We start from the raw sequence: 55,304 nt of genomic DNA, 5'->3' as shown, positions 1-55,304 counted from the left end.
ATGCTGCAAAAGGCCGGGATTCGTGCGCCGATTCACACCTACCCGTTGCAGGCCATGGTCACCCAGCCGTTCAAGCCGTTCCTCGACCCGCTGGTGAGTTCGTCCGCCCTGCACTGCTACGTGCAACAGACCAGCCGTGGCGAAATCGTCTTCGGCGGCGGCTCCGATCCGTACCCGCTGTACAACACCCGCTCGACCCTGGACCTCAAGGAAAGCCTGCTGGCCCACGCCATCGAGATGTTCCCGTTCATGGCCAACGCCAAGCTGATGCGCCAGTGGGCCGGGATCACCGACATGACCCCGGACTACAGCCCGATCATGGGCCTGTCGCCGGTGCAGAACTATTACCTCGATGCCGGCTGGGGCACCTGGGGCTTCAAGTCGACGCCGATCTGCGGCAAGACCATGGCCGAGCTGGTGGCCAGCGGCGGCCGCGTGCCGGAGCTGATCAAGCCGTTCGCCCTGGAGCGCTTCAGCACCTTCCAGCAGGTCAACGAAATGGGCGCCACCGCGGCCAGCCACTAAAGGGGAACGTCATGAAAATCATGCACTGCCCGCTCAACGGGCCGAGAAACATCAGCGAGTTCACCTACGGTGGCGAGTTCAAGGCGATGCCCGACCCGGCCACCTGCAGCGACGCCGAATGGGCCGACTACGTGTTCAACAGCGACAACCTCGCCGGCGTCGTCCGCGAGTGGTGGCTGCACAACGCCTCCAGCTACTGGTTCCTCGCCGAGCGCCACACCGTCACCGACCAGATCATTCGCACCTTCGACGCGAAGGAAATCTTCACCCAGCGGGTCGAGTTCGCCCCGCGCACCGAGGAGATCGCCGGATGAACCGCCTCCCCGCTCCGATGGGCCTGCTGATCGACCGCGAGCAGCCCCTGCGCTTCAGTTTCGACGGCACCGACTACCAGGGCTTCGCCGGCGACAGCATCGCCAGCGCCCTGCTCGCCAACGGCCGCTGGCTGCTCTCGCGCTCGTTCAAATACCACCGCCCGCGCGGCCCGCTGACCATGGCCGGGCAAGACGCCAACACCCTGGTGCAACTGCCGGACGAACCCAACGTGCTGGCTGATGCGCACGCCATCGACGCTGGCATGACCGTCACCGGACAAAACTTCAACGGCTCGCTGGACAACGACAAGGACGCGTACCTGGGCAAGTTCTCGCGCTTCATGCCGGTGGGTTTCTACTACCGCTCGTTCTACAAGCCCAAGGGCATGTGGAAAGTCTGGGAACCGCTGATCCGCAAGAAAGCCGGCCTCGGCGTGCTCGACCTCAACTTCAAGCCGCAGTACTACGACAAGGCGTACCTGTTTGTTGATGTGGCGATCATCGGCGCCGGCCCCGCCGGACTCAGCGCCGCCCTCACCGCCGCCAATGCCGGGGCGCGGGTGCTGCTGGTGGAACAGCAGGCGCTGCTCGGCGGCGCGCTGACCTACGCCCGCTTCGACGCCGACGGCCAGCGCGCGCAAACCCTGCGCCGCGAGCTGGTGGACGCGGTGCAAGGCCACGCCAATATTCAGGTGCTGACCCAGGCCACCTGCAACGCCTGGTTTACCGACAACTACCTGCCGGTGATCCAGGGCCGGCGCATGTACAAGGTGCGGGCGAAGCAGTGCATCGTCGCCGCCGGGTCCTTCGACCAGCCGGTGGTGTTCCGCAACAACGACCTGCCGGGCGTGATGCTCGCCAGCGCCGCGCAACGGCTGATGAAGCTGTACGCGGTCAAGCCGGGCAACTGCGCGGTGGTGTTGAGCGGCAACGACGACGGCTACCTCGCCGCCCTCGACCTCGCCGAACAGGGCGTGAAGGTCGCGGCGCTGGTGGACATGCGCCAGCAACCCGCCGACATGGCACTGAAAGTCGCGCTGGAGAAACAGGGCATCCCCGTGCATGTCGGCAGCACCGTCTATGAAGCGCTGCACGACAAAGGCATGCGCCACGTCAGCGGCGTGGACATCCGTCGCATCACCGCCCAGGGCCAGGTCGCCGAACACGGCCTGACGCTGGACTGCGACCTGCTGTGCATGTCCGCCGGCTACATGCCGGTCTACCAGTTGCTGTGCCAGGCGGGCGGCAAGCTGGCCTACGACGAACAGCGCGCCGAGTTCGCCATCAGCGGGCTGCCCGACGGCCTGACCGTCGCCGGTTCGGTGAATGGCCGCCATCAACTGGACAATGTGCTGCTCGACGGCAGCCGGGTTGCCGCCGCCGCCGTGCAGGCGCTGGGACTGGCGCCGGGCATCGGCGACGTCACCTTCGCCGGCGAGGCCCGGGTCAATTTCGACTGGCCGATCTTCGCCCACCCCAAGGGCAAGGATTTCGTCGACTTCGACGAAGACCTGCAAGTGCGCGATATCGTCAACGCCACCCGCAGCGGCTACCGCGACGTGCAACTGGTCAAGCGCTTCTCCACGGTCGGCATGGGCCCGTCCCAGGGCCGCCACTCGGCGCTGCCGACCGCGCGACTGGTCGCCCAGGCGACCCAGCGCAGCATCAGCGAAACCGGGGTGACCACCGCCCGGCCGCCGTTCGAAGCGGAAAAACTCGCCCACGTCGCCGGCCGCGCCTTCGACCCGTATCGCCAAACCGCCATGCACAGCCGTCATGTCGCCGCCGGCGCCAAGCTGATGCCCGCCGGCATCTGGCAGCGCCCGGCCTTTTACGGCCAGCCCGGCGAGCGCGAGCGCTGCATGCAGGACGAGGTTCGCCAGGTGCGCGAGAAGGTCGGCCTGATCGACGTCTCGACCCTCGGCGGCCTCGACGTGCGCGGCGCGGATGCCGCCGAGTTGCTGGAGCGCATGTACACCATGCCGTTCAAAAAACAGCCAGTCGGCCGCACCCGCTATGGCCTGATGACCAACGAGCATGGCGTGGTGATCGACGACGGCGTCATCGCCCGCATGGCCGAACACCACTTCTACGTCACCGCCACCACCAGCGGCGTCGATCGCATCTACCAGCAGATGCTCAAGTGGAATGCACAATGGCGCCTGGACGTCGACATCACCAACGTCACCGCCGCCCTGGCCGCGGTGAACGTGGCGGGGCCGCTGTCGCGCAAGGTGCTGGAGAAGCTCTGCGCGGACGTCGATCTGTCCGCCGAGGGCTTTCCTTATCTGGCGGTGCGCACTGGCAGCGTGGCGGGAATTCCAGCGCGGCTGATGCGGGTCGGTTTCGTCGGTGAGTTGGGCTACGAGATCCATGTGCCGGCGCGCCATGGCGGCAAACTCTGGGACGTGCTGATGGAAGCCGGCGCCGCGTTCGGTATTCGTCCGTTCGGCGTGGAAAGCCAGCGCCTGCTGCGCCTGGAAAAAGGCCACGTAATCATCAGCCAGGACACCGACGGCATGACCCACCCCGGCGAGATCGACATGCAGTGGGCGATCGGTCGCAAGAAGCCGTTCTTCGTCGGCAAGCGCTCGATCGAGATCCTCGAACGCCAGCCGCTCAAGCGCAAACTGGTGGGCTTCAGCCTGCCCAAGGGCAGCAGCCAGCCGCTGGAAGGTCACCTGGTGCTCAGCGGTGCGGACATCAGCGGCAACGTCACCTCCTGCGAGTACTCCGCGACACTGGGCCAGATCATTGGCCTGGCCTACGCCGGCGCCGACCAGGCCGAGCCGGGCATGCGCATCCCGATCCGTGTCGAAGGCGGCGAAGTGGTTCAGGCCACCGTGGTGAAACTGCCGTTCTACGACCCCGACAACCAGCGCCAGGAGCTCTGAGCCATGACCAGCCTCAACCCTATCGAGCGCTGCGCGCTCATCGACCTGACCGACCTGCCGCGAGTGGGCTTTCGCGGCGCCGACACCGCCGCCTGGCTGCAACAGCGTGGCTACGAACTGCCGCCGGCACCCAACCAGGCCGTGTTTCTCGCCGACGGCACACTGGTGGCGCGGCTGTCGCAGACCGAGTATCTGCTGCTGGGCAGCCTGGTGGATCGCGGCGAGCGCATTGCCACCGAAGAAGCTGGCTGGCAGTTCAGCGAGCAGCGCAATTATCTGCTGCCGCGCCAGGACAGCCATGCCTGGGTGCAGCTTTCGGGGCGGCATATCGCCGAGGTGATGGCCAAGCTGTGCGGCGTCGACCTGCGCAGCGAAGCCTTCCCTGTGGGGAGCGTGGCGCAGACCTCGGTGGCGCGGCTCAATGCGATTGTGATCAATGCCGGGAACGCGGAGTTGGCGCGGTTCCACATTCTTTTTGATCGGGCTTCGTTGGCGTATTTCCAGGACGCGCTGCTGGATGCGATGGGGGAGTTTGGGGGGTTGCCGGTGAGCCTTGAGAGTTTGCTTGGCTGATCTATTTTGGGGCCGCTCTGCGGCCCTCTCAGGAGACCCCAATGACCGCCATCGAACCCACCGACTACCACGTCCCCGCGCTGCAACGCGGCCTCGCCATCCTCGGCATGTTCAACGCTCGCCAGCGCACCCTGAGCATGCAGGACATGGCCGAGCGCCTGGCGGTCAGCGCCTCCGCCGTCTACCGCATCGTGCAAACGCTGGTGGACATGGGCTACCTGCGCAAGGTCGGGCGCAGCGACTTCGAGCTGGGCAGCCGGGTCATTTCCGACGGCTTCGCCTACCTCGCCAGCCGCGACATCGTCGAAGTTGCCATGCCCCACCTCAACGACCTGCGTGACCGCACCTCGCTGTCCTGTCACCTGAGCATTCGCGAACAAACCGACAGCCTCTACATCTACCGCGCCTTCGCCCCGCAGCGCCTGACGGTGAACATCCCCATCGGCACCCGCCTGCCCTGTCACGGCACAGCCCTGGGCCGGGTACTGCTGACGGCCTTGAACGACAACGAACTGAGCCAGCTTTACCAGCACGTGCGCCTCGATGACTATCCGCCGCCCGCGCCGCGCACCCTGCCGGAACTGCGCCGGTTGATCTCCGAAGACCGTGAACGCGGCTGGGTACTGCACCGCTCGGATTACTCCACCGCCATCGCCACCGGAATCCGCGATCACAGCGGCGCCATCACCGCCGCGATCAACCTGTCCGGTCCTGACGCGGTAATGAACACGCCCGCAGCGCAGGAGGCGTTTCTCGATGCCCTGCTGGCGGCGAGCGGGGAGATTTCGGCGGCACTGGGGTTCAACGCCTGAAGGCGCTAGCGCTCTAGACCGGGCATCTCGGCAATCACACCTTGCGCGCATGCACTATCAATTCGCTTACGGTGCTTTGTCCCCGGCTGCTAGCCTAGCCCGCACACAGGACAGCATCGGCAGGTATCGCCACCGCATGGTTCATGCGTGCAACCGTATAAAAAAAATAACGGGATTCCAGATGACCACTAGCAATCACACCCTCACAGAGAAGGGTGACGAACAACTTCGTCGCGTGCTGGGGCTGCCCGCCCTGGTCTTTTTCGGGCTGGTGTACATGGTGCCGCTCACCATCTTCACCACCTACGGCATCGTGACCGAAACCACCGGTGGCAGAACCGCAGGCGCCTACCTGGTGACCCTCGCCGCCATGCTCTTCACCGCCGCGTCCTACGGCATCATGGTTCGCCGCTTTCCGGTAGCGGGTTCGGCTTACTCCTACACCAATATCGCCTTCGGCTCGAATGTCGGCTTCCTCGCCGGCTGGTCGCTGCTGCTCGATTACCTGTTCATCCCGATGATCAACTACCTGTTGATCGGGCTGTTCCTGAACATCGCCTTCCCCGCCATTCCGGCCTGGGTTTTCGTCCTGGTGTCGATCGCCCTGGTGACCGTGCTCAACGTCCTCGGGATCCGCTCGGTCGCCAAGGCGAGCAACCTGATCGTCGGCGCGCAGGTGATTTTCATCGTGGTTTTCGTGGCCCTGTCCTGTCACTCGCTGGGCAATGGCGGGCCGGTCGACTACCTCTCGCCGCTGCTGGGCGACGGCAGCAAGCCTGGCTTCAACCCGCTGATGGCTGGCGCCGCGATCCTGTGCCTGTCGTTCCTGGGCTTCGACGCCGTATCGACCCTCGCCGAGGAAACCCGTGACGCCCGCCGCACCGTGCCGCGCGCGATCATGCTGACCACCCTGGCGGCGGGCGTGCTGTTCACCGTGCTGGCCTACCTCAGTCAGTTGGCGATCCCGGGCAGCCACTTCGAAAACGCCGACACTGCCGCCAATGAAGTGATGTTCACGGTCGGCGGCCAATTCCTCGCCAACTTCTTCACTGCGGCCTTCGTGGCCGGCAGCCTGGGCTCGGCACTGGCTTCGCAAGCGGCCGTCTCGCGGATCATCTACAGCATGGGCCGCGACAAGCTGCTGTCCGAGCGCTGCTTCGGCACCCTGTCGGCGCGCTTCGGCACCCCGGTCAACGCGACCCTGCTGGTGTCGCTGATTTCGCTGGTGGCGCTGGTCATCGACCTGGGAACGCTGGCATCGCTGATCAGCTTCGGCGCACTGGTGGCCTTCTCGGCGGTGAACATGGCCGTGCTGCGCACCCACCTGTTCGCCAAAGGCCAGCCGAAAAACCTGCTGCTGCACGGCGTGGTGCCGCTGGTCGGCCTGGCCCTGACGCTGTGGCTGTGGACCAGCCTGTCCGCCCTGACCCTGAGCATCGGCCTGGCCTGGTTCGGCGTCGGCGTGGTCTACCTGCTGGTGCTGACCAGCGGCTTCCGGCGGAATGTGCAGGTTGCTGACTTTTCGGAAGCTGGCTGAGAGTCACCTGAAACCTGAGTGCGCTTTACGGCGCACTCAGGTCCCCCGCGGCTTGGCCCGCGCCGTCGCTTCCGCCACCAGCGGGTCATCCGGCCAATAGTGCTTCGGATAGCGCCCCTTCAAATCCTTCTTCACTTCGGCGTAGGTACTGCGCCAGAAGTTCGCCAGGTCCTGGGTCACCTGCACCGGCCGCCGCGCCGGCGACAGCAGGTGCAACAACACCGTCTGCCGGCCTTGGGCGATGCGCGGCGTGTCGGCCAGGCCGAACAGTTCCTGCATGCGGACCGCCAGCACCGGCGGGTGCTCGCTGTAATCGACGCGGATGTTCGAACCCGAGGGCACGCTGATATGCACCGGCGCCCATTCGTCCAGGCGCTGCGGTAGCGGCCACGGCAGCAAATTGCGCAGGATCGAGGAGAGGTCGAGCTGGGCGAAGTGGCTCAGGCGGGTGACCTTGCCCAGGTACGGCTGCAGCCAGTCCGGCAGGGTCGCCAGCAAGGCGTCGTCGCTCAGGTCCGGCCATTCGCTCTCAGCGCCCGCGGCGAGATCGAGTTGGCGCAGCAGCGCCACCCGCGCCTGCCACTGGCGCAGTTCCGGGGTCCATGACAGCAGCGCCAAGCCCTTGCGCCGCACCAGGTCGAGCAAGGCGCGGGCACGGGCGTCGTCGTCGAGACCGGTCAGCGGTTCGCGGCTGAGCACCAGTTCGCCAAGCTTGCGCTGGCGCTCGGCGCGCAGGACGTTTTCCTTTTCATCCCACTCCAGTTGCTCGACCACGCTGACCTGCTCGGCGAGCACGTCATCGAACAGCGCCGGATCAAGCTCGGCAGCCAGATAGATGCGCTCTTCGCGCTGGCCCTGGCGACTGCCGAGGTCGGCGACCACCAACCAGGGCTCTTTCATCAACGCATCGGCCTCGCCGAACTGCGCGGCGCGACCATTGGCCAACCGGTACTCGGCGCCCCCGGCGCGGCGCTGCTGGGCCACCCGGTCCGGGTAGGCCAGCGCCAGCAGCGCGCCGAGCCAGCGCGGGTGATCCGGGTCGGCGACGGCGGCGCCGGGTTTGCCCCGCAGATAGCCACGGTACTGGCGCGACAACTGCCGCGCCCGCTGCACGCCACCTTGGCCGCCACGGTTGGCGCGGGTCTCACCGCTGAGCAGGCTCAAGCGGCTGTGCAGGTCGGCGCCCGCACCGCGAAGAATGTCGCGCTCGCCGAGCAAGGCGGCGACATCACAGGCCATCGCGGTCAGGCCGAGGTCCTGGCCGCGCAGCAGTAAGTGGGCAATACGCGGATGCGCCGGCAGCTCGGCCATCGACTGGCCGTGCGCGGTGAGGCCGAGGCGTTGCGCCGTCAGCGCGCCGAGGCGTAGAAGCAGGTCCTGGGCCTGGGCGTACGCGGCGGCGGGCGGCACATCGAGCCAGCGCAATTGCGCCGGGGTCACGCCCCAGCGACTGAGTTGCAGGGCCAGCCCGGAGAGGTCGGCCTGGATGATTTCCGCGGTGCCATAGGCGGCCAGTTGTTCGTGCTGGGCCTCGGACCACAGCCGGTAACACACGCCCGGCTCCAGACGCCCGGCGCGACCCGCACGCTGGGTCGCGCCGGCGCGGGAAATACGCTGGGTATCGAGGCGGGTCATGCCGCTGCCGGGGTCGAAACGCGGCACCCGCGCCAAGCCGGCATCCACCACCACCCGCACGCCATCGATGGTCAGGCTGGTCTCGGCGATGTTGGTCGCCAGCACCACCTTGCGCATGCCTGCCGGAGCTGGCTCGATGGCGGCGCGCTGGGCAGACAGGTCGAGTTCGCCATGCAGCGGGCACAGCAGAATGCCGGCGCGGCCCGCCAGCGCTTCCTGCAACGACTGGTGCACGCGGCGAATCTCGGCCTGACCCGGCAGGAACACCAGCAGGCTGCCGCTTTCGTCGTCCAGCGCCTGCAGCACCGTGTCCACAACCCGTGGCTCGATGTACTCGCCTGGCTGGAACGGGCGGCTCCAGCGCATCTGCACCGGGAACATGCGGCCCTCGCTGCTGATCACCGGGGCATCGTCCAGCAGCGCCGATAGGCGTTCACCTTCGAGGGTGGCGGACATCAGCAGGATTTTCAGCGGCGAATCATCGCGCAGCAGTTCGCGACCATTGAGGCTCAAGGCCAGGGCGAGGTCGGCATCAAGGCTGCGTTCGTGGTACTCGTCGAAGATCAGCAGGCCGACGCCCTCCAGCGCCGGATCGTCCTGCAGACGGCGGGTGAGGATACCTTCGGTGACCACTTCGATGCGCGTGCGCGGGCCGACCTTGCTGTCCAGGCGGATGCGATAACCCACCGTCTCGCCAACCTTTTCGCCCAGTTCGCTGGCCAGTCGTTCGGCGGCGGCGCGGGCGGCCAGGCGCCGTGGTTCGAGCATCAGGATGGTCTGCCCGGCTAGCCACGGCTCGTTCAGCAGCGCCTGCGGTACGCGGGTGGTCTTGCCGGCGCCAGGCGGTGCTTCGAGCACGGCTTCGTGGCGTTGCGCCAAGGCTTCGCGCAGCGCTGGCAGAACGGCATCAATCGGTAAGGAAATCATGGTAGCCCTCAAACAATGGGGCGAGTATAACGGCGAACCCACCCTGCCCTATCATGGTCTTATCCCCTGAAGCCGGCCTTTTGCCGGTATCGTTGCGGCTTTCATTGCGGAGACTCTCAATGCGTATTTCTTCCCGTGTCACTGGCGGCGCCCTGATCGCGGCCCTGCTGACCCAGCTCACGGCCTGCGGCACCCTGTTCTACCCCGACCGCCGCGGCCAGATCGAAGGCAAGATCGACCCGGTGATCGTCGCCCTCGACGCGGTCGGCATCCTCTTCTATGTGATCCCCGGCCTGATCGCCTTCGGCATCGACTTCGCCAGCGGCGCGATCTACCTGCCGGGCGGCAGCACCGCGCAGGTCTCGCCAGAGAAGCTCAACGAAGCCATCGGCGCTGACGGCAAAGTGGACAACACCCGCCTGCAAGCCATTATCGAAAGCGAACTGGGCCAGCGTCTGCCGCTGAACGACCCACGCCTGATCCAGCACAAAGGCAGCACCGAACAACTGGCGATGTACGGCCTGGTTCCTGCCGCCTGACATGACCACCACCTCCGCCGAGCACGCTCGCCTGCTGCGCCTCGCCACCCGCGCTTCGCTGGCGGTGGCGTGCATCCTGATCGTCAGCAAGGCGATCGCCTGGTGGCTCAGCGGCTCGGTCAGCCTGCTGGCCGGCCTGACCGATTCGCTGCTCGACGGCGCCGCGTCCTTTCTCAACCTGATCGCGGTGCATTACGCGCTGCGCCCCGCCGATGAAGATCACCGTTACGGGCACGGCAAGGCCGAAGCGCTGGCGGGCATGGCGCAGGCGCTGTTTATCAGTGTCAGTGCGGTGCTGATCGCGTTTCAGGCCGTGGAGCGGCTGCAGAACCCTCAGCCGCTGGGCAATGCCGGGCTGGGCGTGGCGGTGATGGTGTTGTCGCTGGTGCTCACCGTGGCGCTGCTGATGGTGCAAGCGCGGGTGATCCGCATCACCGGCTCCACGGCGGTGCGGGCTGATTCGCTGCATTACCGTTCCGACCTGCTGCTCAACGGCAGCATCCTCGTCGCCCTGTTGCTGGCAGCGTTTGGCTGGCCGCAACTGGATGCGTTTTTCGGCTTGGGGATTGCGGTCTACATCCTCTGGAGCGCGCTGACCATCGCTCGCGAGAGCTTTGCCACGCTGATGGACGAGGAATTGCCGGCGGATGTCAGCGAGCGGATGCTCGGTCTGGTGTGTGCGGTGCCGGGCGTGGTCGGGGCGCATGACCTGCGCACGCGGGTTTCGGGAAATCGCTGGTTCGTGCAGGTGCATCTGGAATTGCCGGGGGCGTTGCCGCTGACCCAGGCGCACGGGTTGTGCGAGGACGCGGCAGCGGCGATCACACGGGAGTATCCGCGGGCCGAGGTGCTGGTACATGCGGATCCGGTTTAGGGGTGATCTCCAGGGCCTCAATCGCGGCGGTTCGGCACCCCGACACGCCAGCGATTGAGCCCCAAGATCAGTTGACGCTATACCCCCGCCCCGCCATGCAAGCGCCCATCGCCCGCCGATAGGTATCCGCCACCTGCACCGGTGGCGTCTGGGTGGCATAGGCCGGGTCGAAACCACTCTGCTCCACCGCCCAGCGATGGCATTGGTAGCGGTCCTGCTCGACCTGCTGCGGCGGCTGGCCCTGCATCGGGTAGGCGATCACGTCATAGCCGCTGCCCTGCACCGGCACGGGCTGCTGGACCTGCGGCGGATTGACCACCACGTAGTCGCGGCTGTCATTCAGGTACTGGTAATAGGTGTCCGCCACCAGGAAGAACAACGCCCCGCCGATCCACATCTCGCGGGCGTAATCCGGCAGGTAGCTCACCCGCACGCCGTAAGGCGGGGTCACCACGACGTAGCCGCCGCCATGCGGGCGATACCAGTAGCCGCCAGAGAAAAAGTAGTCCTGGCCGCGATACGGCACCCGCGAAAAACGATCAGGGAAACGGTCGATGGTGTGCCCCGGCCGATACTGCGGCCCCGGGCCCCAGCCATTGCCATGCCCGCTGGGGCGGCCGTTCCAGTTCGGCTGCTGCGGTCGTTGACCGCCCTGGTTGCCCTGCCAGTTCGGATTGCCATCGTTGCGCCGGGGGATGTCCTGGTAATGGCCCTGGCGCGGCTGCTGGGTCTGTCGCACTTCGTCCGGCCGCTGGCCCAGCGGCGATCCCTGCTGGTGCTGCTCGCCACCTCGGGACTCCGAAGGCCCGCGGTGATCCCGCTCGTCATCGGCATAGACGCCCAGGCTCAGGCAGAGCACGCCGACACCCACCAACGGCCAGATACGCAAGGTCATGCTGTTCCTCTTTCATCGTAGGAAATGATCACAGCGCCACTCTAGCAGGCGCAGTTCCGGTCGCCAGATGAAATCTCGGACATTAAAAAAGGGCGACCATTGGGTCGCCCTTTGAGAATTTTGTCCTGGCTCGGCGCTTGTGACGCCGGCTCACCTCACACCTGTCTTGTGGACCGTGTGTAGCCCGGGGGCCAAGCACAACCCTGTGGGATTGCTGGCCGCGACTGTCCTGATTGAGTCAGTCGCCGTGGACGTGTGTCCGGGCAGTGATTCTGGAAACAATCATAGGAAAATAGAGGTGATAGAGGATTGCGAAGATTGCGAAAAAAAACACCACTTGCGCAATTTTTTACTAAATATTAATAATTGTCAGCAATTCAAACAGAAAAGGCCTGATCGATGAGCAAGCTGGACCGCTATGACCTGAGCATTCTCGCCGAATTGCAGCGCGACGCACGCATCTCCAACCAGGAACTGGCCGAGCGCATCGGGCTGTCGCCCTCGCCCTGCTCGCGCCGGGTCAAGCAACTGGAAGACGACGGCTTCATCTCCCGCCAGGTCGCGCTGCTGGACCGCAAGAAGCTCGGCCTTAGCCTGACTGCCTACGTGCTGATCGGCATGGACCGACACACCCCCGAGCGCTTCGAAACCTTCGAAGCGGCGATCCGCAACCTGCCGCAGGTGCTGGAATGCAGCCTGGTCACCGGGATGGACGCCGACTACCAGCTCAAAGTGGTGGTGCCGGACATGGATCATTACCAGAAACTGCTGCTCGGTCACCTGACCCGTATCGAGGGCGTGACCAGCGTTCGCTCAAGCTTTGTCCTGAATCAAGTGTTGGCCAGTACGGAGCTGCCGCTGACGCACCTGCGTTAGTCAGCCCTGAGGGTGAGGCGTATACTTGCGCGCCTCACGCCGCCGGAGAAAATCGATGGATCCTGTGTTGTTCGAAGAGTGGATGATGACCATCCTCGTCACCATCCTGATTGGTTTCATGGGCTTCATCGTCTGGGACCTGGCAAAGAAGTCCAAGGCCGGCAAACTCGGCACGTTCATCCTGTTTTTCGCGCTCGGCCTGGGTGTCCTCGCCTTCGTCATCAAGAGCGTGGTGATCACCTGGATCGAGCTTCATCAGTAAGCCTCAGCGCTTCGCAGGCACTTCCTTCCACTGGCCTGGCTCAAGCCCGTCCACAGTCCAGTCGCCGATCCTGACCCGCACCAGACGCAGGGTCGGCAGCCCCACCGCTGCGGTCATTCGTCGCACCTGGCGGTTACGCCCTTCCTTGATGATCAACTCCAGCCAAGAGGTCGGCACGCTCTTGCGAAACCGCACCGGCGGATTGCGTGGCCAGAGTTCCGGCTCTTGCAGTTGCCGGGCCTGGGCCGGCAGGGTCATGCCGTCATTCAGTTCGACGCCGTCGCGCAGGCGCTGGATCTGCTCTTCGTTCGGCTCGCCTTCCACCTGCACCCAATACGTTTTCGGCAGCTTGTGCTTCGGGTCGGCGATGCGCGCCTGCAACTGGCCGTCGTTGGTCAGCAGCAGCAGGCCTTCGCTGTCGCGGTCGAGGCGACCGGCGGGATAGACGCCGGGCACCGCGATGAAATCCTTGAGGGTCGCCCGCCCCTCGCCGTCGCTGAATTGGGTCAGCACGTCGAAGGGCTTGTTGAACAGGATCAACCGCGACTCGGCCGGCGGCGCCTTGGGCGGGCGTCGCGGACCGGCGGGTTTTGCCGCGGGGCGGCGCGGCGTGGAGCGTGGGGGTAACGGCATGGGGCCTCAGCGGAACGGCGGCTCGTCAAAACTGCGCAGTTTACGCGAGTGCAGCGAGTTCAGTTCGGTGCGCAGCAGATCGAGGGCGGCGATGCCGATCTTCAAGTGCTGGCTGACGGCGCGGTTGTAGAAGGCGTTGGCCGCGCCCGGCAACTTGATCTCGCTGTGCAGCGGCTTGTCGGAGACGCACAGCAACGTGCCGTAAGGCACCCGCAGGCGATAACCCTGAGCGGCGATAGTGCCGCTTTCCATGTCCACCGCCACGGCGCGCGACAGGTTGATCAACGGTCGTTCCTGCGCCCAGCGCAGTTCCCAGTTGCGGTCGTCGTAGGTCAGCACGGTGCCGGTGCGCAGGCGTTTCTTCAGTTCGTCGCCACGTTCGCCGGTGACCTGCGCCGCCGCTTCCTGCAAGGCCATCTGCACTTCGGCCAAGGCCGGGATCGGAATGTTCGGCGGCACCACGCGGTCGAGAATGCCGTCGCGCCGCATGTAGGCGTGGGCCAGCACGTAGTCACCGATGGTCTGCGACTGCCGCAGGCCGCCGCAGTGGCCGATCATCAGCCAGCAATGCGGACGCAGCACCGCCAAGTGGTCGGTGATGTTCTTGGCGTTGGACGGGCCGACGCCGATGTTGACCAGGGTGACACCGTCGCCATCGGCGGCGATCAGGTGATAGGCCGGCATCTGGTAGCGGTGCCAGACCACCCCGGCCACCAGCGCCTGGGCCTCGCCGTTGTCCATGGCCTTTTCGATGATGACGTTGCCCGGCAGGACCATGCGCACGAAGCGCGGGTCGTCGCGCAATTGCTCAAGGCCATGGCTGATGAACTGGTCGACGTAACGGTGGTAGTTGGTCAGCAGGATCCACGGCTGCACATGGCGCCAGTCGCTGCCGGTGTAATGCACCAGGCGGCGCAGCGAGAAGTCCACCCGCGCGGCGTCGAACAGCGCCAGCGGCAGGGTCTCGGCGCTGCCCCAGTCGTACAGGCCGTCGGCGATACCATCGGTGGCGGCGGACAGGTCGGTGCTCGGAAACACCCGCGCCAGCGCGGCGGCGGTGATGCCGGTGCCGGCCAGTTCATCGCCCTGCTCGACCACGTAGGGGTAAGGAATGTTCTGTTCGCTGACGCCCACTTCGACGGTGACGGTGAAGTCCTGCATCAACGGGCGCAGTTGTTCCAGCAGGTAGCCGCGGAATGCCGCCGGATGGGTGACGGTGACGCTATAGGTGCCCGGCAACTGGACCTTGGCGTAGGCGCGGGTGGTGGCGGCGACCTCACCGTTGTAGTGATAGGTCAGGCGCAGTTCGGGATAACGGAACTGCGCACGCTCGTCCGCATCCGGCTCGGTACGGTCCTTCAGGTAGCGCTTGAGCGCCTGGCTCAAGGCGGTAGTCGCGTTTTCGTGCAGGGCCGCGAGGCGATCGACAGCTTGCTCGGCGGTTTCTACGACAACGAAGGCTTCATCAAAACGGCTCACTGGTTACTTCCTGTCTGACATGCAGGTTTCCATCTTGCCTACATCCGCGGCCAAAGGCACGCCCGTTCAGAGCGGCCAGGCCGGCGTGGCCCGTTGCACCAGCGCGGCGACGTCCACGCCTCGCGGCAAGGTGCCATAGACCCGCCCGCCGCCACTGAGCCGGCTGGCGATAAAGGCGTCGCTCACCGTGGCGTTGCCCGCCTCCAGCAGCAGCTTGGCCTGCAGACCGACGGCGATTTCTTCGACCAGTTGCCGGGCGCGGTACTGGATATCGCCGGTGTCGGCGAACGCCGCCTTGAGGTTGCCGATATGCGCGGCCAGACGCGGGTCGCCGTGGCCGTCGCCGAGTTCGGCGAACAGGCTGTCGAGAACACCCGGCTCTTTGGACAACGCCCGCAGCACGTCCAGGCACTGGACGTTGCCCGAGCCTTCCCAGGTCGAGTTCACCGGCGCCTCGCGGTACAGCCGCGGGAGAATGCTGTCTTCGACATAACCGGCACCGCCCATGCACTCGGCGGCCTCGTTGATCATGGCCGGGGCGCGTTTGCAGATCCAATACTTGCCCACCGCCGTCACCAGCCGGGCGAAGCGGGCCTGGTGCGGGTCGTCGAGATGGTCCAGGGCATGGCCCATGCGCAGGCTCAGGGCCAGCGCCGCTTCGCTTTCCAGCGCGAGGTCCGCCAGCACGTTCTGCATCAGCGGCTGTTCCGCCAACAGGCGGCCGCTGACCTGACGGTGCGCGCAGTGATGGGCCGCCTGGGTCAGGGCCTGGCGCATCAACGCGCTGGAACCGACCATGCAGTCGAAGCGGGTCATCGCAACCATCTCGATGATGGTCGGCACGCCGCGGCCTTCCTCGCCGATCATCCAGGCCAGGGCGCCGCGGAACTCCACTTCGCTGGACGCGTTGGACCAGTTGCCGAGCTTGTTCTTCAGGCGTTGCACGTAGAACTCGTTGCGCTGGTCGTCCGGCCGATGGCGCGGCAGCAGGAAGCAGCTCAGGCCCTTTTCGGTCTGCGCCAGGGTCAGGAAGGCGTCGCACATCGGTGCCGAACAGAACCATTTGTGACCGACCAATTCATACGCCTGGCCCGGCCCCGGCGAACCCACCGGGTAGGCCCGGGTGGTGTTGGCCCGCACGTCGGTGCCGCCCTGTTTCTCGGTCATCGCCATGCCAATGGTGACCCCGGCCTTGTGCCGGTCGCCGACATTGCGTGGGTCGTACTCGGTGGCCAGCACCTTGGGCAACCAGTAGTGCGCCAGTTCCGGCTGCAACTTCAGCGCCGGCACCGCGGCGAAAGTCATGGTCAGCGGGCAGCCACTGCCGGCTTCGGCCTGGCTGTGCAGGTAGGTCATAGAGGCGCGGGCGACATGCGCGCCTTCCCGCGGGTCGGTCCAGGGCAGTGACGGCAGGCCGTGTTCAACGGCCGTGCGCATCAGCTCGTGATAGGCCGGATGAAACTCCACCAGATCGATCCGGTGGCCGTAGCGGTCGTGGCTGACGAATTGCGGTTTGTTCTGGTTGGCGAGAAAGCCCGCTGCCATCAGCGGCCCGCCGGCGAGGGCACCGTAGGCATCGATCCGCGACTCGGCCCAACCGGCCCCGAACCTGCGACTCCACTCCTGCAACGGCAGGTCGAGGCGGTAGAGGTTGGCGCCATCGAGGGACGGCGGCTGGTTGGTGACTTCGTGGGTTTCAGCGTACTGATGCAGGTTCATGCGGGCTCCTGATCGTATGGGACGTGTCTGAAAAACCCAGTGAATCACGCCCCGCCGTCCGGTCAAAGTGACATAAACGCCACACTAGCCGCGATATGACACCTGCCCCTGGGCATCGCCCTGCGGCGCTGCCAGGGTCACCGCTACCCCGAGCTCGAAGCGGCTGCCCTCGCCCGGCACCGAGCTGTGCTGCAATCGGGCATCGATCAGCCCGGCCAGCTTCCGGCAGATCGCCAGGCCAATGCCGAGCCCGCCGTATTCGCGGCTCATCGAGCCATCGACCTGGAAGAAACGCTGGTACAGCAGGGTCTCGTCCAGCGCGGCGAAGCCGATGCCGCTGTCGCGCACGACGAAACTCAAGTGCAGCGACTGCCCCTGCGCCCTGACACCTCGCACCTGCAGGCTGACGCCGCCGCGGTGGGTGAACTTGAGGGCGTTGTCGAGCAGGTGGCCAAGGCACAGGGCCAGCTTGTGCCGGTCGCCGACGATCCGGTCCGGCAGTTCTTCCGCCGCGTCCAGGTTCAGCAGCAGGCCCTTGTCCAGGGCTGTCGGGTGGAACCGCCCGCGCAATTCGTGCAGCAGGCCACGCAGGCTGAACGGCTCGTTGCGCGCGGCCAGCCGGCCGGCCTGCAGTTCAGTGAGGACGAGGATGTCATCGACCATGCGCATCATGTTCTGCGCGGCAACGCTGGCGGTGTGCTGGTAGTGGCCCAACTCGGCTTCCAGCGTCAGCGTCTGCATCAGTTCCAGCGAGCCGATCACGCCGTTCATCGGGGTGCGCAGTTCGTGGGTCACGGTGGCGAGGAATTGATCCTTGAGGCGGTTGCTGTGGGCCAGTTGCTGGTTCATTTGCTCCAGCGCATGACCGGCTTCGCGCAGGGTTCGTGCCTGTTCATCGCGCATGCCGTTGATCCGGTCGGCCAGGGCCAGCGACAGCAGGCCAACCTCCAGCGCCGCGCCGATCTGGCTGGCGTACATGGTGAGGAAGACGTTGGGCAGGTAGCCGAGCACCATCAGCGTGTTGACCAGGCCACCGAGCAGAAACGCCGACCAGGCGATGATGAAGTAGCGCGCTACCCGCATGCCTCGCAGCCAGGCGAACACGCCGGCGGCAAAGATGCACAGGGTGAAGGCCAGCGCCAGCGCGGTGGCCAGGCGCAAAGCGAGGCCGTAGCTGGACGCCAGCGACATCAACATCACCAGCGCCGAGCAGGCCACCAGCACTTGCAACAGGCGGTCGAAGGCCCGGCTGTGGCGGGAAATCTGCAGGAAACTGCGGGCGAACTGGCAACCGAACAGGCCGGCAGCGCCGATGAACAGCGGCGTCGCGGCATTCGCCCACCACGGGCTGTCCGGCCAGAAATAGGCCACCGCCGCACCGTTGACGGACAACTGATAGAGACCGAACGAGGCGATATAAAGGATGTACCAGAGGTAACTGGTGTCGCGCACGCTGACATAGATGAACAGGTTGTAGACCAGCATCCCCAGCAGCACGCCGTAGATCAGCCCGAGCACATAGATCTTCGCCGGCAGGGCTTCCAGATAGGCCTGGCCAGACCACAGCGTCAGCGGCGCCTGCACCGAGCCTTCGCTTTGCAGGCGCAGATAAACGGTCAGCGACTGGTCCGGCTGCAAGGGCAGTTCAAACAGGTAGTTGTTCTGGGCGATCTGTCGGCTGGCATACGGCAGCGCATCGCCGGTGCGCTGGACCAGGCGGTAACTGCCGCCTGCGTCCGGCAGATACAGCTCAAGGTGATCCAGCGGCGGGTAGGCGAGCTCGAGCAGCCAGGTGCGCGGCGCGGCCTGGGGCATGGCGTTGTAGTGGAGGTCGATTTTCAGCCAGAACGCGGACTTGGAATAACCGGCGTTGAGCACATCAGCCTGGTGCGGCTGGAAGTGGGTGGCAAAGGATGGCGCACTGACCTGGGCGATGGAGGCACTCCCGTCGTGGTCTTCGAACACCTGCATGACGCGGCCCAGGGGCAGGTTTCGGGTCGAGTCGTCGAACTCCACCGCATCGGCCAGCAACGGAAGCCAGCCCAACAGAACGATCAGCAAATAGCGCATACAGCCCCAGCGTGGCCTGCACGGTCGCGTCGCGATGCCTCCTGTCCGTTTGAGACGACGAAATCCGGCAGTGCCTGATGTCAATTTCGAAGCGCGCAAGTATAGCCGCTCGGCGCTGCCATCGACCACGTAGAATTTCAAGGCGGCCGCTCTATCCCGGCCTATACAGCCATAAAACAAAATATTTCTGACCGGTCGATCAAAAAACTCGCGCGCGGCGGCAAACCCGCTAAAAGAGTTTGGTGGTAAGCTCGCGCACCATGAATATCTACAGCTCCCGCCCCGTTGTCCTCTGTCTCTCCGGCCACGACCCCAGTGGCGGCGCCGGCTTGCAGGCAGATATCGAAGCCCTGATCGCGCAAGGCTGTCACGCCGCTCCGGCCGTGACCGCACTGACCGTGCAGGATACCGTCAATGTCCAGGACTTCCGCGTGCTCGACCGCGAGTGGGTACTGGCCCAGGCCAACATCGTCCTGGCTGATTCCGAGGTCGCCGCGGTCAAGCTCGGCATGCTCGGGTCGCTGGAGATGGTCGAAACCGTGGTCGGACTGCTCAGCGCGCATCCGCACCTGCCGGTGGTCTGCGACCCGGTGCTGCGCGCCGGTGGCGGCGGTCGGCTGGGCAAGGACGAAGTTGGCTACGCGATCCGCGAACGCCTGCTGCCGCTGGCAACCATCGCCACGCCGAACCTGCCCGAAGCACGCATCCTCGCCGAACTGCCCGAGGGCACGGCCGACGAATGCGCGGAAAAACTCCTGCCGTTCGTCAAGCACCTGCTGATCACCGGCGGCCACGGCGAAGAAACCGAAATCCACAACCGTCTTTACAGCCGCGGCGGCGAGCAATCCACCTGGACCTGCCAGCGCCTGCCCGGCAGCTACCACGGTTCCGGCTGCACACTGGCCAGCGCCCTCGCCGGCCGTCTGGCCCTTGGCGAGCAACTGCCGAGCGCGGTGCGCTCGGCGCTGGATTACACCTGGCGGACCCTGCGCGACGCCGAACAACTGGGCAAGGGCCAGTTCGTGCCCCGCCGCCTGCCCCTGGATTTCTGCTCCTGAAACACTGATTGCTGTGAGGCGCCTGTAATGAAGCTACGCGGTTTGTATGCCATCACCGACAGCCAGTTGCTGGCCGGCCGGTTTCTGCCTTATGTCGAGGCCGCGCTGGAAGGCGGGGTGACCCTGCTGCAATACCGCGACAAGAGCGACAACCAGGCGCAACGGTTGCGCGATGCCGAAGCGCTGCGCGACCTCTGCGAGCGCTACAAGACCCACCTGATCATCAACGACGACGCTGAACTGGCCGCGCGCCTGGGCGTCGGCGTGCACCTGGGGCAGACCGACGGCCCGCTGACCCCGGCGCGGACCCTGCTCGGGCGCCAGGCAATCATCGGTTCCACTTGCCATGCCCAGCTTGATCTGGCCGAACAGGCCGCCCGCGAAGGCGCCAGCTATGTCGCCTTCGGCCGCTTCTTCAACTCGGTGACCAAGCCCGGCGCACCGGCGGCCAACGTCGAATTGCTGGAGCAGGCCCGCACGCGGATCAAACTGCCGATAGCGGTCATCGGCGGCATTACCCTGGACAACGCCGCGCCGCTGGTCGAGCACGGTGCCGACCTGCTGGCGGTGATCCACGGTCTGTTCGGTGCCGACAGCACGCAGGAAGTCACCCGCCGCGCCCGTGCCTTCAACGCCCTCTTTACCCGTATCTGATTTGCGAGAGACCACCATGTCCCGTTCCGAAATCCTGTTCGCCAACGCCCAGAAACACATCCCCGGCGGCGTCAACTCGCCGGTCCGTGCCTTCCGCAGCGTCGGCGGCACCCCGCTGTTCTTCAAACACGCCGAAGGCGCCTACGTCACTGACGAAGACGACAAGCGTTATGTCGATTACGTCGGCTCGTGGGGCCCGATGATCCTCGGCCACAGCCACCCGGACGTGCTGGCGTCGGTGCGCAAGCAACTGGAGCACGGCCTGTCCTACGGCGCCCCGACCGCGATGGAAACCGAGATGGCCGATCTGGTCTGCTCGCTGGTGCCATCGATGGAAATGGTGCGCATGGTCAGCTCCGGCACCGAGGCGACCATGAGCGCCATCCGCCTGGCCCGTGGCTTCACCGGTCGCGACAGCATCATCAAGTTCGAAGGCTGCTACCACGGTCACTCCGACAGCCTGCTGGTGAAAGCCGGCTCCGGCCTGCTGACCCAGGGCGTACCAAGCTCGGCCGGTGTGCCGGCGGACTTCGCCAAACACACCTTGACCCTGCCGTTCAACGACATCGACGCGGTCGCGAAAATGCTGGCCGAAGTGGGCCAGGACGTGGCCTGCATCATCGTCGAGCCGGTGGCCGGCAACATGAACTGCGTGCCGCCGGCGCCGGGTTTCCTCGAAGGCCTGCGCAGCCTGTGCGACCAGCACGGCGTGGTGCTGATCTTCGACGAAGTGATGACCGGTTTCCGTGTCGCCCTCGGCGGCGCCCAGGCGCACTACGGCGTGACTCCGGACCTGTCGACCTTCGGCAAAATCGTCGGCGGCGGCATGCCGGTCGGCTGCTTCGGTGGCAAGCGCCACATCATGGAACAGATCGCCCCGCTGGGCCCGGTCTACCAGGCCGGCACCCTGTCGGGTAACCCGCTGGCCATGGCCGCCGGTCTGACCACCCTGAAGCTGATCAGCCGTCCGGGCTTCCACGACGAACTGAGCGCCTTCACCAGCCGCCTGCTGGACGGCCTGCAACAGCGCGCCGACGCGGCGGGCGTACCGTTCGTCACCACCCAGGCGGGCGGCATGTTCGGCCTGTACTTCACCGGGGCCGACGATATCGTCACCTTCGAAGACGTGATGGGCAGCGACACCGACCGCTTCAAGCGCTTCTTCCACCTGATGCTGGAAGGCGGCGTGTACCTGGCGCCAAGTGCGTTCGAAGCGGGCTTCACCTCGATCGCCCACGGCGAAACCGAACTGAAGATCACCCTCGATGCCGCCGAGCGGGCCTTCGCCAGCCTGAAGTAAGCAGCGGGTAAACATAACGGCGGCGAAAGTCTTGAAGCCAATGGCTTGTAAGACTTTCGCCCCTGTTTATTAAGAATTAACCAAAGGCGTGGCAGTTAATTCCGTCTCATTAACAGAAATTCTGGTAAAGACTTTGTAAGGTTGGCGCTGCTTATCCCATAATGTGCCACCAGACACACTTTGGCCGCAGCTTTGCAGAGGTAAGTCGATCACCATGAACCGCGCCGGCCGCGCCCTCGTCCTGGGCTGCCTGTTGCTACTTCAGCCCCTGCTGGCCATGGCAGGCGGTAACTCGTTGCTGATCCCCACCACGGGCCGCTGCACCCTCAACACGTCCCCAGAAGAACTCGCCGACGCCGTGACTCGCTGCAAGCAGTCCGCGCAATCCGGCGATGCCCAGGCGCAATACGAACTGGGTGAGTTCTATCACGATGGCAAGAACACTCCGCGCGACCTCAATCAGGCCCTGAATTATTTCGAGCAGGCTTCGCTGCAAGGCCACGCCGACGCGCAACTGCAACTGGGCACGATGTTCTTCCGCGGCGAAGGCGTCCCCGCCAACAACGTCCAGGCGTATATCGTGCTGAAGATGGCGGCGGTCAACGGCGCCGAGGATGCGCTGGACCTGGCCGACCAGGTGTCGGCGCAGATGCAGCGTGATGAACTGGAAGTCGCTACCCAGGTGCTCGGGCAGATTTTCCGCAAGTATTTGCTGGAGCTGCAGACCGTCGACGGTCGCACCCCCTTCTCGCCACTGCCCTGATCCGGGCTTATTTCTCCGGCTTACTTATCCGAGATAGGCATCGGGAACGGCATCACATTGCTGACGCCCTTGGCCTCACTGATCTTCGGCGTACCCAGGCGCTCGACTTCATCGATTCGCACGATCGAATGCATCGGCACAAAGCTGCGGGTGACACCTTCGAACTGCGCCTTGAGCTTCTCTTCGCTGGGATCGACCACCACCTGGGTGCGCTCGCCGAACACGAATTCCTCTATTTCGAGAAAGCCCCACAGATCACTCTGGTAGATCTGCTTGGCATACATCTCGAATACCTGACCCTGATTGAGAAAGATCACTTTGTAGATGGGGGCTTCACGCTTGGTCATTTTCGGCAGGCAAGATCGGAATCAAAGAGGGCGCGAACTATAGCACAGGCCCTTGGGACCACTGGCGTGGGAACAGTCCGCCACCGGTCCTGCACTGTGCACCCGTTGGGTCACCCGATGATCGCGCACGGTGGCGGGGCCGGACAAACCCGCCACCCATTGATCGTTTCAGCGCTTTCGCAGGCACGCGGCTGGGGTTATCCTTCACCACATATTTCTTGCCCAAGGGCGGCTTAAAACAACCTTGAACGCACCCATCGAACCCCATCGTTTCATCCTCGAGCCCTTCGAAGCTCACCGTTTCGCCAACCTGTGCGGCCAGTTCGACGAGCACCTGCGCCTGATCGAACAACGCCTGGCCATCGAAATCCGCAATCGCGGCAACCAGTTCGAATTGATTGGCGAGCCCAAGGTCACCTCCTCCGCCGAGCAACTGCTGCGCCGTCTCTATCGCGAGACCAAGGCCACTGAACTGTCGCCGGAAATGGTCCATCTGTACCTCCAGGAATCCACGGTTGAAGCGCTGGAAAACCCGGCCATCAACGAAGTCAGCGTCTCGCTGCGCACGCGCAAGGGCACCATCCGTCCGCGCGGGCTGAACCAGCAACGCTACGTCAAGGAAATCCTCGGCAACGACATCAACTTCGGCATCGGCCCGGCCGGTACCGGCAAGACCTACCTCGCGGTAGCCTGCGCCGTGGACGCGCTCGAGCGCGAACAGGTGCGACGCATCCTGCTGGTGCGCCCGGCGGTAGAGGCGGGTGAAAAACTCGGCTTCCTGCCCGGCGACCTGGCCCAGAAGATCGACCCGTACCTGCGCCCGCTGTACGACGCCCTGTATGAAATGTTCGGCTTCGAGCACGTGACCAAGCTCATCGAGCGCCAGGTCATCGAAATCGCCCCGCTGGCCTACATGCGCGGCCGCACGCTGAACAACAGCTTCATCATTCTCGACGAGAGCCAGAACACCACCGTCGAGCAGATGAAGATGTTCCTGACCCGCATCGGCTTCGGCTCCACCGCCGTGATCACCGGTGACATCACCCAGGTCGACCTGCCGCGTGGCACCAAGTCGGGTCTGGCCCATGTCATCGAGGTGCTCAAAGGCGTGCCGGGCATCACCTTCACCCATTTCCAGCCCAAGGACGTGGTGCGCCATCCACTGGTGCAACGCATCGTCGAAGCCTACGAGCGCTTCGAAGACCAGCAGGCCAAGGCTGAAGGCAAACCGCGCAATGCTTGAACTGGACCTGCAACGGGCGACCGAAGCGGCCGCCCCCGATGACGCCCTGTTCCGCCGCTGGTGCGAACTGGCCCTGCGCCAGCGCACTGCCGACTCGGAAATGACCATCCGTCTGGTGGACGAAGCTGAAGCCCGCGAACTGAATCACACGTACAGGCACAAGGACTACGCCACCAACGTACTGTCCTTCCCCGCCGACGTCCCCGACGACATGCTCGATATTCCGCTGCTGGGCGATCTGGTGATCTGCGTGGCAGTGGTCGAGCGTGAAGCCGCCGAGCAAGGAAAGTCCCTTGAAGCCCACTGGGCGCACCTGGTCATCCATGGTTGCCTGCACCTGTTGGGCTACGACCACATCGATGACGATGAGGCCGAGGAAATGGAAGCACTGGAACGAACGTTGCTAGCAGAACTGGGTCATCCGGACCCTTATGCCGACGACGAAGACGACACACCTCACACTGATATCTGCAAGGATCACGAGTAACCGCCATGAGCGAAGATCGATCGAGCAACGGGCAAAAGTCCTGGCTGGGCAAACTGACCCAGGCTTTTGCCCATGAGCCGAAAAACCGCCAGGAGCTCCTTGAGCTGCTGCGCGAAGCCCACCAGAACAAGCTGCTCGACAGCGAAGCGCTGACCATCGTCGAAGGCGCCATCCAGGTCGCCGACCTGCAGGTGCGCGACATCATGGTGCCGCGCTCGCAGATGATCAGCATCAAGTCGTCGCAGTCGCCCCGCGAGTTCCTCCCGGCGATCATCGACGCCGCGCACTCGCGCTATCCGGTGGTTGGCGAAAGCCACGACGATGTCCTCGGCGTCCTGCTCGCCAAGGACCTGTTGCCGCTGATCCTCAAGGAAAACGGCGACAGCTTCAACATCAAGGACCTGCTGCGCCCGGCCACTTTCGTGCCCGAGTCCAAGCGCCTGAACGTCCTGCTGCGCGAGTTCCGCGCCAACCATAACCACATGGCCATCGTCATCGACGAATACGGCGGCGTGGCAGGTCTGGTGACCATCGAGGACGTGCTGGAGCAGATCGTCGGCGATATCGAGGACGAGCACGATGTCGAGGAAGACAGCTACATCAAACCGCTGCCCAGCGGTGATTTCCTGATCAAGGCGCTGACCCCGATCGAGAACTTCAACGAGTTCTTCGACAGCGAGTTCTCCGACGACGAGTTCGACACCGTTGGCGGCCTGGTCATGAGCGCGTTCGGGCACCTGCCCAAGCGCAACGAAACCACTGAAATCGGGCCGTATCGCTTCCGTATCCTCAACGCTGACAGCCGCCGGATACACCTGCTGCGCCTGACCCCCGTCACCCGCTAAGGACCACCATGCGTTGGATCACCCGCCCCGGCTGGCCCGGTAACCTGCTGGCCGTGGCGGCCGGCGCCCTGACTCCGCTGGCGCTCGCGCCGTTCGATATCTGGCCGCTGGCCTTGCTGTCGCTGGGTCTGTTCTACCTCGGCCTGCGCGAGCTGAGCCCGCGCCAGGCGCTGGGTCGCGGCTGGTGCTACGGCTTCGGCCTGTTCGCCGCCGGCACCTGGTGGATCTACGTCAGTATCCACACCTACGGCGGTGCCTCGGCGCTGCTGGCCGGCGGGCTGATGCTCGCGTTCTTCGCCTCCATCGCCTGGTTCTTTGCCCTGCCCGCCTGGCTCTGGGCGCGCTGGCTGCGGCGCAACGAAGCGCCACTGGCCGACGCCTTGGGCTTCGCCGCCCTGTGGCTGGGCCAGGAAGCCTTCCGCGGCTGGTTCCTGACCGGTTTCCCCTGGCTCTACGCCGGTTACAGCCAGCTTGACGGCCCACTCGCCGGACTCGCGCCGGTGGGCGGCATGTGGCTGGTGTCCTTCACGCTGGCGTTGACCGCCGCGCTGCTGTGCAACCTGCGTCTTCTGCGCCAGCGCAAAGCCTTCCTCGCGGCCGGCATCGCCTTGCTGGTCGGCCCGTGGGCCATCGGCCTGGGGCTCAAGGGGCATGCCTGGACCGTGCCGTCCGGCGATCCCCTGAAGGTCGCGGCCATCCAGGGCAACATCGAACAAAGCCTGAAATGGGAACCCAATCAGTTGCGCAGTCAACTGGAGCTGTACCGCGACATGAGCTTCACCAGCAAGCCGGTTGACCTGATCGTCTGGCCGGAAACCGCGGTGCCGGTGTTCAAGGATTCGGTGCAAGGCTATCTGGACATGATGAGCGGCTTCGCCGGAGATCGGCATTCCGCGCTGATCACCGGGGTTCCGGTGCGGCAGATCGAACACGAGCAGCGGCGCTACTACAACGGCATCACCGCGATCGGCGAAGGCGACGGCACCTACCTGAAACAGAAGCTGGTGCCCTTCGGCGAATATGTTCCGCTGCAAGACCTGCTGCGCGGCGTGATCCAGTTCTTCGACCTGCCCATGTCCGACTTCGCCCGCGGCCCGGCCGACCAGCCACTGCTGCAGGCCAAGGGCTACCAGCTTGCGCCGTTCATCTGCTACGAAGTGGTCTACCCGGAACTGGCCGCGAGCCTGGCGGCACGCAGCGACATCCTCCTGACCATCAGCAATGACACCTGGTTCGGCAAGTCCATCGGCCCGCTGCAGCACCTGCAAATGGCGCAGATGCGCGCCCTTGAAGCCGGACGCTGGATGATCCGTTCGACCAACAACGGCGTTACCGGCCTGATCGACCCGTTCGGTCGCATCACCGCGCAGATTCCGCAGTTCGAACGCGCCATCCTCTACGGCGAAGTGGTGCCGATGCAGCAACTGACGCCTTACCTGCGCTGGCGTTCGTGGCCGCTGGTGATCCTCTGCACGCTGTTGCTGGGCTGGGCATTGCTGACCAGCCGGATCGCCAAGACGGTCTGAGCCTCAGTAGAAAAGTCGGTAACCGACAAGGCCAACTGCTTCGTTGAACAGTTGGCCGCTTTGCCACATCACCTTGCTGTGCGGCAGCCAACCGCCGAACGGGTAGCCGTGGTCGATGCCCATGAAGCCCACCGGCGCTGGCACCACGTCAAAACCAGCCTGCTGGAAACTCCAGACCGAGCGCTGCATGTGCCAGGCCTGGGTCACCACGACAACCCGCTTGACCCCTTGTGGCAGCAGCATCGCGGCGCTCAGCTCGGCATTCTCCCAGGTGGTGCGGCTCTCTTCCTCCAGCCAGCGCACCGGCACACCGAAATCCCGCTGCATCGAATCGGCCATCAGCCGTGCTTCGCTGGGCGGCGAGCCGTAATGCAGACCGCCCGTGGTCAGTACTGGCAGCCCGGACGCCTTGGCCAGTTGCGCGGCATAGCGCATGCGTTCGAGGGCCACCCCGGTTGGCTGGTCTTGCGAGCCCCAGGCCGGGTCGCCGCGCTCGCGCCCTGCACCGAGGACGACGATGGCATCAGCGCGCTCGGCCAACGTTGCCCACTGGTCCACGCTCAACGCCGGCTCGGTCTCGAGCTGACTGGCCATTTGCTGCATCACCACCGGCAGGCTCATCGCCAACAGGCCGCCGAATCCCGCGACGAAGCACAAACGGGCCGTACGCGGCCACGATTTGCGCAGCCACCAGCCGACAATCAGCAGCACGAAGAAAATGCCTGGCGGCATCAACCATTGTTTGACGAAGAAACGAAACGGCATCGGGCATCTCCCTGAAATGCGCGAAGCCTAAGAGAAATCGGCGCCTGGAAACAGTAACCAGGCGCCGTATCGGAGAAAAGAATGCTGCGGTGGCGCACTCCAGACTGCGCCGTGATAGGCCTAACGCTATTTGCGTTGCAGCGCTCGGGTTTTGAGCGCTGCGGTAGAACGTGCCTTGTCCTTGAGCCAGATGACCCGACCCGAAGGGGGCGCTTCCATTGAGGGTGCAACGCCGGAAACTTTTTGCCCGCGTGCCGGCGCGGACTCGAGATAGGCTTTGATAACGTCGAACTCGGCGCTGCTCAAACCACGCAGTTCCAGTTCGTCGGGCATTTCATCGCGTAATCGAACCGAGGTCCGGGCCACATCCAGGGCCAGTCCCAGACGGTCGATCAGTCGTTCGTAAAGCTCCGGTTTCAATGCTTGTAGCTGCGAATCTCCCATCCGTTCACCTCATCGAAGATAAAATTCATCTCCCCCAGACATGAGCTTAGCGTCACCGGCAAAAGCGGCTGGACGCCGCGACCAACGGCCCTGGCGCCGGCCCGCGATGCAATCAGGGTTTCCCACGACCGTTGGGGGTCATGTATGCTACGGCGTTCACTCTTGACACCGGATTACCGGGCACAAACGGTTTTCAACCGGCCTGGATAAGGTCTCCCATTTCTCAGCGCAAAGTAGCCATGCACGAACACTATCAGCCCCGCGAAATCGAAGCCGCCGCCCAGTCCTACTGGGACGAGCACAAGTCTTTTGAAGTCAGTGAACAGCCAGGCAAGGACACTTACTACTGCCTGTCGATGTTCCCGTACCCGAGCGGCAAGCTACACATGGGGCACGTGCGCAACTACACCATCGGCGACGTGATCGCGCGCTACCAGCGCATGCTCGGCAAGAACGTCCTGCAGCCGATGGGCTGGGATGCCTTCGGCATGCCGGCAGAAAACGCCGCGATGAAAAACAACGTCGCGCCGGCGAAGTGGACCTACGAAAACATCGACTACATGAAGACCCAGCTCAAGAGCCTGGGCCTGGCCATCGACTGGTCGCGTGAAGTCACCACCTGCAAGCCGGACTACTACCGCTGGGAACAGTGGCTGTTCACCCGCCTGTTCGAAAAAGGCGTGATCTACCGCAAGAACGGTACCGTGAACTGGGACCCGGCCGATCAGACCGTACTGGCCAACGAGCAGGTCATCGACGGCCGTGGCTGGCGTTCGGGCGCGCTGATCGAGAAGCGCGAAATCCCGATGTACTACTTCAAGATCACCGACTACGCCGACGAACTGCTGGAAAGCCTCGACGATCTGCCGGGCTGGCCCGAGCAGGTCAAGACCATGCAGCGCAACTGGATCGGCAAGTCCCGCGGCATGGAAGTGCAGTTCCCCTATGACGAGGCGAGCATCGGCGAAGCCGGCGCGCTGAAAGTCTTCACCACCCGTCCCGACACCCTGATGGGCGCGACCTACGTCGCCGTCGCCGCGGAGCACCCGCTGGCCACCCTCGCGGCCCAGGGCAACCCGGAACTGCAAGCGTTCATCGACGAATGCAAGAGCGGTAGCGTTGCCGAAGCCGACATCGCCACCCAGGAAAAGAAAGGCGTGGCCACCTCGTTGCTGGTCCGCCATCCACTGACCGGCGAGAAGCTGCCGGTGTGGGTCGCCAACTACGTGCTGATGCACTACGGCGACGGCGCAGTCATGGCCGTACCGGCCCACGACGAACGCGACTTCGAATTCGCCACCAAGTACCAACTGCCGATCAAGGCTGTGGTCCGCACCAGCGCCGGTGATGAAGTCGGTAGCGAATGGCAGGCCGCCTACGGCGAGCATGGCCAACTGATCAACTCCGGCGAGTTCGACGGTCTGGACTTCGCCGGCGCTTTCGACGCCATCGAAGCCGCGCTGATCCGCAAGGAGTCGGGCAAGTCTCGCACCCAGTTCCGCCTGCGCGACTGGGGTATCAGCCGCCAGCGCTACTGGGGCTGCCCGATCCCGATCATCCATTGCCCGTCCTGCGGCGACGTACCGGTGCCGGAAGACCAGTTGCCGGTCACCCTGCCGGAGAACGTGGTGCCGGATGGCGCTGGCTCGCCACTGGCGCGCATGCCCGAGTTCTACGAGTGCACCTGCCCGAAATGCGGCACTGCGGCCAAGCGTGAAACCGACACCATGGACACCTTCGTCGAGTCGTCCTGGTACTTCGCCCGTTACGCGTCGCCGAACTACGAAGGTGGCCTGGTCGATCCGAAAGCGGCCAACCACTGGTTGCCGGTCGACCAGTACATCGGCGGCATCGAACACGCCATCCTGCACCTGCTCTACGCGCGTTTCTTCCACAAGCTGATGCGTGACGAAGGCCTGGTCAGTTCCAGCGAGCCGTTCAAGAACCTGCTGACCCAGGGCATGGTGGTCGCCGAGACCTACTACCGCGTTGCCAGCAATGGCGGCAAGGACTGGTTCAACCCGGCCGACGTCGAGCTCGAGCGCGATGCCAAAGCCAAGATCATCGCCGCACGCCTGAAGACCGACGGCCTGCCGGTGGAAATCGGCGGCACCGAGAAGATGTCCAAGTCCAAGAACAACGGCGTTGACCCGCAGTCAATGATCGATGCCTACGGCGCCGATACCTGCCGCCTGTTCATGATGTTCGCCTCGCCGCCCGACATGAGCCTGGAATGGTCCGACTCCGGCGTCGAGGGTGCAAGCCGCTTCCTGCGTCGTGTCTGGCGCCTGGCTCAGGCGCATGTCGCCCAGGGCCTGCCGGCCAAGGCCGACCTGAGCAGCCTGAGCGACGCGCAGAAAGCCGTGCGCCGCGCTACGCACTCGGCGATTCGCCAGGCCAGCATCGATGTCGGCCAGCACCACAAATTCAACACCGCCATCGCCCAGGTGATGACCCTGATGAACGTGCTGGAAAAGGCCGCCCAGGACAGCGAGCTGGACCGCGCGCTGATCCAGGAAGGTCTGGAAGCCGTGACCCTGATCCTGGCTCCGATCACCCCGCATATCAGCCATGGCCTGTGGCAGAGCCTCGGCCACAGCGGCCCGGCGATCAACGCCGGCTGGCCAGCCGTGGACGAAAGCGCCCTGGTACAGGACAGCCTGCAACTGGTCATCCAGGTCAACGGCAAGTTGCGCGGGCAGATCGAAATGCCTGCCGCCGCCAGCCGCGAGGACGTCGAAGCCGCCGCACGCAGCAACGAGAACGTGCTGCGCTTCACCGAAGGCCTGACGATCCGCAAGGTCATCGTGGTACCCGGCAAGCTGGTCAACATCGTCGCCAACTGACAGGACCGGGCGCCCTGGCGGGCGCCCGCACAGACAAGGCCCACAAGGTTTCAAGGGAGCAACAAGATGATCAAACGCAATTTGTTGGTAATAGGCCTGGCGGTAATGCTCAGCGCCTGCGGTTTCCAACTGCGTGGTACCGGGACCAACGAGCTGGCCATCAAGGAACTGGATGTGAGCGCCCGTAACGCTTACGGCGAAACGGTCACTCAACTGCGCGACGTGCTGAAGAACAGCGGCGTCAACGTCCATGCTGGCGCGCCGTTCAAACTGGTCCTGACCAACGAAGTCGAAAACCAGCGCGCCGCCAGCTACGCCGGCTCCGCTCGCTCGGTGGAATACGAGCTGAGCACCGAACTGTCCTACGAGATCCAGGGCCAGAACAACACGCCGCTGCTCAACGACAAGCTGGAAGTCCGCAAGATCTACGTGCATGACGGCAACAACATCACTGGCTCCGGCCAGGAAGCAGGCCAGATCCGCAAGGAAATGCGTCGCGACCTGGTACAGAACATGGTGCTGCGCCTGCAACTGCTGACTCCGGCCCAGCTCGACGAGCTGCAAGCCAAGGCCGACGAGCGCGCCCGGGCAGAAGCCGAGGCACTGGAAGCGGCCCGCCGCGCCCAGGCAGCCCAACCCCAGCAATCGCCGCTGGAAATCCCGGCCCGCTGAGGCTGAACGGGGCGCTTCGGCGCCCCGACTTCTTTTATGAAACTTGCTCCCGCCCAGCTCAACAAGCACCTGCAAGGCGCGCTCGCCCCGGTTTATGTGGTCAGCGGCGATGATCCGCTGCTGTGCCAGGAAGCCGCCGACGCCATTCGCCTGGCTGCGCGTCAGCAGGGCTTCGATGAGCGTCAGGTATTCAGCGCCGATGCCAACTTCGACTGGGGCACCCTGCTCCAGGCGGGTGCCAGCCTCTCGCTGTTCGCTCAGAAACGCGTGCTGGAACTGCGCCTACCCTCCGGCAAACCGGGCGACAAGGGCGCTGCGGCGCTGATCGAATATTGCTCACGCCCCGCCGAAGACACCCTTTTGCTGATCAGCCTGCCCAAGCTCGACGGCAGTGCGCAGAAAACCAAGTGGGGCAAAGCACTCGTCGAAGGGCCGCAGGTGCAGTTCATCCAGATCTGGCCGGTCGACACCCAGCAACTGCCGCAGTGGATCAACCAGCGCCTGGCCCAGGCCGGGTTGGCGGCGCAGCGTGATGCGGTGGAACTGATCGCCGCGCGGGTCGAAGGCAACTTGCTGGCCGCCGCCCAGGAAATCGAAAAGCTCAAGCTGCTCGCCGACGGCAACACCATCACCGTAGAAACGGTCCAGGGTGCGGTCGCCGACAGCGCGCGCTTCGACGTCTTCGGCCTGGTCGACGCCATCCTCAATGGCGAAGCCGCCCACGCCCTGCGCATGCTCGAAGGCCTGCGCGGCGAAGGCGTCGAGCCGCCGGTGATTCTCTGGGCCCTGGCCCGGGAGCTGCGCGTCCTCACCGGCCTGGCCCAGCAGTACAGCCAGGGCGTACCGTTGGACAAAGCCTTCAGCCAGGCTCGTCCGCCGGTCTGGGACAAGCGCAAGCCACTGATGAGCAAGGCACTGCAACGCCATTCGGCACAGCGCTGGGGTCAACTGCTGTTTGACGCCCAACGCATCGACGCGCAAATCAAGGGCCAGGCCCAAGGTTCGCCGTGGACCAGCCTGACCCGCCTTTCGCTGCTGATGGCCGGGCAGCGGCTGAACCTGCCGGCGGAATAACCGCCAGGATCGTGACCAACGGCCTTGCGACGGACGCGTGACAGTCCTATAGTTCGCGCCGAATCCACCCAGGCAGGACCTCTCCCATGAGCAAGAAATCGGCAAAATCCCGGCCGAACAAGGCCAAATCCATCATTGCCCAGCCCCTGTTCCGCAGCCGCCAGGAACAACCGGAAAAGGGCAAAGGCAGCTACCGCCGCGAAGCCTTCCAATCGAGAGATTGGGAGGCTTCTTGCTTTAAGGCCGCATGAAGGCAGGAAATCCACAGGCATGATATGGTCGTCACCTGACCCGTATTACCTGGATTCGTGCATGCCCTTCCGCCTTTCCCGTCGCTGGCAACTCCGCCAACTGACCGCTGCTTTCAGCCTCATCCTGCTCGTTGCCTGCGCCGAGCACCCGACCGCCGCCGATGCCCTGCCCATCGCGCCAGTCCAGCCGGCCCCGGTCCTTGTCCAGCCCACGCCATCCGCCGACATCGTAGTCCAGCCACAGCAAACGTTCGCCGAGTGGCAGGCCAGTTTCCGTCAGCAAGCGTTGCAAGCCGGCGTATCGCCAAGCCTGTTCGATCGCGCCTTTGCCGGCATCACCCCGGATATGGATGTGATCAAGGCCGACCGCAGTCAGCCGGAGTTCAGCCGCCCGGTATGGGAATACCTCGATGGCGCGCTGTCGCCGCTGCGGGTGCGCAACGGCAAGGCACTGCTGGCGCAGAACAGCGAACTGCTGAGCCGCATCGAGCAACGCTACGGTGTAGAGCGCAATGTGCTGGTGTCCGTCTGGGGCATGGAAAGCAATTTCGGCCAGTTCCAGGGCAACAAATCGGTGATCCGCTCCCTCGCGACCCTGGCCTATGAAGGCCGTCGCCCGGCGTTCGCCCAGGCACAGTTGCTGGCGGCGCTGAAGATCCTGCAGAACGGCGATATCGCCCCCGAAGCCATGCGCGGCTCCTGGGCCGGGGCCATGGGCCAGACCCAGTTCATCCCCACCACGTACGACACCCATGCCGTGGACTTCGACGGTGACGGCCGCCGCGACATCTGGAACAGCTCCCCCGACGCCCTCGCCTCCACCGCCCACTACCTGCAAAGTTCAGGCTGGAAACGTGGTGAGCCTTGGGGCTTCGAAGTCGAACTGGCACCGGGTTTCGATTACTGGCTGGCTGACGGCACTCAACGCAAAACCGTCGCAGAATGGCTGCACCTGGGCCTGAAACTGCCAGCCGGCGCTCGCGTCCCGGCCGGCAGCGAGCAACTCTCCGCCGCCCTGATACTGCCTGCGGGCTACCGTGGCCCGGCGTTCCTGGTGCTCGACAACTTCCGCGCGATCCTCAAGTACAACAATTCGTCGTCCTACGCCTTGGCGGTCAGCTTGCTGAACGAGCGCTTCGACGGAGGGGGCTACATCCGTGGCGCCTGGCCGAAGGACGATCTGCCGTTGAGCCGCAGCGAGCGCATCGAGTTGCAGGACCGGCTCAATGCCACCGGGCATGAGGCCGGCACGGCAGATGGCATTATCGGCGCCAACACCCGCAAAGCGATTCGCAATGCCCAACAGACCTTGGGCTGGCCGGCGGACGGGTATCCGACGCGCAAGCTGCTGGATAGCCTGCGCGCGCGCTGAAGGCCGCTATCGCGAGCAAGCTCGCTCCTACAATGTCCGCGTGATAATCCTGTAGGAGCGAGCTTGCTCGCGATGCCAAATACACAAAAAAGCCCCCGCACCTTCTCAGGTGCGGGGGCTTTTTTACAGGTCGGGATCAGAGCTTGATCTTGGCCTCATGCGCCTGCTGGTCGGCGTGGTACGAGGAACGTACCAACGGACCGGAAGCGACGTTCTTGAAGCCCATCTTGTAACCTTCCTCGGCGAACCAGGCGAAGGTGTCCGGGTGGACGAAACGCTGCACCGGCAGGTGGCTGCGGGACGGTTGCAGGTACTGGCCAAGGGTCAGCATGTCGATGTTGTGCTCGCGCATGCGGTGCATGACTTCGATCACTTCGTCGTCGGTCTCGCCCAGGCCGAGCATCAAGCCCGACTTGGTCGGTACATGCGGGACCAGTTCCTTGAACTTCTCCAGCAGGGTCAGCGACCACTGGTAGTCCGAGCCCGGACGCGCGGCCTTGTACAGACGCGGTACGGTTTCCAGGTTGTGGTTGAACACATCTGGCGGCTCCTGGGCGGTGATCGCCAGGGCCACATCCATACGACCACGGTAGTCCGGCACCAGGGTTTCCAGCTGGACGCCCGGGGACAGCGCGCGAATCTCGCGGATGCAGTCGGCGAAGTGCTGGGCACCGCCATCACGCAGGTCGTCACGGTCCACCGAGGTGATGACCACGTACTTCAGGCGCAGGTCGGCGATGGCGACCGCCAGGTTCTTCGGCTCGTCAGCGTCCAGCGCTTTCGGGCGGCCATGGCCGACGTCGCAGAACGGGCAGCGACGGGTGCAGATGTCACCCATGATCATGAAGGTCGCGGTACCGCCGGAGAAGCACTCACCCAGGTTCGGGCAGGATGCCTCTTCGCAAACGCTGTGCAGCTTGTGTTTGCGCAGCAGTTGCTTGATGCGATCGATCTCCGGAGAAATCGGGATGCGCACGCGGATCCAGTCGGGTTTCTTCGGCAGTTCGTCAGTGGGGATGATCTTTACCGGGATACGCGCAACCTTCTCGGCGCCACGCAGTTTCACACCGGCTTCAACCTTCGGCCGAGGGGCCGGGGTCACGGTGCTTTGCACCAGTTCTTGCACAATAGTCATTTTCAGTCGATTCCGCCCGCAAGGGTCGTCTGCTCAGCATAATCGAGGTGCTTGACCAGCTGTCCGCGCAGCCTTGCCCTGACCTCGGAGAGTTCGATCGGCCCTGCCTGGTCGCGTAGCTGGGTCATGGCCAGCCCGGCATACCCGCAGGGATTAATTCGGCGGAATGGCGCAAGGTCCATGTCCACATTCAAGGCAAGGCCATGGAACGAGCAGCCATTGCGGATTCGCAGGCCGAGGGACGCGATCTTCGCTCCATCGACATAAACACCCGGCGCATCGGGCTTGGCCGCGGCCTCGACACCGTAGCTGGCGAGCAACTCGACCAGACAGCGTTCGATACGCGTCACCAACTCACGGACACCAAAGCCCAGACGACGCACGTCGAGCATGAGGTAGGCCACCAGTTGGCCGGGGCCGTGGTAGGTCACCTGGCCGCCGCGATCGGTCTGAACCACCGGGATATCGCCCGGCACCAGCAGGTGCTCGGCCTTGCCGGCCTGGCCCTGGGTGAAGACCGACGGGTGCTCGACCAGCCAGACTTCGTCGCCGCTACCCGGCTGACGCTGGTCGGTGAACCGGCGCATGGCATCCAGCACCGGTTCGTAAGGCAGCAGGCCGAGGTCGCGAAAGCCGAGGCTGGCGGACATCAAAGCACCATTTTTACGATACCGGTGGCACGCAGGGCACTGTTGATGTCGTGCAGCTGGTCTTCGCCGGTAGCGACGATGTGCAGTTGCACGGTGGTGTATTTGCCTTCCTTGCTCTGGCGCTCAGCAAGCGTGGTCATATCGACCTCGGCGTATTTCTTGAGAACTTCGATCACGGTGTCCTTGAAGTGGACCACGGTGTCGCCAATTACCTTGATTGGGTAATCCGCGCAGGGGAATTCGATTTTTGGCGCTTTGACGTCAGCTTGAGTCATGGCAGTACCGGCCTCGTAAGCCGTGGCAACAACAATGCCCCTGCATGGTGGCAGGGGCATGGCAGGTCACGATATCAGTTGAACAACCCGTAGAAGAACAGACGAATGCTATCCCACACCCGGCGGAAGAAACCACCTTCCTCGACGCCGTCCAGCGCAATCAGGTCGGCGCTGTGAACAACGTTGTCATCCAGTTTGACTTCGACTTTACCGATCACGTCACCTTTGGCGATCGGTGCAACCAGTTGCGGGTTCATGGTCATGCTGGCGGCCAGTTTCTTCAATTGGCCTTTAGGCAAAGTCATGGTCAGGTCTTCGGCCAGACCGGCTTTGACCTGGCTGCTGGTGCCCTTCCAGACCTGGGCCTGAGCCAGCTCGGTGCCTTTCTGGTAGAAGGTCTGGGTTTCGAAGAAGCGGAAACCGTAGGTCAGCAGCTTCTGGGTCTCGGCGGCGCGGGACTGTTCGCTGTTGGTACCGAATACCACGGCGATCAGGCGCATGCCGTCACGAACGGCGGACGATACCATGCAGTAGCCGGCTTCGTCGGTGTGGCCGGTCTTCAGACCATCGACGGTCTTGTCACGCCACAGCAGCAGGTTGCGGTTGGGCTGCTTGATGTTGTTCCAGAAGAACTCCTTCTGCGAGTAGATCGCGTAGTGAGCCGGGTCTTCGTGGATGATCGCGCGAGCCAGCACGGCCATGTCGTGCGCCGAGGAGTAGTGCTCCGGGTGCGGCAGGCCGGTCGGGTTCATGAAGTGGCTGTTGCTCATGCCGAGGTCGCCGGCAGTCTTGTTCATCATGTCGGCGAAGGCGTCTTCGCTGCCGGCGATGTGTTCGGCCAGCGCCACGCTGGCGTCGTTACCCGACTGGATGATGATCCCGTGCAGCAGATCGCTGACGGTGACCTGGGTGCCGACCTTGATGAACATCCGCGAACCACCGGTGCGCCAGGCGTTTTCGCTGACGGTTACCGGGTCGCTCTCGCCGATCTGTCCGCGACGGATATCCAGGGTCGCGATGTAGGCGGTCATCAACTTGGTCAGGCTCGCCGGAGGCAGACGCTGGTCGCCATTGTTCTCGACCAGGATGTTGCCGCTGGAGGCTTCCATGAGCACGTAGGACTTGGCTGCCAGTTGCGGCGGCGACGGCATCATCTGCTCTGCCGCGAAGGCGGCAGGGGTGATCATCAGCGGAACAAGCAGGCAAAGGCGTTTGGCAAAGGTGGTGATGTTCATCCGTCTCTCGAAATGGCTTATGGGCTCATGCCCTGAAGGGCAAAGTTACAAAAGGCGCTGCGACAAACCGCCGCGCCTGCGAGCAAAACCGCCATTGTACATGGCTGTTCGGCCCGGCTACATGACAAACCGACCAGTCCCCCCGGTCAGTCCGCCGTGACTACTTTCGCCTGTCCCAGGTTGGCCAGGCGTACGCTGTCCTGCGTCTGCTGGACCTCGCCCTGACTGCGGATCGGCCCCAGGCGCACGCGGTGCAGGGTCTGCTGGTTGCGCACGATGGAACTGATGAACACCGGCGCGCTGACCATGCCGCTCAACTTGGAGCGTAGCAACTCGGCGGCGTCCGGGTTGGCGAATGCGCCAACCTGCAGGAATGTGCCGCCATTGGCCGGCACGCTGTTGCTGGCGACCTGCACCGGCAGGACTGCGGCGGCGTGCTGCTGCGGCGGCGGCGTCCACTGTTCGACGGTGCCGGTGCTCGCCGCAATCGGCTTGGCCTGGGCCACTTGCGGCTGGTCGAGTACCAACGGCGCCGGGCGCCCCTTCTGGGCCCACCATTGCTGCGGGTCGATGCCCTCGACGCGAACCCGCGCGGTGCCGGTTTCGGCGTAACCGAGCTTCTTCGCTGCCGCATAGGACAGGTCGATGATACGGTCGGAATAGAACGGGCCGCGGTCATTGACCCGCAGGATCACGCTGCGGTTGTTGTCCAGGTTGGTCACCTTGACGTAGGCCGGCAGCGGCAGGGTCTTGTGCGCCGCAGTCATGGCGTAGAGGTCGTAGACCTCGCCGTTGGCGGTGTTCTGCCCGTGGAACTTGGTGCCGTACCAGGACGCGGTGCCCTGGGCGACATAGTTGCGCGAGTCGGGGATCGGGAAGTAGGTCTTGCCCAGTACGGTGTACGGGTTGGCCTTGTAGTTACCGGTGTGCACGGTTGGCGTGGCGTCCGGGATCTTCGAGACATCGACGTCCCACCACGGCGCGCCGTCCTTGTGGGCCCGGTTGATGTCCAGCCCGGGCTTGGCGCGGACCACGTTGCCGCTGCTGCTCTGGGTCGGACGGCTGGAAGAACAACTGACCAGCACCAGGCCAAGCGCCGCGCAGCCCAGCAGTTTCAGCGATGTAGCAGAGAACAGTATGCGCATTACCGGGCGCCCCTTGCCTGAACCAGCAGGTCTGAAAGTTGATGTACCGCCATGGCGTACATCACGCTGCGGTTATAGCGAGTGATCGCGTAGAAGTTCTTCAGGCCAAGCCAGTACTCGGGGCCGTTTTCGCCTTCAAGCCGGAAAGCGGTGACCGGCAGATCATCGCGCAGCGCATCATGACTCGACCAGCCCAATGCCCGCAACTCCCCCACCGTCTTGACCGGCTCGATGCCCGGGCTCAGGCCTTCGTCGACACGCTCGCCACGGACCATGGCACGACTGACCACCGGCTCGCCGGCAACCCAGCCGTGACGCTTGAAGTAGCTGGCGACGCTGCCGATGGCGTCGTCGGGGTTGTTCCAGATGTTGATGTGGCCGTCACCGTCGAAGTCCACGGCGTAGGCGCGGAAGCTGCTCGGCATGAACTGCGGCAGCCCCATGGCTCCGGCGTAGGAACCCTTGAGGGTCAGCGGATCGATCTGCTCTTCGCGGGCCAGCAGCAGGAATTCACGCAGTTCCTTGCGGAAGAACGGGGCCCGCTGCGGGTAATCGAAGGCCAGGGTCGACAGCGCGTCCATGACCCGGTAGTTGCCGGTATTGCGGCCAAAGAAGGTTTCGACGCCGATGATCGAGACGATCACCTGCGCCGGCACGCCGTATTCCTGCTCGGCGCGGGCCAGAGCAGCCTCGTGCTGGCGCCAGAAGTCCACACCACGGGCGATACGCGCGTCGGTGAGGAACATCGGCCGGTATTCTTTCCACGGCTTGACCCGTTCTGCAGGACGGGAAATGGCGTCGAGGATCGCCTGCTTGCGCTGGACATCGCGGAACACGCCCATCAACTGCTCACCGGCGAACCCGTAGTCACGGGTCATCTCGCCGACGAATTCGGCTACCTGGGGGGATCCATCGTAGTCGCCGGCGCTGGCCTGCTGCACGCCGCCGAACAGCCCGATCAGGCCCGCCAGAGGTACACAACGGGCCATCCAGCCACGCATTGCTTGCATCAAGAAATTCACCTTACTCAAACCTGCGCGATCCATTTGCGGTGGGTATGGATCGACATGAGAACGCCAAACGCTGACAGCAGCGTCACCAGCGAAGTTCCACCATAACTAATGAAGGGCAGCGGCACGCCCACGACGGGCAGCAATCCGCTGACCATGCCGATATTGACGAAGACGTACACGAAGAAGGTCATGGTCAGGCTGCCGGCCAGCAACTTGCCGAACAGGGTCTGGGCCTGGGCGGTGATCACCAGCCCGCGGCCGATCAGCAGCAGGTAGATCAGCAACAGCGCGCAGATGCCCACCAGGCCGAACTCTTCGCCGAGCACGGCGATGATGAAGTCGGTGTGGCTTTCCGGGAGAAAGTCCAGGTGCGACTGGGTGCCCAGCAGCCAGCCTTTGCCGAATACGCCACCGGAACCGATCGCCGCCTTCGACTGGATGATGTTCCAGCCAGTGCCCAGCGGATCACTTTCCGGGTCGAGGAAGGTCAGGACCCGTTGCTTCTGGTAGTCATGCATGACAAAGAACCACATCGCCACCGCCACCGGCACGGCCGCCGCCAGCACGCTGATGATCCAGCGCCAGCGCAGCCCGCCCATGAACAGCACAAAGGCACCGGAGGCGAGGATCAGCAGCGCGGTGCCGAGGTCAGGCTGGCGAACGATGAGGATGAACGGGACGCCGATCAGCACCAGGCTGATCATTACGTGTTTCAGGTGCGGCGGCAGCGTGCGCTTGGCCAGGTACCAGGCGATGGTCGCCGGCATGATGATCTTCATGAATTCCGACGGCTGGAAGCGAATCACCCCGGGAATGTTGATCCAGCGCGTCGCACCCATGGCGTTGTGGCCCATCACGTCCACCACCACCAGCAGGATTACCCCGAACACGTAGCCCAGCGGCACCCAGCGCGCCATGAAACGCGGTTCGAGCTGGGCAATGACGAACATCGAGACCAGGCCGATACCGAACGACGTCGCCTGCTTGAGCAGCAGGTCCCAGTTCTTGCCGCTGGCCGAATAAAGGACGAACAGGCTGCCGGCCGCGAGGGTCAGCAGCAGGATCAGCAAAGGGCCGTCGACATGGATGCGCTGCAGGAAGCTGGCGCGCCGACGCATCACGTCCTCGCTGGAGAGCATGCGATCGAAATTACTCTTCACGGGGCCGGTTCCTGGGCAACGGTGGCGGAGGGGTCAGCGTATTCGGGTTTGAGACGGCCATGTTCGTCCAGCAGCCAGGCGTCCATCACCTGACGCAGCACCGGCGCAGCGACACCCGAGCCGGACTCGCCGTTCTCGACCATCACCGAGATGACGATGCGCGGATCTTCGGCCGGGGCGAAACCAACGAACAGGGCGTGGTCGCGATGGCGCTCCTGGACCTTGTTGCGGTCGTACTTCTCGCCCTGCTTGATCGCCACGACCTGGGCCGTACCACTCTTGCCGGCAATCCGGTACTGGGCGCCGACAGCGGCTTTGCGCGCGGTGCCGCGGGCGCCGTGCATCACCTGTTCCATGCCGTGGGTGACCTTGGCCCAGTCGGACTTGTCACGCAGGACGATGTCTTCCATCGGGTTCGGATCGACCGGCGGCTGGCCTTCGATGGTCTTGGCCAGGTGCGGACGGATCCACTTGCCCTTGCTGGCGATCAGCGAGATGGCCTGGGCCAGTTGCAGCGGGGTTGCCTGCATGTAGCCCTGGCCGATCCCGAGAATCAGCGTCTCGCCCGGGAACCAGGCCTGGCGGCGGGTGGCGCGTTTCCATTCGCGGGACGGCATCAGCCCCGGCGATTCCTCGAACATGTCCAGCGCGACCTTCTGGCCGATGCCGAAGCGGTTCATGTAGCTGGACAGCTTGTCGATGCCCATCTTGTGCGCGAGGTCGTAGAAGTAGGTGTCGTTGGACCGCATGATCGCCGTGTCGAGGTCGACCCAGCCGTCACCGGTGCGGTTCCAGTTGCGGTATTTGTGATCGTAATTGGGCAGTTGGTAGTAGCCCGGGTCGAACACCCGTGTCGAGGCGTTGACCACCCCGGAATCGAGGCCGGCGACGGCAACGGCGGGCTTGATGGTCGAGCCCGGTGGATAGAGCCCGCGCAGCACGCGGTTGAACAACGGCCGGTCGATCGAGTCACGCAGCTCGGCGTAGGCCTTGAAACTGATGCCGGTGACGAACAGGTTCGGGTCGAAGCTCGGCTGGCTGACCATCGCCAGCACTTCGCCGGTTTTCGGGTCGAGGGCCACGATGGCGCCGCGACGCCCGCCCAACGCGGCTTCGGCCGCTTCCTGCAGCTTGATGTCGAGGCTCAGGACGATGTCCTTGCCGGGAATCGGGTCGGTCCGCTTGAGCACCCGCAACACTCGGCCGCGGGCGTTGGTCTCGACTTCCTCGTAACCCACCTGGCCGTGCAGCTCGGGCTCGTAGAAGCGCTCGATGCCGGTCTTGCCAATATGGTGGGTGCCGCTGTAGTTGACCGGATCGAGGACCTTCGCCTCTTTCTCGTTGATCCGTCCGACGTAGCCGACCGAATGAGCGAAATGCGCACCTTGTGGATAATGCCGCACCAACTGCGCCACCACTTCCACTCCGGGCAGACGGAACTGGTTCACCGCAACCCGGGCGATCTGCTCCTCGGTCAGCTCGAACAGGATCGGCACCGGCTCGAATGGCCGACGCCCCTGTTTCATGCGTTTCTCGAACAGCGCGCGGTCGTCCGGAGTCAGCTCCAGCACCTCGACGATCACGTCGAGGACCGCCTGCCAGTCGCCGGAACGCTCCCGGGTCATGCTCAGGCTGAAGCTGGGACGGTTGTCGGCGATGATCACGCCATTGCGGTCGAAGATCAGCCCGCGGGTCGGCGGAATCGGCTGCACGTGCACCCGATTGTTCTCCGACAGCGTGGAGTGATACTCGTACTGGATCACCTGCAGGTAATACAGGCGGGCGATCAGCACGCAGATCAGCAGAAGGATCGCCACTGCACCGACCACGACGCGGCTACGCACCAGACGGGCGTCTTTCTCGTGATCCTTGAGGCGAATCGGCTGCGACATTGAAAAGGCTTACAGGCTTATTTGTGGTAAGGGTGCCCGGACAAAACAGTCCAGGCGCGATAAATCTGTTCGCCAATCAGTATCCGTACCAATGGGTGTGGCAGGGTCAGCGGAGACAGCGACCAGCGCTGCTCGCTGCGCGCACAGACTTCCGGCGCCAGCCCTTCGGGGCCGCCGACCATCAGGTTGACGGTACGCGAATCCAACCGCCAGCGGTCGAGCTCGACCGCCAGTTGCTCAGTGCTCCAGGGCTTGCCATGGACCTCCAGGGTGACAATCCGTTCCCCTGGCTGGACCTTGGCGAGCATGGCCTCGCCCTCCTGACGAATCAGGCGAGCGACGTCGGCATTCTTGCCCCGGGTGTTGAGCGGAATTTCCACCAGTTCCAGGGACAGCTCGGACGGCAGGCGCTTGGCATATTCATGCCAGCCTTCCTCGACCCACTTGGGCATGCGCGAGCCGACCGCGATCAGGCGCAGACGCATGACGCTTCCTTATTCCCGGTCTTTGAGCTTGTCGGAATAGTCGTGGACGTTTTCCGGGCTGTGGTGCTTGCCATCGGCGGCGCGGCTTTGCTCGGCGCCAGCCCACAGACGCTCCAGATCGTAGAACTGGCGCGCGGCGGCGGTCATCATGTGCACGATGACATCGTTCAGGTCCAGCAGGACCCAGTCGCTGTCGCCCTTGCCTTCTTCGCCCAGCGGCATGACGCCCTTGGTCTTGACGAACTCGCGAACCTTCTCCGCCATCGCGTTGATCTGGCGATTGGAGGTACCGGTGGCGATGATCATGTAGTCGGTCAGGCTGTGCTTGTCGTGCACGTCGATGACCTGGATATCCTGGGCCTTGACGTCTTCCAGGGCCGATTTGGTCAACTGGACCAGCTCTTCGCCGGTGATTTTCTGCTTGGTCATAAAAAACTCGTTCAACTCATTGAATGAGGCGCCCGCGGGGCGCCTGCAGTTCTACGCACGGTAAAGGCCGTGCGTTTCGATATAGGCCAGTACTGCGTCCGGCACCAGGAACCTCACCGACTTGCCGCTGGCCAGCAGCTGTCGGATTTGCGTGGCAGACACCGAAAGTGGCGTCTGCCAAACGAACGAAATGTTCCCCGCCGGGCCGGACATGGCGGTGGGATCGCTCTCCGAGCGCGCAGCCAGCAGGTTGCGCAACTCGTCAGGGGGCTCGACATCGGCATCCGGGCGTTGCAGCACCAGGATGTGACAATGTCGCAACAATTCTTCCCAGCGATGCCAGCCGGGCAGGCCGCAAAAGGCATCCCAGCCCAGCAGCAGGAACAACTGGTCGTCGGCGCCCAACTCGGCGCGCATCGACTCCAGGGTGTCGATGGTGTACGACGGCTTGTCGCGGGCCAGCTCACGGGCATCCACGCTCAGCCGGTCAACACCTTCGACGGCGCAACTGACCATCGCCAGACGGTCCTGCGGCACCACATGCGGTGTGTCGCGGTGCGGTGGCCGGGCGTTGGGCAGCAGGCGCACCTCGTCGAGCCCCATCAGCTCGACCACTTCCAGCGCGCTGCGCAGGTGGCCGATGTGCACGGGATCGAAGGTGCCACCCAGCACGCCGATACGCCGGACCGCCTGGGCCTTGCTCAACTCAGCAGGACTCCTGTCCACGCAACTGGCCGTCACCGACGACCACGTATTTCTCGCACGTCAGGCCTTCCAGACCAACAGGGCCGCGGGCGTGCAGCTTGTCGGTGGAAATGCCGATTTCCGCACCCAGACCGTACTCGAAGCCATCGGCGAAGCAGGTCGGGGTGTTGATCATCACCGACGCCGAATCCACTTCGGCCACGAAACGCCGGGCCTGGCCCTGGTGTTCGGTGACGATGGAGTCAGTGTGGTGAGAACCATAGTGATTGATGTGTTCGATGGCCGCCTCGACGCCGTCGACGATGCGGATCGACAGGATCGCCGCCAGGTACTCGGTGTGCCAGTCTTCCTCGGTCGCCGTAACGGCCTCGATGATCTGCCGGGTACGCTCGCAACCACGCAGTTCGACGCCTTTTTCCCGGAATTGGCGGGCCATTTCCGGCAAGAACTCGGCCGCGACGGTGGCATCCACCAGCAGGGTTTCCATGGCGCCGCAAATGCCGTAGCGGTAGGTCTTGGCGTTGAACGCGATGCGCCGGGCCTTGTCCAGCTCGGCATGTTCGCCGACATAGACGTGGCAAATGCCATCGAGGTGCTTGATGACTGGCACCCGGGCATCGCGGCTGATGCGCTCGATCAGGCCCTTGCCGCCACGGGGAACGATGACGTCAACGAACTCCGGCATGGTGATGAGCGCGCCCACCGCCTCGCGGTCGGTGACTTCCACCACCTGGACCACTGCCGGCGGCAGACCAGCCTCGGCCAGGCCGCGCTGGATGCAGGCGGCGATGGCGCGGTTGGAGTGAATCGCCTCGGAACCGCCGCGCAGGATGGTGGCGTTACCCGACTTCAGGCACAGGCTGGCGGCGTCGATGGTCACGTTCGGCCGCGACTCGTAGATGATCCCGATCACGCCCAGTGGCACGCGCATCTTGCCGACCTGAATGCCCGATGGCCGATAGCTCATGTCGCGAATCGCCCCGACCGGGTCCGGCAGAGTGGCCACCTGACGCAGACCGACGATCATGCCGTCGATGCGTGCCGGGGTCAGCGCCAGACGATCGAGCATGGCCGGTTCCAGGCCATTGGCCCGGCCGGCGGCCAGATCGAGTTCATTGGCAGCGGACAGTTCGGTGCGAGCCGCGTCCAGCGCGTTGGCGGCAGCGTGCAGGGCGCGGTTCTTCTGCGCGGTGCTGGCACGGCCGATCACGCGGGACGCCTCACGGGCGGCGCGACCCAGGCGGGTCATGTAGTCAAGAACGGACTCAGTCATGGGGCTCAGTGTCTTGGCGGAGGGGAAAATCGGACGAGTATAACTGCGACAGGGTTATACGCCCAGCGGTGACAGGCGGATGGTAGGACGTGAGTCACAGGAATGTGGCCCTTCGCGAGCAAGCTCGCTTCTACAGCCTCAAATCCGCGTAGGAGCGAGCTTGCTCGCGAAGGCGGGAACGCAGCCGCCACAGACAGGCAGATAGCGTCTCTTCCGTTCAGCTTCGATAAAGGAAGAAGTTGCTATCATCGGCACTTCTTCCCCCTGCCCAAAACCACCATGTCCCAACCAGCGCCCTGCCCGCCCCGTGCCTTGCCCGACGCCTTTTTCGACCGCGACGCCCAGGTCCTCGCCAAGGACCTGCTGGGCAAAGTGATCCGCCATCGCCACGGTCCCTACTGGCTGTCGGCGCGGATCATCGAGACCGAGGCCTATTACCTCGACGAGAAAGGCAGCCACGCCTCGCTCGGCTATACCGAGAAACGCAAGGCGCTGTTCCTCGATGGCGGGCATATCTACATGTACTACGCGCGCGGTGGCGATTCGCTCAACTTCAGCGCTCAAGGGCCGGGAAACGCAGTACTGATCAAATCCGCCTTCCCGTGGGTCGATGCCGTCTCCGACAGCAACGCCCTGGCACAAATGCAGGTCAACAACCCGGACGCCAGCGGCGGGGTCCGCCCGATCGAGCGGCTCTGCAACGGGCAAACCCTGCTGTGCAAAGCCCTGGGCCTGAAAGTGCCGACCTGGGACGCCAAGCGCTTCGATCCGGAACGGCTGTTTGTCGAGGACTGTGGAATCATCGTGCAACACATTATCCAGGCCAGCCGGCTGGGCATTCCCAAGGGCCGCGACGAACATCTGCCGCTTCGTTTCGTCGACGCCGAATACGCCCGTCACTGCACGCGGAACCCGCTGCGCCGCGGCCAAGTCGAAGGGCGCGACTTCTCTCTACTGACACAAGGAAACTGACACGATGGGCCCATGGCTCGACAGCCTGACCGGCTGGCTGACCGCGAACCCGCAATGGCTGGGCGTCGCGATTTTTCTGGTGGCCTGCGTCGAATGCCTGGCCATCGCCGGGATCATCGTGCCCGGCACTGTCCTGTTGTTCGCGGTCGCCGTGCTGGCCGGCAGCGGCGCGCTATCCCTGAGCGAAACCCTGCTGCTGGGTTTTCTCGGCGGGTTGCTGGGTGATGCCATCTCCTACACCGTGGGACGACGTTTCCATCAGAACATCCGGCGCCTGCCGCTGCTGCGCCATCACCCGGAGTGGATTGGCAGCGCCGAAACCTACTTTCAGCGTTATGGCATCGCCAGTCTTCTGGTCGGCCGCTTCATTGGCCCATTGCGGCCGATGCTGCCGATGGTCGCCGGCATGTTCGACATGCCGCTGCCGCGCTTCATCGCTGTCAGCCTGATTGCCGGCGCCGGCTGGGCGGTGGCCTATCTGCTGCCGGGCTGGGCCACCGGCGCGGCCATGCGCCTGCCGTTGCCGGAGGGTTTCTGGCCGCAGGCCGGCGTGGTCGCTGCGGGTGTGGCCATATTGATCGGGGTGAGCATCAACAGCAGCCTGCGCGCACAGCCCCGCGGGACACGGCTGATCGCCGCGGTCAGCCTGGTCATGCTGGTGGCGCTGTTCATCGGCTTCCCGCACCTGAGCCAGTTCGACCAGGGCCTGATGACCCTGATCCAGGAACACCGCAGCCGCGTCCTGGACGGCAGCATCGTGCTGATCACCCGCCTCGGCGACTTCCGCACCCAGCTCGTCGTCGCCGGCGTACTGGTGGCGCTGCTGGTGCTGGCACGGCAATGGCGCCCGGCCGTCTTCGCCTGCACCACCCTGCTGGGCACAGCCCTCGCCAACTCCGCCACCAAGTGGTTCTTCGCCCGCGCCCGCCCGGAAGTCCTGACCGATCCGCTGACCACCTACAGCATGCCCAGCGGTCACAGTTCCGCTTCGTTCGCCTTCTTCCTGACCCTCGCCGTGCTGGCCGGCCGCAGCCAGCCACCGCGGATGCGTCTAACCTGGATTCTGCTGGGCTGCCTGCCGGCGCTATCGATCGCGGTGTCGCGCGTTTATCTCGGCGTGCACTGGCCCACCGACATTCTCGCCGGTGGTCTGCTCGCCTGCTGCGTCTGCGCCATCAGCCTGGCACTGGTCCAGTACCGCGAGCCCCTGACGGCCATGCCGCTGCGGGTCTGGTGGCTGATTCTGCCGGCGTGCGTCGGCGTGCTGGCGTTCTTCGCCCTGCACGCGCTACCGCACGCCCTGCTGCGTTATCAGTACTGAGGGTCAGGCGAAGAGTTCGCCCTGGATGCGGTCGAGCAGCGACTGGATCGCCACCAGGCGCTGGGTAGGAGAGTCGATGGCGAGGAGCTTGAGCTTGTCCTCGTCATCGAACGGCAGCAGGTAGGCCAGTTGATTGGCCAGGGCCTGCTTGCCGGTGACCCGGCTGGCCATGTCCAGCCCTGAAACCATCGGGTGTTCGGCCAACGCCATGAGCAGCGCCAGCAGGTCGTCATCCTCGTCGTCCAGCGGCGGATCGTCCTGCTCATCCAGCCAGCGCACGTCAGCCACCAGCAGGTTGTCCTTGCGCACTTCGAAGTCATCGACCATGAAACGCCGTTCGCCCTTGACGCGAATGCCCAGCAGGCCGTTGTCCTGCTGCTGGAAATCCTCGATCAGCGCCTGGCAGCCGATGCCGGCGAAAGACTCCGGCGCCTTGCCGACCTGCTCGCCCTCGAGGATGCACACCACGCCAAAGCCGCCGCCCTGCTTCATGCAGCGGCCGATCATGTCCAGATAACGCGCCTCGAAGATCTGCAAATCCAGGTTGCAACCGGGAAACAGCACAGTGTTGAGGGTAAACAAGGGCAACGTCATTACAGGTCCTCAGGCTACCAGGCTGACCGCCAACGGCAGGAACACCGCGGTAGCCACACCCATCAAGCTCATGGCCAGGGCCGCGAACGCCCCGCACTCTTCACTTTCCTGCAGCGCCACCGAGGTGCCCACGGCGTGCGCTGTCAGACCCAGCGCCATGCCCCGGGCCTCGGGGCTGTTCACACCCAGCAGCGACAGCAGCGCCGGGCCGAAAATCGCCCCGATCACGCCGGTGATCAGCACGAACACCGCGGCCAGCGCGGCGACACCACCAATCTGCTCGGCCACCAGCATCGCGATCGGCGAGGTCACCGACTTCGGCGCGAGGGTCATCAGGATCATGTGCTCGGCACCGAACCACCAGCCCAGCAGCAGGCAGATAGCGGTCGCGAACACACCTCCGACTATCAGCGTAGTAAAGGTCGGCCAGAACAGTTGGCGGATCCGCCGCAGGTTCAGATAGAGCGGCACGGCCAGGGCGACCGTGGCCGGGCCCAGCAGGATATTCATGATTTCCGTGCTCTTGCGGTACTCGGCGTAGGTCAGGCCGCAACTGAGCAGCACGCCGATCACCACCAGCATCGAAACCAGCACCGGCTGGAGAAACAGCCAGCGGGTCTTTTCATACGCGGCGATCACCAGTTGGTAGGCGCCCAGGGTGATGCCGATGCCGAACAGCGGATGGTGGATAACGGCCTGCACCGCACCTTGCCAGTCGAGACTCATGGGCGATCCTCGCGGCGGGCCTGGCGGGCGATCATCTTCTGCATCAGCACGCCGCAGAAGGCCATGGCCAGAATCAGCGACAGCACCAGCGCGCCGGCAATCGCCCAGAAGTCGGCGACGATGTCAGCGGCATAGACCATCACCCCCACGGCTGGCGGCACCAGCAGCAGCGGCAGATAGCGCAGCAGGCTGGAAGCCGCCTCGCTCAGCGGCTCGCCGACTTCGCCCCGCACCATCAGGAAGACCAGCAGCAACACCAGGCCGATGATCGGCCCCGGAAGAATGGGTACAAACAGGTGATTGATCGCTGTACCGAGCAACTGGAACAGCACGAGCCACGTCAAACCGCGCAACAACATTGCCTATCTCCCTCAAACCTGGCGGCCATTATAAGCACGCTAACGACCGGTCTATACCCCGACATTCGCCCGGGTCATGCCTACTTGACCGAGCCAATGGAGCGTGCTGATCTTAAGCATTCGTATCTGCCTTAGTCATAAGAAATTCAAAGACAGTCAGGAGAGTCGCAATGCCCTATGTACCCGTTGCAGAGCTGCCGCAGTACGTTGGAAAGGAACTCGGACGTTCCGAATGGCTGAAGATCGATCAAGAGCGCATCAACCTGTTCGCCGAGGCCACCGGCGACTTCCAGTTCATTCACGTGGACCCGGCGAAGGCGGCAAAAACGCCATTTGGCAGCACCATCGCCCACGGTTTCCTCACCCTTTCGCTGATTCCCAAGCTGATGGAAGACATCCTGGTCCTGCCCGAGGGCCTGAAGATGGTCGTCAACTACGGCCTGGACAGCGTGCGCTTCATCCAGCCGGTCAAGGTCGACTCGAACGTCCGCCTCGCGGTGAGCCTCACCGAGGTCACCGAGAAGAAACCTGGCCAGTGGCTGCTCAAGGCCACCGCGACCCTGGAAATCGAAGGTGAAGAAAAACCGGCCTACATCGCCGAGCCCCTTTCCCTCGCGTTCGTCTGACGCCCGCTGGTGAAACGGCCTGACCGCCGTTTCACCAGAACCCTGGTTCTGCGGCATACTCTGGGCTTCAAACGCCCGGACCCCGCCATGCGCCCACTTGTTCCACTTGCCCTGATTCTGCTGCTCGCCGCCTGTGGCGATGGCGAACCGCTGTCGCCGCCCGATGCCCGCCTGCCCGATGGCGGCCGTTACCGGGGCGAGGTGGTCGACGGCCTGCTGCAGGGCGAAGGTCGCGTCGACTACCCCAACGGCAGTTGGTACGCCGGACACTTCAGCAACGGCCAGTGGCACGGCCAAGGCGAATGGCACGGCAGCAACGGCGAGGTCTATATCGGCCAGTTCCAGCAGGGACTGTTCCACGGCCAAGGCAAACTCACCACCCCGACCAGCAGCTACAGCGGCGGCTTCAAGCTCGGCCGGCGCGACGGCGAAGGCAGCCTGCGCGAAGGCGGTCAGCATTACCGTGGCCAGTTCAAGGACGACCAGTACAGCGGCGCCGGCGAGTTGGTGCTGGCCGACGGCAGCCAGTACCAGGGGCAGTTCGCCAAGGGCAAGCCCAATGGCGAAGGCGTTCGCAGCGACGCCAGCGGCAATCAGTTCAGCGGCCACTTCGTCGATGGCCTGCTCAAGGGCACCGGCACCTTCAACAGCGCCGAAGGCGATCAGTACATCGGCGAGTTCAAGGCCAACCGCCTGGAAGGCCGCGGCCGCTACGAGAATGCCGACGGCGACGTGTGGATCGGCGACTTCAAGGACGGCGCGCTCACCGGCAAAGGCGAGTTGTTTGCCGTTGACGGCAGCCATTACAAAGGCGGCTTCCGCGACTGGCGCTTCTCCGGCAAGGGCCGCCTGCAACTGGCCGATGGCAGCGTCTACAGCGGCGGTTTCGAAAACGACAGCTACCAGGGCAGCGGTCGCCTGGTCCTGCCCGGCGGCCGGGTCGAAGCCGGTCACTGGATCAACGGCCTGCGGGTGCGCGACGAACAGGGCCGGTTGCTGCCCGACCCGCTCGAGCAAGCCTTGCTCAACCAGGGCAGCCTGCTGGAACAGGCCCTGGGGCAAATACCGCCCTCCACCGGCGATATCGAACTCTACAGCCTGACCCTCGCGGGCGACGGCAACCAGAGCGTGTTCCTGCGCGAAGCCGACTACGTCAGCGACATGCTCAAGACCCGTTTCGGCGCCATTGGCCAGGTCAGCCTGGTCAACCACCGCGACCACCTCGCCGACCGGCCCATGGCCACCCGCGAGACCCTCACCCGCGCCGCCAAGCGCCTGGCCGAGCGCAGCGGCCCGGAAGACCTGGTGTTCGTCTACCTCACCACCCATGGCAGCCACGAGCATGAACTGGTGCTCGACCAGCCACGGCTGCAACTGGCTGACCTCCCCGCCGACGAACTGGCCGCCGCCCTCGCGCCGCTCAAGGAACGCGACAAGATCATTGTCATCTCCGCCTGCTATTCAGGTGGCTACATCGAACCGCTCAAGGATGAACGGACCCTGATCATGACCGCCTCGCGGGCCGACCGGGTGTCCTTTGGCTGTTCAGAAGAGGCGGACTTCACCTACTTCGGCGACGCGCTGTTCGCCCAGGCCCTGAACCAGACCGACGATCTGCAACAAGCATTCGAACTTGCCCGGGCCCATGTGGACCAACGGGAACAAGCCGAAGGCTTCGAAGCGTCCGAACCGCAGCTATGGGCGCCCAAAGGCGTCCTGGCACATTGGCAAAAACTGCGTCAGCAACAAGCGCGAAAAGCGCTGCAAAGTGCCACTGCGGTCGAGGAAAAAAGTACGGCCAGCCACTAAGCTGACTGTATCAAGGGAGAAACATCATGTACTTGACGCCGCAGCACATCCTGCTTGCCGGGGCTACCGGCCTTACCGGTGAACACCTGCTCGATCGCCTGCTCAACGAGCCGACCATCAGCCGCGTGCTTGCTCCTACCCGCCGGCCACTGGCCGAGCATCCGCATCTCGAAAATCCGGTCGGGGACCCGGCGGTTTTTCTCCCGCAATTGAGTGGCCGTGTCGATATCGCGTTCTGCTGCCTGGGCACCACCATCAAGCAGGCCGGGTCGGAAACGGCCTTCCGCGCCGTCGACCTGGACATGGTCGTGGCCTTCAGCAAACGTGCCCGGGAAATGGGCGCGCGGCACCTGCTGGTGGTCAGCGCGATCGGCGCCGATACGAAATCCTCGGTGTTCTACAACCGGGTCAAAGGCGAGATGGAAGAAGCGCTGAAGGCCCAGGACTGGCCACAACTGACCATTGCCCGGCCGTCGCTGCTGCTGGGCGAACGCATCGAGCCGCGCCTGGCCGAACAGGTGGCCGGCACGCTGTCGAAGCTGATTCCGGGCAAGTATCACGGGATCGAGGCATGCCAGCTCGCGCGGGCGCTATGGCGGCTGGCGCTGGAGGAACAGGACGGGATTCGCGTGGTGGAATCCGATGAGCTGAGGAAACTGGGGAAATAAGCCAACGAAACATCCCCCCTCCCTGTAGGAGCGAGCTCGCTCGCGAAAGACTGCAAAGCACTCCCCCCGGATCGCTGAAAGAGTGGATAAGTCCGGGGCCACGTTGCGGCCCTTCGCGAGCAAGCTGGCGCCTACAACCCGCCGCTGGCCTGGAACCCAACCCCGAGGACCGTCAGCACCGACAGCGGCAAGAACAACGTATCCAGCACCATGCTCCCCGGCAGATCCAGCCCCGGATACTTCGGGGCCTCGGCGCCGAACCGGTCCTCGGCGCAACAGCCACCCTGCAACGCATACAGGTCCAGCCGCGTCCCGGAATACACCACCGGCGCGCCCGGTTTTGCCGCATCCAGCGTGCGGACCGTGGCGCAGCCACTGAGGGTCAGCGCCATCAGCAGCCCCGCCAGCAGGGGCTTCACTCTTCCCCGCCGAAATGATGCTCGCCCCAACGCGGCAGCATGTCCTGGGGAATGTTCAGCAGATTGAGAATTCGTGCCACGACGAAGTCCACCAGGTCATCGATGGTCTGCGGCTGGTGGTAGAACCCCGGCGCCGCCGGCAGGATCACCGCGCCCATCTGCGACAGCTTGAGCATGTTCTCCAGATGGATGGTGGAGAACGGCGCTTCCCGCGGCACCAGGATCAACTGGCGGCGCTCTTTCAGGGTGACGTCCGCCGCGCGCTCGATCAGGTTGTTGCAGGCGCCGGTGGCGATGGCCGACAGGGTGCCGGTGGAACACGGCACCACCACCATCGCCGCCGGTGCGCCGGAGCCGGAAGCCACAGGCGACATCCAGTCTTCCTTGCCATAGACCCGAATCTGCCCAGCGGCCGCACCGGTGTATTCGGTGAGGAACGCCTGCATGGCTTGGGGCTTGGGCGGCAGCAGCACGTCGGTTTCGGTGGACATCACCAATTGCGCCGCCTTGGAAATCAGGAAGTGCACCTCGCGGTCTTCCCGCACCAGGCAGTCCAGCAGGCGCAGGCCATATTGCGCCCCGGAGGCGCCGGTCATCGCCAGAGTGATGCGTTCCGGCCCGTTCACCGCAGCGCCTCGGCCAGTTTGCCGTGCAGGCCGCCGAAGCCGCCGTTGCTCATGATCACCACTTGGGTGCCGGCGCGAGCCTGGCCTTTGACCCGCTCGATGATGGCTTCGAGGCTGTCGGCGACAATGGCCGGCACCGCGCACTGCGCGGCGGTCGCCGCCAGGTCCCAGCCGAGGTTTGGCGGGGCGTACCAGATCACCTGGTCGGCATCGCGCACGCTTTCCGGCAGGCCATCGCGGTGGGCACCGAGCTTCATCGAGTTGGAGCGCGGTTCGATCACCGCGATCACCGGTGCATCACCAACGCGCTTGCGCAGGCCGTCGAGGGTGGTGGCGATGGCGGTCGGGTGGTGGGCGAAGTCATCGTAGATGGTGACGCCGTTGACCTCGGCGACTTTCTCCATGCGCCGCTTGACGCTCTTGAATGCGCTCAGCGCGGCGATGCCCATAGCCGGGACGACGCCGACATGGCGGGCCGCGGCCAGGGTCGCCAGGGCGTTGGCAACGTTGTGCTGGCCAGTCAGCTCCCACTCCACCACGCCTTGCACGTCACCGTCGAAGCTCACTTCGAAGCGCGAACCGTCGTCGCTGAGCAGGCGCACCTGCCATTGGCCGCCGACACCGGTGGTCTGCACCGGGGTCCAGCAGCCCATCTCGATCACGCGCTTCAAAGCGGGTTCGGTGGTGGGGTGGACGATCAGGCCTTCGCTCGGAATGGTTCGCACCAGGTGGTGGAACTGCCGCTCGATCGCCGCGAGATCAGGGAAGATATCCGCGTGATCGAACTCAAGGTTGTTGAGGATCGCGGTGCGCGGACGGTAGTGAACGAATTTCGAGCGCTTGTCGAAGAAGGCGCTGTCGTATTCATCCGCCTCGACCACGAAGAACGGCGTGCCGCCCAGACGTGCCGACACCGAGAAGTTCTGCGGCACGCCGCCGATCAGGAAGCCCGGGCTCATGCCGGCATGTTCCAGCACCCAGGCCAGCATGCTGCTGGTGGTGGTCTTGCCGTGGGTGCCGGCAACCGCCAGGACCCAGCGCCCCTGCAGAACGTGGTCGGCCAGCCACTGCGGGCCGGACACATAAGGCAGGCCCTTGTTCAGCACATATTCCACCGCCGGGTTGCCCCGCGACAGCGCGTTGCCGATCACCACCAGGTCAGGCGCGGGATCCAGTTGCGCGGCGTCATAGCCCTGGGTCAGTTCGATGCCCTGGGCTTCGAGCTGGGTACTCATGGGCGGATAGACGTTGGCGTCGGAACCGGTGACGCGGTGGCCGAGCTCCTTGGCCAAAACCGCCAGCGAGCCCATGAAAGTGCCACAGATACCAAGAATATGAATGTGCATGGTCAACCTCGGAAAACGTGCTGGCAGGGTAGCTTAGGGTTGGAAAAATCTCACCCTGTGTTTCGCTCAGGCACCCCGGGAAAGACCGTGTTTGCGCAGTTTGCGATACAACGTGTTACGACTTACTCCGAGCTGCGCCGCCACCTGGGTCATGTGCCAACGCTTCTGCTCCAGCGCCGCCAACAAGGCCTGGCGTTCGGCGTCGTCCAGTGGTGCCCGGGGGTTATCCA

At 64.4% G+C, this 55,304-nt stretch carries 56 protein-coding genes (2 of these 56 only partly in view); 28 read left to right on the top strand and 28 right to left on the bottom strand.

Going from position 1 to position 55,304, the window contains the following annotated elements; translation table 11 throughout:
• From NTD88_RS24630 to NTD88_RS24605, 6 genes are all read left to right on the top strand, one after another.
• On the top strand, positions 1 to 525 hold the end of the coding sequence (locus NTD88_RS24630) for an FAD-dependent oxidoreductase (RefSeq protein WP_095159288.1). The gene continues 717 nt to the left of window position 1, outside the view; the window shows 525 of its 1,242 coding nt (coding positions 718-1,242); its start codon lies beyond the left edge, outside the window; it ends in the stop codon at positions 523 to 525.
• Positions 526 to 536: 11 nt separating this feature from the next.
• Positions 537 to 839 (top strand): sarcosine oxidase subunit delta, encoded by a 303-nt coding sequence (locus NTD88_RS24625; RefSeq protein ID WP_262154029.1) that lies wholly within the window; start codon positions 537 to 539, stop codon positions 837 to 839.
• A complete protein-coding gene (locus NTD88_RS24620) occupies positions 836 to 3,733 on the top strand; it encodes a 2Fe-2S iron-sulfur cluster-binding protein (RefSeq protein ID WP_262154028.1) in 2,898 nt (965 codons plus the stop codon). Before NTD88_RS24625 ends, NTD88_RS24620 begins: the two co-directional genes overlap by 4 nt.
• A 3-nt stretch (positions 3,734 to 3,736) precedes the next feature.
• On the top strand, positions 3,737 to 4,306 hold the full coding sequence (locus NTD88_RS24615; RefSeq protein ID WP_262154027.1) for a sarcosine oxidase subunit gamma: 570 nt from the start codon (positions 3,737 to 3,739) through the stop codon (positions 4,304 to 4,306).
• A gap of 41 nt (positions 4,307 to 4,347) precedes the next feature.
• Positions 4,348 to 5,118, top strand: coding sequence for an IclR family transcriptional regulator (locus NTD88_RS24610; RefSeq protein WP_262154026.1), 771 nt, complete (start codon positions 4,348 to 4,350; stop codon positions 5,116 to 5,118).
• A gap of 181 nt (positions 5,119 to 5,299) precedes the next feature.
• Positions 5,300 to 6,655 (top strand): APC family permease, encoded by a 1,356-nt coding sequence (locus NTD88_RS24605; protein WP_262154025.1) that lies wholly within the window; start codon positions 5,300 to 5,302, stop codon positions 6,653 to 6,655.
• A 36-nt stretch (positions 6,656 to 6,691) separates the two neighbouring features.
• Here the strand turns inward: NTD88_RS24605 and hrpB are convergent, their stop codons facing one another.
• A complete protein-coding gene (gene hrpB, locus NTD88_RS24600; RefSeq protein WP_262154024.1) occupies positions 6,692 to 9,217 on the bottom strand; it encodes an ATP-dependent helicase HrpB in 2,526 nt (841 codons plus the stop codon).
• Between the two features lie 119 nt (positions 9,218 to 9,336).
• Between hrpB and NTD88_RS24595 the strand changes: the two genes are divergently transcribed.
• Both NTD88_RS24595 and NTD88_RS24590 read left to right on the top strand, forming a co-directional pair.
• Positions 9,337 to 9,756, top strand: coding sequence for a polyribonucleotide nucleotidyltransferase (locus NTD88_RS24595; RefSeq protein ID WP_095159295.1), 420 nt, complete (start codon positions 9,337 to 9,339; stop codon positions 9,754 to 9,756).
• 1 nt (position 9,757) lies between these two features.
• The gene (locus NTD88_RS24590; RefSeq protein ID WP_095159296.1) at positions 9,758 to 10,630 is read left to right on the top strand and encodes a cation diffusion facilitator family transporter; all 873 of its coding nucleotides are present in this window, start codon (positions 9,758 to 9,760) and stop codon (positions 10,628 to 10,630) included.
• 67 nt (positions 10,631 to 10,697) lie between these two features.
• On the opposite strand, the gene NTD88_RS24585 is transcribed toward NTD88_RS24590, so the two are convergent.
• Entirely contained in the window at positions 10,698 to 11,525 is an 828-nt protein-coding gene (locus tag NTD88_RS24585; RefSeq protein WP_262154023.1) for a DUF6515 family protein, read from the bottom strand.
• A gap of 399 nt (positions 11,526 to 11,924) precedes the next feature.
• Between NTD88_RS24585 and NTD88_RS24580 the strand changes: the two genes are divergently transcribed.
• A complete protein-coding gene (locus tag NTD88_RS24580; protein ID WP_009394930.1) occupies positions 11,925 to 12,401 on the top strand; it encodes an Lrp/AsnC family transcriptional regulator in 477 nt (158 codons plus the stop codon).
• A 55-nt stretch (positions 12,402 to 12,456) separates the two neighbouring features.
• Positions 12,457 to 12,663, top strand: coding sequence for a DUF2788 domain-containing protein (locus NTD88_RS24575; RefSeq protein ID WP_095159298.1), 207 nt, complete (start codon positions 12,457 to 12,459; stop codon positions 12,661 to 12,663).
• 3 nt (positions 12,664 to 12,666) lie between these two features.
• On the opposite strand, the gene NTD88_RS24570 is transcribed toward NTD88_RS24575, so the two are convergent.
• The 4 genes from NTD88_RS24570 to NTD88_RS24555 form a co-directional block, all read right to left on the bottom strand.
• A complete protein-coding gene (locus NTD88_RS24570; protein ID WP_095159299.1) occupies positions 12,667 to 13,296 on the bottom strand; it encodes a pseudouridine synthase in 630 nt (209 codons plus the stop codon).
• A 6-nt stretch (positions 13,297 to 13,302) separates the two neighbouring features.
• A complete protein-coding gene (gene amn / locus NTD88_RS24565) occupies positions 13,303 to 14,775 on the bottom strand; it encodes an AMP nucleosidase (RefSeq protein WP_095159300.1) in 1,473 nt (490 codons plus the stop codon).
• 66 nt (positions 14,776 to 14,841) lie between these two features.
• A complete protein-coding gene (locus NTD88_RS24560; protein ID WP_262154022.1) occupies positions 14,842 to 16,494 on the bottom strand; it encodes an acyl-CoA dehydrogenase family protein in 1,653 nt (550 codons plus the stop codon).
• A gap of 84 nt (positions 16,495 to 16,578) precedes the next feature.
• Positions 16,579 to 18,564 (bottom strand): sensor histidine kinase, encoded by a 1,986-nt coding sequence (locus NTD88_RS24555; RefSeq protein WP_262154021.1) that lies wholly within the window; start codon positions 18,562 to 18,564, stop codon positions 16,579 to 16,581.
• A 260-nt stretch (positions 18,565 to 18,824) separates the two neighbouring features.
• Between NTD88_RS24555 and NTD88_RS24550 the strand changes: the two genes are divergently transcribed.
• From NTD88_RS24550 to NTD88_RS24535, 4 genes are all read left to right on the top strand, one after another.
• Positions 18,825 to 19,622 (top strand): hydroxymethylpyrimidine/phosphomethylpyrimidine kinase, encoded by a 798-nt coding sequence (locus NTD88_RS24550; RefSeq protein WP_095159303.1) that lies wholly within the window; start codon positions 18,825 to 18,827, stop codon positions 19,620 to 19,622.
• Positions 19,623 to 19,649: 27 nt separating this feature from the next.
• Complete coding sequence (gene thiE / locus NTD88_RS24545; protein WP_262154020.1) at positions 19,650 to 20,276, top strand: thiamine phosphate synthase; 627 nt, start codon at positions 19,650 to 19,652, stop codon at positions 20,274 to 20,276.
• Positions 20,277 to 20,292: 16 nt separating this feature from the next.
• Positions 20,293 to 21,576, top strand: coding sequence for a glutamate-1-semialdehyde 2,1-aminomutase (gene hemL / locus NTD88_RS24540; protein ID WP_262128961.1), 1,284 nt, complete (start codon positions 20,293 to 20,295; stop codon positions 21,574 to 21,576).
• Positions 21,577 to 21,790: 214 nt separating this feature from the next.
• The gene (locus NTD88_RS24535; protein ID WP_262154019.1) at positions 21,791 to 22,339 is read left to right on the top strand and encodes a tetratricopeptide repeat protein; all 549 of its coding nucleotides are present in this window, start codon (positions 21,791 to 21,793) and stop codon (positions 22,337 to 22,339) included.
• A gap of 20 nt (positions 22,340 to 22,359) precedes the next feature.
• Here the strand turns inward: NTD88_RS24535 and NTD88_RS24530 are convergent, their stop codons facing one another.
• Positions 22,360 to 22,686: a DUF1820 family protein gene (locus NTD88_RS24530; protein WP_095159307.1), complete on the bottom strand. Its 327-nt coding sequence runs from the start codon at positions 22,684 to 22,686 to the stop codon at positions 22,360 to 22,362.
• A 244-nt stretch (positions 22,687 to 22,930) separates the two neighbouring features.
• On the opposite strand from NTD88_RS24530, the gene NTD88_RS24525 reads away from it, so the two are divergent.
• Genes NTD88_RS24525 through lnt form a run of 4 tightly spaced genes read left to right on the top strand, consistent with a single transcriptional unit; the run spans position 22,931 to position 26,787 of the window.
• Entirely contained in the window at positions 22,931 to 23,929 is a 999-nt protein-coding gene (locus NTD88_RS24525) for a PhoH family protein (protein WP_095159308.1), read from the top strand.
• Positions 23,922 to 24,416 carry an rRNA maturation RNase YbeY gene (ybeY, locus tag NTD88_RS24520; protein ID WP_175653546.1) on the top strand — a complete coding sequence of 165 codons (495 nt, stop codon included), beginning with the start codon at positions 23,922 to 23,924 and terminating at the stop codon, positions 24,414 to 24,416. Before NTD88_RS24525 ends, ybeY begins: the two co-directional genes overlap by 8 nt.
• Before the next feature lie 5 nt (positions 24,417 to 24,421).
• Positions 24,422 to 25,261 (top strand): HlyC/CorC family transporter, encoded by an 840-nt coding sequence (locus NTD88_RS24515; RefSeq protein ID WP_095159310.1) that lies wholly within the window; start codon positions 24,422 to 24,424, stop codon positions 25,259 to 25,261.
• 8 nt (positions 25,262 to 25,269) lie between these two features.
• Complete coding sequence (gene lnt, locus NTD88_RS24510; RefSeq protein WP_262154018.1) at positions 25,270 to 26,787, top strand: apolipoprotein N-acyltransferase; 1,518 nt, start codon at positions 25,270 to 25,272, stop codon at positions 26,785 to 26,787.
• 3 nt (positions 26,788 to 26,790) lie between these two features.
• Here lnt and NTD88_RS24505 read toward each other — a convergent pair whose 3' ends face one another.
• Both NTD88_RS24505 and NTD88_RS24500 read right to left on the bottom strand, forming a co-directional pair.
• Positions 26,791 to 27,552, bottom strand: a complete 762-nt coding sequence (locus tag NTD88_RS24505; RefSeq protein ID WP_262154017.1) for a YdcF family protein — start codon at positions 27,550 to 27,552, stop codon at positions 26,791 to 26,793.
• Positions 27,553 to 27,678: 126 nt separating this feature from the next.
• Entirely contained in the window at positions 27,679 to 27,996 is a 318-nt protein-coding gene (locus NTD88_RS24500) for a hypothetical protein (RefSeq protein WP_262154016.1), read from the bottom strand.
• 239 nt (positions 27,997 to 28,235) lie between these two features.
• On the opposite strand from NTD88_RS24500, the gene leuS reads away from it, so the two are divergent.
• From leuS to NTD88_RS24475, 5 genes are all read left to right on the top strand, one after another.
• On the top strand, positions 28,236 to 30,842 hold the full coding sequence (gene leuS, locus NTD88_RS24495; protein ID WP_110969038.1) for a leucine--tRNA ligase: 2,607 nt from the start codon (positions 28,236 to 28,238) through the stop codon (positions 30,840 to 30,842).
• A gap of 66 nt (positions 30,843 to 30,908) precedes the next feature.
• Positions 30,909 to 31,514: an LPS assembly lipoprotein LptE gene (gene lptE / locus NTD88_RS24490; protein WP_262128950.1), complete on the top strand. Its 606-nt coding sequence runs from the start codon at positions 30,909 to 30,911 to the stop codon at positions 31,512 to 31,514.
• A gap of 36 nt (positions 31,515 to 31,550) precedes the next feature.
• Entirely contained in the window at positions 31,551 to 32,588 is a 1,038-nt protein-coding gene (gene holA, locus NTD88_RS24485) for a DNA polymerase III subunit delta (RefSeq protein ID WP_095159316.1), read from the top strand.
• An 86-nt stretch (positions 32,589 to 32,674) separates the two neighbouring features.
• Positions 32,675 to 32,839: an alternative ribosome rescue factor ArfA gene (arfA, locus tag NTD88_RS24480; RefSeq protein WP_095159317.1), complete on the top strand. Its 165-nt coding sequence runs from the start codon at positions 32,675 to 32,677 to the stop codon at positions 32,837 to 32,839.
• A 61-nt stretch (positions 32,840 to 32,900) separates the two neighbouring features.
• Positions 32,901 to 34,211: a lytic murein transglycosylase gene (locus tag NTD88_RS24475; protein ID WP_262154015.1), complete on the top strand. Its 1,311-nt coding sequence runs from the start codon at positions 32,901 to 32,903 to the stop codon at positions 34,209 to 34,211.
• Between the two features lie 136 nt (positions 34,212 to 34,347).
• Here NTD88_RS24475 and lipA read toward each other — a convergent pair whose 3' ends face one another.
• The 12 genes from lipA to NTD88_RS24415 all read right to left on the bottom strand — a co-directional run bounded on the left by lipA (position 34,348) and on the right by NTD88_RS24415 (position 45,608).
• On the bottom strand, positions 34,348 to 35,346 hold the full coding sequence (gene lipA / locus NTD88_RS24470) for a lipoyl synthase (protein WP_095159319.1): 999 nt from the start codon (positions 35,344 to 35,346) through the stop codon (positions 34,348 to 34,350).
• A gap of 2 nt (positions 35,347 to 35,348) precedes the next feature.
• Positions 35,349 to 35,996, bottom strand: a complete 648-nt coding sequence (gene lipB / locus NTD88_RS24465; protein ID WP_095159320.1) for a lipoyl(octanoyl) transferase LipB — start codon at positions 35,994 to 35,996, stop codon at positions 35,349 to 35,351.
• Positions 35,996 to 36,271 (bottom strand): DUF493 domain-containing protein, encoded by a 276-nt coding sequence (locus NTD88_RS24460; protein ID WP_095159321.1) that lies wholly within the window; start codon positions 36,269 to 36,271, stop codon positions 35,996 to 35,998. The genes lipB and NTD88_RS24460 overlap by 1 nt, the downstream gene beginning before the upstream one ends.
• A 74-nt stretch (positions 36,272 to 36,345) precedes the next feature.
• A complete protein-coding gene (locus tag NTD88_RS24455; protein ID WP_095159322.1) occupies positions 36,346 to 37,506 on the bottom strand; it encodes a D-alanyl-D-alanine carboxypeptidase family protein in 1,161 nt (386 codons plus the stop codon).
• Positions 37,507 to 37,652: 146 nt separating this feature from the next.
• A complete protein-coding gene (locus NTD88_RS24450) occupies positions 37,653 to 38,651 on the bottom strand; it encodes a septal ring lytic transglycosylase RlpA family protein (protein ID WP_095159323.1) in 999 nt (332 codons plus the stop codon).
• Entirely contained in the window at positions 38,651 to 39,661 is a 1,011-nt protein-coding gene (gene mltB / locus NTD88_RS24445; RefSeq protein WP_095159395.1) for a lytic murein transglycosylase B, read from the bottom strand. Before mltB ends, NTD88_RS24450 begins: the two co-directional genes overlap by 1 nt.
• 17 nt (positions 39,662 to 39,678) lie before the next feature.
• Positions 39,679 to 40,782, bottom strand: coding sequence for a rod shape-determining protein RodA (gene rodA / locus NTD88_RS24440; RefSeq protein WP_177454490.1), 1,104 nt, complete (start codon positions 40,780 to 40,782; stop codon positions 39,679 to 39,681).
• Positions 40,783 to 40,820: 38 nt separating this feature from the next.
• The gene (mrdA, locus tag NTD88_RS24435; RefSeq protein WP_095159325.1) at positions 40,821 to 42,716 is read right to left on the bottom strand and encodes a penicillin-binding protein 2; all 1,896 of its coding nucleotides are present in this window, start codon (positions 42,714 to 42,716) and stop codon (positions 40,821 to 40,823) included.
• Positions 42,717 to 42,733: 17 nt separating this feature from the next.
• Positions 42,734 to 43,201 (bottom strand): 23S rRNA (pseudouridine(1915)-N(3))-methyltransferase RlmH, encoded by a 468-nt coding sequence (gene rlmH, locus NTD88_RS24430; RefSeq protein ID WP_009397919.1) that lies wholly within the window; start codon positions 43,199 to 43,201, stop codon positions 42,734 to 42,736.
• Between the two features lie 9 nt (positions 43,202 to 43,210).
• Positions 43,211 to 43,630 carry a ribosome silencing factor gene (rsfS, locus tag NTD88_RS24425; protein WP_095159326.1) on the bottom strand — a complete coding sequence of 140 codons (420 nt, stop codon included), beginning with the start codon at positions 43,628 to 43,630 and terminating at the stop codon, positions 43,211 to 43,213.
• 51 nt (positions 43,631 to 43,681) lie between these two features.
• Positions 43,682 to 44,335, bottom strand: coding sequence for a nicotinate-nucleotide adenylyltransferase (gene nadD, locus NTD88_RS24420; protein ID WP_095159327.1), 654 nt, complete (start codon positions 44,333 to 44,335; stop codon positions 43,682 to 43,684).
• Position 44,336: 1 nt separating this feature from the next.
• Positions 44,337 to 45,608, bottom strand: a complete 1,272-nt coding sequence (locus tag NTD88_RS24415) for a glutamate-5-semialdehyde dehydrogenase (RefSeq protein ID WP_095159328.1) — start codon at positions 45,606 to 45,608, stop codon at positions 44,337 to 44,339.
• A 279-nt stretch (positions 45,609 to 45,887) separates the two neighbouring features.
• Here NTD88_RS24415 and NTD88_RS24410 point away from each other — a divergent pair, with 279 nt between their 5' ends.
• Together NTD88_RS24410 and NTD88_RS24405 are read left to right on the top strand one after the other, a co-directional pair.
• Entirely contained in the window at positions 45,888 to 46,580 is a 693-nt protein-coding gene (locus tag NTD88_RS24410) for a DNA-3-methyladenine glycosylase (protein WP_095159329.1), read from the top strand.
• Positions 46,581 to 46,584: 4 nt separating this feature from the next.
• Positions 46,585 to 47,901 (top strand): bifunctional DedA family/phosphatase PAP2 family protein, encoded by a 1,317-nt coding sequence (locus NTD88_RS24405; protein WP_262154014.1) that lies wholly within the window; start codon positions 46,585 to 46,587, stop codon positions 47,899 to 47,901.
• A 3-nt stretch (positions 47,902 to 47,904) separates the two neighbouring features.
• Here NTD88_RS24405 and NTD88_RS24400 read toward each other — a convergent pair whose 3' ends face one another.
• Genes NTD88_RS24400 through NTD88_RS24390 form a run of 3 tightly spaced genes read right to left on the bottom strand, consistent with a single transcriptional unit; the run spans position 47,905 to position 49,580 of the window.
• Positions 47,905 to 48,495, bottom strand: coding sequence for an LON peptidase substrate-binding domain-containing protein (locus tag NTD88_RS24400; RefSeq protein WP_095159331.1), 591 nt, complete (start codon positions 48,493 to 48,495; stop codon positions 47,905 to 47,907).
• Positions 48,496 to 48,504: 9 nt separating this feature from the next.
• Positions 48,505 to 49,221, bottom strand: coding sequence for an LrgB family protein (locus tag NTD88_RS24395; protein ID WP_095159332.1), 717 nt, complete (start codon positions 49,219 to 49,221; stop codon positions 48,505 to 48,507).
• Entirely contained in the window at positions 49,218 to 49,580 is a 363-nt protein-coding gene (locus NTD88_RS24390; RefSeq protein ID WP_095159333.1) for a CidA/LrgA family protein, read from the bottom strand. The genes NTD88_RS24395 and NTD88_RS24390 overlap by 4 nt, the downstream gene beginning before the upstream one ends.
• Before the next feature lie 170 nt (positions 49,581 to 49,750).
• Here NTD88_RS24390 and NTD88_RS24385 point away from each other — a divergent pair, with 170 nt between their 5' ends.
• The 3 genes from NTD88_RS24385 to NTD88_RS24375 all read left to right on the top strand — a co-directional run bounded on the left by NTD88_RS24385 (position 49,751) and on the right by NTD88_RS24375 (position 52,683).
• On the top strand, positions 49,751 to 50,206 hold the full coding sequence (locus tag NTD88_RS24385; protein ID WP_262127386.1) for a MaoC family dehydratase: 456 nt from the start codon (positions 49,751 to 49,753) through the stop codon (positions 50,204 to 50,206).
• 87 nt (positions 50,207 to 50,293) lie between these two features.
• Complete coding sequence (locus NTD88_RS24380) at positions 50,294 to 52,015, top strand: C13 family peptidase (protein WP_262127388.1); 1,722 nt, start codon at positions 50,294 to 50,296, stop codon at positions 52,013 to 52,015.
• Positions 52,016 to 52,041: 26 nt separating this feature from the next.
• On the top strand, positions 52,042 to 52,683 hold the full coding sequence (locus NTD88_RS24375; protein ID WP_262127389.1) for an oxidoreductase: 642 nt from the start codon (positions 52,042 to 52,044) through the stop codon (positions 52,681 to 52,683).
• 131 nt (positions 52,684 to 52,814) lie between these two features.
• Here the strand turns inward: NTD88_RS24375 and NTD88_RS24370 are convergent, their stop codons facing one another.
• The 4 genes from NTD88_RS24370 to NTD88_RS24355 form a co-directional block, all read right to left on the bottom strand.
• Positions 52,815 to 53,075 (bottom strand): YceK/YidQ family lipoprotein, encoded by a 261-nt coding sequence (locus tag NTD88_RS24370; protein ID WP_095159396.1) that lies wholly within the window; start codon positions 53,073 to 53,075, stop codon positions 52,815 to 52,817.
• A 23-nt stretch (positions 53,076 to 53,098) separates the two neighbouring features.
• On the bottom strand, positions 53,099 to 53,728 hold the full coding sequence (gene ubiX, locus NTD88_RS24365; RefSeq protein ID WP_095159337.1) for a flavin prenyltransferase UbiX: 630 nt from the start codon (positions 53,726 to 53,728) through the stop codon (positions 53,099 to 53,101).
• A complete protein-coding gene (gene mpl / locus NTD88_RS24360; RefSeq protein WP_262127390.1) occupies positions 53,725 to 55,074 on the bottom strand; it encodes a UDP-N-acetylmuramate:L-alanyl-gamma-D-glutamyl-meso-diaminopimelate ligase in 1,350 nt (449 codons plus the stop codon). The genes ubiX and mpl overlap by 4 nt, the downstream gene beginning before the upstream one ends.
• 66 nt (positions 55,075 to 55,140) lie before the next feature.
• On the bottom strand, positions 55,141 to 55,304 hold the 3' portion of the coding sequence (locus NTD88_RS24355; protein ID WP_262154013.1) for a sigma-54-dependent Fis family transcriptional regulator. The gene runs 1,759 nt beyond the window's last position; the window shows 164 of its 1,923 coding nt (coding positions 1,760-1,923); its start codon lies beyond the right edge, outside the window; it ends in the stop codon at positions 55,141 to 55,143.

Source organism: Pseudomonas sp. 20P_3.2_Bac5 (assembly GCF_025466035.1).
GTDB lineage: Bacteria > Pseudomonadota > Gammaproteobacteria > Pseudomonadales > Pseudomonadaceae > Aquipseudomonas.
This window is presented reverse-complemented; position numbering and strand designations above follow the sequence as displayed.

What these genes read in the sequence shown, in the direction of transcription:
- NTD88_RS24580 (WP_009394930.1), top strand. Translation starts at nt 11,925, where the DNA reads ATGAGCAAGCTGGACCGCTATGACCTGAGCATTCTCGCCGAATTGCAG.
- NTD88_RS24595 (WP_095159295.1), top strand. Translation starts at nt 9,337, where the DNA reads ATGCGTATTTCTTCCCGTGTCACTGGCGGCGCCCTGATCGCGGCCCTG.
- NTD88_RS24410 (WP_095159329.1), top strand. Translation starts at nt 45,888, where the DNA reads ATGTCCCAACCAGCGCCCTGCCCGCCCCGTGCCTTGCCCGACGCCTTT.
- NTD88_RS24395 (WP_095159332.1), bottom strand. Translation starts at nt 49,221, where the DNA reads ATGAGTCTCGACTGGCAAGGTGCGGTGCAGGCCGTTATCCACCATCCG.
- NTD88_RS24560 (WP_262154022.1), bottom strand. Translation starts at nt 16,494, where the DNA reads ATGAACCTGCATCAGTACGCTGAAACCCACGAAGTCACCAACCAGCCG.
- lptE (WP_262128950.1), top strand. Translation starts at nt 30,909, where the DNA reads ATGATCAAACGCAATTTGTTGGTAATAGGCCTGGCGGTAATGCTCAGC.
- NTD88_RS24615 (WP_262154027.1), top strand. Translation starts at nt 3,737, where the DNA reads ATGACCAGCCTCAACCCTATCGAGCGCTGCGCGCTCATCGACCTGACC.
- NTD88_RS24610 (WP_262154026.1), top strand. Translation starts at nt 4,348, where the DNA reads ATGACCGCCATCGAACCCACCGACTACCACGTCCCCGCGCTGCAACGC.
- NTD88_RS24455 (WP_095159322.1), bottom strand. Translation starts at nt 37,506, where the DNA reads ATGAACATCACCACCTTTGCCAAACGCCTTTGCCTGCTTGTTCCGCTG.
- NTD88_RS24605 (WP_262154025.1), top strand. Translation starts at nt 5,300, where the DNA reads ATGACCACTAGCAATCACACCCTCACAGAGAAGGGTGACGAACAACTT.
- ybeY (WP_175653546.1), top strand. Translation starts at nt 23,922, where the DNA reads ATGCTTGAACTGGACCTGCAACGGGCGACCGAAGCGGCCGCCCCCGAT.
- NTD88_RS24515 (WP_095159310.1), top strand. Translation starts at nt 24,422, where the DNA reads ATGAGCGAAGATCGATCGAGCAACGGGCAAAAGTCCTGGCTGGGCAAA.
- holA (WP_095159316.1), top strand. Translation starts at nt 31,551, where the DNA reads ATGAAACTTGCTCCCGCCCAGCTCAACAAGCACCTGCAAGGCGCGCTC.
- NTD88_RS24620 (WP_262154028.1), top strand. Translation starts at nt 836, where the DNA reads ATGAACCGCCTCCCCGCTCCGATGGGCCTGCTGATCGACCGCGAGCAG.
- NTD88_RS24575 (WP_095159298.1), top strand. Translation starts at nt 12,457, where the DNA reads ATGGATCCTGTGTTGTTCGAAGAGTGGATGATGACCATCCTCGTCACC.
- hemL (WP_262128961.1), top strand. Translation starts at nt 20,293, where the DNA reads ATGTCCCGTTCCGAAATCCTGTTCGCCAACGCCCAGAAACACATCCCC.
- NTD88_RS24530 (WP_095159307.1), bottom strand. Translation starts at nt 22,686, where the DNA reads ATGACCAAGCGTGAAGCCCCCATCTACAAAGTGATCTTTCTCAATCAG.
- thiE (WP_262154020.1), top strand. Translation starts at nt 19,650, where the DNA reads ATGAAGCTACGCGGTTTGTATGCCATCACCGACAGCCAGTTGCTGGCC.
- mpl (WP_262127390.1), bottom strand. Translation starts at nt 55,074, where the DNA reads ATGCACATTCATATTCTTGGTATCTGTGGCACTTTCATGGGCTCGCTG.
- NTD88_RS24370 (WP_095159396.1), bottom strand. Translation starts at nt 53,075, where the DNA reads ATGGCGCTGACCCTCAGTGGCTGCGCCACGGTCCGCACGCTGGATGCG.
- NTD88_RS24555 (WP_262154021.1), bottom strand. Translation starts at nt 18,564, where the DNA reads ATGCGCTATTTGCTGATCGTTCTGTTGGGCTGGCTTCCGTTGCTGGCC.
- NTD88_RS24450 (WP_095159323.1), bottom strand. Translation starts at nt 38,651, where the DNA reads ATGCGCATACTGTTCTCTGCTACATCGCTGAAACTGCTGGGCTGCGCG.
- leuS (WP_110969038.1), top strand. Translation starts at nt 28,236, where the DNA reads ATGCACGAACACTATCAGCCCCGCGAAATCGAAGCCGCCGCCCAGTCC.
- NTD88_RS24585 (WP_262154023.1), bottom strand. Translation starts at nt 11,525, where the DNA reads ATGACCTTGCGTATCTGGCCGTTGGTGGGTGTCGGCGTGCTCTGCCTG.
- NTD88_RS24400 (WP_095159331.1), bottom strand. Translation starts at nt 48,495, where the DNA reads ATGACGTTGCCCTTGTTTACCCTCAACACTGTGCTGTTTCCCGGTTGC.
- NTD88_RS24570 (WP_095159299.1), bottom strand. Translation starts at nt 13,296, where the DNA reads ATGCCGTTACCCCCACGCTCCACGCCGCGCCGCCCCGCGGCAAAACCC.
- lipB (WP_095159320.1), bottom strand. Translation starts at nt 35,996, where the DNA reads ATGTCCGCCAGCCTCGGCTTTCGCGACCTCGGCCTGCTGCCTTACGAA.
- hrpB (WP_262154024.1), bottom strand. Translation starts at nt 9,217, where the DNA reads ATGATTTCCTTACCGATTGATGCCGTTCTGCCAGCGCTGCGCGAAGCC.
- NTD88_RS24535 (WP_262154019.1), top strand. Translation starts at nt 21,791, where the DNA reads ATGAACCGCGCCGGCCGCGCCCTCGTCCTGGGCTGCCTGTTGCTACTT.
- NTD88_RS24475 (WP_262154015.1), top strand. Translation starts at nt 32,901, where the DNA reads ATGCCCTTCCGCCTTTCCCGTCGCTGGCAACTCCGCCAACTGACCGCT.
- lnt (WP_262154018.1), top strand. Translation starts at nt 25,270, where the DNA reads ATGCGTTGGATCACCCGCCCCGGCTGGCCCGGTAACCTGCTGGCCGTG.
- NTD88_RS24385 (WP_262127386.1), top strand. Translation starts at nt 49,751, where the DNA reads ATGCCCTATGTACCCGTTGCAGAGCTGCCGCAGTACGTTGGAAAGGAA.
- NTD88_RS24390 (WP_095159333.1), bottom strand. Translation starts at nt 49,580, where the DNA reads ATGTTGTTGCGCGGTTTGACGTGGCTCGTGCTGTTCCAGTTGCTCGGT.
- NTD88_RS24415 (WP_095159328.1), bottom strand. Translation starts at nt 45,608, where the DNA reads ATGACTGAGTCCGTTCTTGACTACATGACCCGCCTGGGTCGCGCCGCC.
- rodA (WP_177454490.1), bottom strand. Translation starts at nt 40,782, where the DNA reads ATGCGTCGGCGCGCCAGCTTCCTGCAGCGCATCCATGTCGACGGCCCT.
- mrdA (WP_095159325.1), bottom strand. Translation starts at nt 42,716, where the DNA reads ATGTCGCAGCCGATTCGCCTCAAGGATCACGAGAAAGACGCCCGTCTG.
- rsfS (WP_095159326.1), bottom strand. Translation starts at nt 43,630, where the DNA reads ATGACCAAGCAGAAAATCACCGGCGAAGAGCTGGTCCAGTTGACCAAA.
- NTD88_RS24405 (WP_262154014.1), top strand. Translation starts at nt 46,585, where the DNA reads ATGGGCCCATGGCTCGACAGCCTGACCGGCTGGCTGACCGCGAACCCG.
- mltB (WP_095159395.1), bottom strand. Translation starts at nt 39,661, where the DNA reads ATGCAAGCAATGCGTGGCTGGATGGCCCGTTGTGTACCTCTGGCGGGC.
- NTD88_RS24460 (WP_095159321.1), bottom strand. Translation starts at nt 36,271, where the DNA reads ATGACTCAAGCTGACGTCAAAGCGCCAAAAATCGAATTCCCCTGCGCG.
- NTD88_RS24550 (WP_095159303.1), top strand. Translation starts at nt 18,825, where the DNA reads ATGAATATCTACAGCTCCCGCCCCGTTGTCCTCTGTCTCTCCGGCCAC.
- NTD88_RS24505 (WP_262154017.1), bottom strand. Translation starts at nt 27,552, where the DNA reads ATGCCGTTTCGTTTCTTCGTCAAACAATGGTTGATGCCGCCAGGCATT.
- NTD88_RS24590 (WP_095159296.1), top strand. Translation starts at nt 9,758, where the DNA reads ATGACCACCACCTCCGCCGAGCACGCTCGCCTGCTGCGCCTCGCCACC.
- NTD88_RS24380 (WP_262127388.1), top strand. Translation starts at nt 50,294, where the DNA reads ATGCGCCCACTTGTTCCACTTGCCCTGATTCTGCTGCTCGCCGCCTGT.
- arfA (WP_095159317.1), top strand. Translation starts at nt 32,675, where the DNA reads ATGAGCAAGAAATCGGCAAAATCCCGGCCGAACAAGGCCAAATCCATC.
- rlmH (WP_009397919.1), bottom strand. Translation starts at nt 43,201, where the DNA reads ATGCGTCTGCGCCTGATCGCGGTCGGCTCGCGCATGCCCAAGTGGGTC.
- NTD88_RS24625 (WP_262154029.1), top strand. Translation starts at nt 537, where the DNA reads ATGAAAATCATGCACTGCCCGCTCAACGGGCCGAGAAACATCAGCGAG.
- NTD88_RS24375 (WP_262127389.1), top strand. Translation starts at nt 52,042, where the DNA reads ATGTACTTGACGCCGCAGCACATCCTGCTTGCCGGGGCTACCGGCCTT.
- NTD88_RS24500 (WP_262154016.1), bottom strand. Translation starts at nt 27,996, where the DNA reads ATGGGAGATTCGCAGCTACAAGCATTGAAACCGGAGCTTTACGAACGA.
- lipA (WP_095159319.1), bottom strand. Translation starts at nt 35,346, where the DNA reads ATGACTATTGTGCAAGAACTGGTGCAAAGCACCGTGACCCCGGCCCCT.